Genomic DNA, 43,780 nt, shown 5'->3' with positions numbered 1-43,780 from the left:
TTCTCGATTTGTTCGGGGTCTGGTGGCTGATCAAGCGCACGCGGCTGAACACCATTGCCCAGGAGATCGAAGGATGATGTTGTCTCGTGAAACCCTGTGGCTGATCGTCGGTTTTGCGGGGCAGGTGGCCTTTACCGGGCGCTTTGTCCTGCAGTGGCTGTACAGCGAGTACAAGAAACGCAGCGTGATCCCGACCAACTTCTGGTACCTGAGCATCGTCGGCAGTACCTTGCTGCTCGCCTACGCCATTTATCGCGAGGACCCGGTGTTCATCGCCGGGCAGGCGTTCGGCTCCATTGTCTATTTTCGCAACCTGCAATTGATTGCCAAAAGCAGAAGCGTGAAGGAATAAACCATGCGTAGATCGTTGTCGCCCAGGGTCGAGTGCCTGGGCCTGATGCTGCTTGCCCTGTTGCTGATAGGCGCGGGAATGGGGCTGCGCCAGGCCCAGAATGTGGATGAGGAACGCTTCCTCGGCGTCGCACTGGAGATGCTGCAAAACGGCTCGTGGCTGATCCCGCACCGGGCCGCCGAGATCTACGGCGACAAGCCGCCGATTTTCATGTGGACGGTGGCGTTTTTCACCTGGCTGACCGGCAAGCCCAACATCGCCCTTTACATCCCGGGACTGTTTTCGGCCGTGACGGTCACGGCGATGGTCTATGACCTGGGCCGTCGCCTGTGGACCCAGCGTACCGGGCGCAACGCCGCACTGTTGTACCTGGCGACATACCAGACCTACAGCATCCTGCGTACCGGTCAGATCGACAGTTTGTTGATTCTGTTCACCTCCCTGGGCCTGTACGGTCTGGCGCGACACCTGCTGCTCGGCCCGGCATGGCGCTGGTTTTACGTAGGCTGCGCGGCCATGGGCATCGGCGTGATCACCAAGGGCGTGGGATTTTTGCCAGCGCTGTTGCTGATTCCTTACGCCTATGCGGTACGCAAGGATTGGCCCGGTGTGGTGGCCATGCCCGGCGAGGCGCGCAAGTGGTTGCTGGGGTTTGCGCTGATGCTTGCGGCGATTGCGATCTGGTTGTTGCCCTTGGCCTTGTCCATCATCTTCAATGGCAGCGAAGACGAAATTGCCTATGCGCGGGAAATCCTCCTGCACCAGACCGCGGGCCGCTATGCCGCCGCGTGGCATCACCGCGAACCGTTCTGGTACTTCTTCACCAACGTTATTCCGCAGTACTGGCTACCGCTGGTGCTGGTGCTGCCATGGCTGGTGCCCGCCTGGCGCCGTCAGTTGCAAAAACGTGACGGCCGGGTCCTGGTATTGCTCGGTTGGGTAGCGCTGGTGGTGCTGTTTTTCTGCATCAGCAGCGGCAAGCGCAAGTTGTACATCTACCCGGCGTTGCCCGGGCTGGTGCTGATCGCTGCGCCGTTGATTCCGTGGATGCTCAAGCGCTGGTTCAAAAGGCACCCGCGTTTGCGCCGGGTGTTCCCGGCACTGGTGGCGACCTGGTTCGTGTTGTGGTTCGCCCGTGGTTTCATCGAGCCGCTCAAGGAAGGCACCAACATCGATCAGGTGCTCATGACACAGGCTGCGACGATGACCCAGGGCGCCGATCTGGTGCTGGTCAACTGGGAAGAGGGGCACTGGTTGTTTGCCCGTCAGCCGATCGTGCATTTCGGCATGGACTATTCGTCCATCGAAAAAGCCGCGCTGTATCTGCGCGAACACCCCAAGGCCTACGCCTTGGTGCCGGATGACGTACTGAGCCAGTGCTTCAAACCCGAAGCGGCCCGTGAACTGGGTGAAAACTCCCGGGCGAACTGGTCGATCGTGGGTGCGGATGCCGACACCGGAAAATGCGTGCCGCAAGAAGCCAGCAAGGCCTATCGGTTCACCTGGAGCGACCCGCATATGCCATCGGCGCCGGCGCAACAAGTAGCCAATCCCTGAGGGTAAAAAAGGTTCTTCCCGCATTCTCGGGGAATTGTAGGAGCCAGCTTGCTGGCGATGGACTCAAATGCGCCGTGTTTATCCAGTTCACGCGCGTTATCGTTTACGACCATCGCTGGCAAGCCAGCTCCTACAAAGGGCCCGTCATTTGCTGGCATCCAGCACCACCCGGTAGCGCGCCTTGCCGCTGCGCAGATGATCGATGGCTTCGTTGATCCGGCTCATGGGAAACATCTCGACCTGCGGCAGGATCTGATGGCGTGCGCAGAACTCCAGCATGGTCGCGGTGTTGGCGGGTGAGCCGACCGGTGAGGCGGACAGGACTTTTTGCTGGGGAATCAGGTTGAACACGTGCACCGCAATGGCATCGGGCACGACGCCGACAAAGTGCAGGCGACCCTTGCCGCGCAGGGTGGCAAGCATGGCGGTCCAGTCGAGGTTGGCGTTGGCGGTGACCAGGAGAAAATCCAGGGTGCCGGCAATGGCATTGAGTGCATCGGTGTCGGTCGAGGCGACCACCTTGTGTGCGCCCAGGCGCCTGGCTTCGTCCTGCTTGCTCAGCGATGAAGTGAACGCCGTGACTTCGCAGCCCCAGGCGTTGAGAAAGCGCAGCGCCAGGTGGCCGAGGCCGCCGATACCCACCACGCCGACCCGGTCGGTGGGCTTGATGCCGAATTCCAACAGCGGGTTGAACACGGTCGAGCCGGCACAGAACAATGGCCCGGCCAGTGCCGGGTCGAGCCCGTCCGGAATCGGCAGGGCCCAGGCCCAGTGCGCGCGAATGCGGTCGGCAAAGCCACCGTTGCTGCCGATGATGGTCGGTTGAACGGTGCTACACAGGTTATGGGAGCCTTCGATGCACGACGTGCAATGCATGCAACTGCCCTTGTACCAACCGATGCCCACCCGCTGGCCCATTTCCAGACCGCGCACCTGAGCGCCCAGCCGCACGATACGGCCGACCACTTCATGGCCGGGAATGAACGGGTAGCTGCTGATTCCCCAATCGTTGTCGATCAGCGACTGGTCGGAGTGGCAGACGCCGCAATATTCCACGGCGACTTCCACCTCATCGTTTCCCAACGGGCCGGGATCGTAGCTGTAGCGTTCCAGTGGCGCGCCCGCTGCCGTGGCGGCCCAGCCGGTAAAGGTAGTGAGTTCGCTGCTATCGCTCATGGGACACCTCCAGATCAGAAGTCAGGGGTTTTGGCCGCTCGGGTGCAACGGCGGAGCGAGGAAAGTGTAGCGGGTTGCCGGCGCGCCATCGGGATCCACCCCGGATACTTGAAAATACAAAGGCGCCCGATATGGACACAAAGCAGATACATGAGCGCGGTTTCATGGGCCAGGTCCGACGTTCACAGAGAGATCAGCCATGTTCCGCAAATTGCAGCAGGTCGCCAGATTGCTCGGCCAGAGCGCCCGCTTGATGGTCGGCGTTCCCGAGTACGACAACTACGTGGCGCAAATGGCCCGCAACCGCCCGGGCGAGCCGGTCATGAGTCATGAGGCGTTTTTCCGCGAACGCCAGGAAGCGCGTTTTGGCCGGGGCAAGTGCAATACGCGCTGCTGTTGAAGGCGTTGGGCGTATGCGCGGGTCTTTAGTGGCCGACGCATACGCCCGCCACGGTCACTGTTCGAACAATTGGTGATTGGCCCGTACGAAGTCAGCCACCGTTTGCGGCGCTTGACCGGTGATCTGCCCGATCACGCCATCCACTCCGGCAAAGATCCCGTTCTGGTAATCGACGGCCACTTCCAGGAAGTGCTGGATGACAAATTCCGGCAGATCGTAGGTCTGCAGGTGCTGGCGATACTCCTCCAGCGTCGATGGATTGTAGGTGATGGTGCGGCCGACGATGGCGCTGATTTCCTCGGCGATTTGCCCATGGCTCAGTTCGACCGGGCCGCACAGCGGGTAGGTCTTGCCGATATGACCGGATGGTTGGGTCAGTAGCCTGGCGATCACACGGGCCTGGTCTTCGGCGGCAATCGGTGCGTGTCGCCCGTTACCGTACGGCAGCGTTATCCTGTTTTCCTTGACGATCTGATCCAGTACCCACGGAAAAATCAGCCATTCGGAAAAGAATGTCGGGCGAATGTGCACCACAGGCACGCCCGACCAGTCGAGTACGCGCTCGGCGATCCAGTGGTCGCGGGCGGCATGGCTCAGCGAGTCTTCGCGAGCGGAAATCTGCGACATTTCCACCACCACCTCGACGCCTGCGCGCCGTGCGGCATCGGCAAAGTAGGCGGTCGCCTGAATGTAGCCGGGGCGAACCGGGTAGCACAGGTAAGCGCCGGTCACACCATCCATGGCACGCAAGATGTCGTCATGCTCCAGCAGGTCGCCAACAAAGATTTCGGCACCCTCGTTCTGCAATGCAGTGCTGCGCTCGTCCAGCTGATGCACGAAAGCGCGCACCGCATGACCTTCATTGAGCAGATGACGAACGGTATGGACGCCGGTTTTACCGGTTGCCCCGGTGATGAGATAGGTACGTGGTTGCATGATGGAGTCTCTCTCTGCAAAAAACGATTGGATTGGATCAGCTGTCGAAGGGCGCGTTGTCGATCAGGTCGCAGACATTCGGGCAATCGAAGCCATGGATGTGGCGACGCCCGACATCCGCGAGCCCGGTGCCAATGGCCGTATGGGGTTTCTTCCTGGCCACTTCGGCCAGGGCTTGGGTAAAGGCCGCTTTCATGCCTATGCGGGGGTAGAGCGCGAGCGTGTCGTCGACCAGCGAGGGGGTTATTTCATCCAGATGCAGCCCCATGACATCGACATGGGCGCCCAGATAGATCAGGGCGATTTCCGGCTGCTTACGGTCGGCGATGCCGGCGCTGGAGTGCAGGGCGATCGCATCCCAGACCTGTTCGGCTTTTGCCTGCGCATAACCGTTGGCCAAGAGAAAACGACGGGCGGCATCGGCGCCATCGACCTCAAAGCGCTGGTCGGCGGCAAACTCGGGCGTCAGCCCAAGATCGTGCAGCAGTGCCGCGAGGTAGACCGCTTCCCGGTCGTACTGCAAGCCCCGGCGCTGGCCGAGGAATTCGGCAAACCACCATGTTCGGTGCACATGATGCAAAAGCGCCCTGGAGTGGACGCGTTCCACGAGCGAAGCGGCTCTGCGGGCCAGCTCGGAGTCTGGTGCGCTGAAGCCGCCGATGTTGATGGGTGTATTCATGTTGCCTCCCGGGGATGAAGATGACTTGACGTTCACTCTAGGGATTTGGTGGGTGGCACAATTGACTATTTGCGGATGATTTGTGCCAATATTGACGCCTTGAACCTGCAGGAGTCAGCCGTGACCAGCAAGACAAAACCCGGCCAGCCATCGATTGGCCGTACGCCAAAACGCATCGTGATATTGGGCCTGCCACCCGTGGACGGGCTCGATGTGATCGGCCCGGCCGAGGTGTTTTCCCTGGCGAACAATCTGCACGAGGGAGCGTCCGCGCCTTACGTACTTGAGCTGGTCTGCGCCGGTGTCGACCCGCAGATGGCCAGCAGCACCGGCATCGGGCTCATGGCCCACACGACCCTTGAGCACGAGCGCCGTGCCGACAAGTCCATCGACACGCTGATCGTGGCGACGGGCTGGCAGGCAATCGATCAACTGGACGGGGCGGCAATCGAATGGATTCGCGCGAGGTCACAAAACGTACGCCGGGTGTGCTCGATCTGTGTCGGTGCGTTCGCCCTGGCGGATTCGGGTCTGCTGGACGGGCGCCGTGCGACGACTCACTGGCGCATGGCGCGCGACCTGGCCGAGCGTTATCCCAAGGTGCAGGTCGATCCGAATCCGATCTGGATCAAGGACGGCAACGTCTATACCTCGGCCGGCATCTCGGCGGGCATCGACCTTGCCCTGGCACTGGTCAGCGAAGACCTGGGGGATGACGCCGCGCTGGACATCGCGAAAAACCTGGTGCTGTTCCTGCGCCGTCCCGGTGGGCAGGCGCAGTTCAGCGTCGCCCTGCAATCGCAGCAGGTCCCCGGTTCAAATCTGGATGAACTGCGCCACTGGATCAGCGAACACCTGGGTTCACAGCTGACCGTGGAAATCCTCGCGGATCGCTTTGCCACCAGCGTCCGAACCTTGATACGGATCTTTCAGCGGGAGTTGCAGACCACGCCCGCCAGGTACGTTGAAGACGTTCGGCTGGAAGCGGCTTGCCGGGAGCTCGAACTGGGCGGACGCTCGATGGAAGAGGTCGCACGCCGATGCGGTTATCACAGCGTCGACGTACTGAGGAAGGTTTTCGTCCGGCGCCTTGGCGTGAGCCCCAGAGAGTACGCGCAACGTTTCGCGCCGGACGCGGGGTAGGGGCGCCCGAGGTTTTCGCACTGGGCGTCCCCTTAAGCAGCGGTTCAGTCGAGTGGCTTGCCGGCCGTTTCCTTGACCCGCGCCAGCCCGATCAAGGTCAGGCAAAGGCACGCCATGACGTACAGCGCCGGGGCGTTGTTGTTGCCAGTCAAGCCAATCAACCCGGTGGCGAAGAACTGCGCGAAGCCGCCGAACACCGAGACGCCCAGGCAATAGATGATCGACAGCCCGGTGGCACGAATCGCCCTTGGGAACAGTTCAGTGATCAACACCAGGGTCGGCACGGTGATCAACACCAGCAACAAGGTGGTGACCAACGAGACGGCCAGCAGCATGCCGAGCGTCGGGAACCGGTTCATCAGGATGAACGCCGGGTAGATCAGCAACAGCATGGGGATGCTGCCCAGGGCGATGGTGCGGCGCCGGCCGATCCGGTCGCTGAGTCGGCCGGCCCAGATCGACAGGCCGATCTGCACCAGTGCGCCAAGGCAGGCAGCGTTGGTGCCCATGGTCATCGGCAGGTGTAGCACCGTGACCGTGTAGTTGGTCATGTAATCGAGCACGATGTAGCTGGACGCGGTGCTGCCGATCACCAACAGCACACCGGTCACTATCAGGCGACGATAGCCGGTGAAGATCACCCGCACGCTGGATACCGCTTCATGACCTTGTTCGGCGGCGGTTTCCTTGAGGTGGCGACGGATGTAAATGCCCACCGGGATCACCAGGATTCCCAAGGCAAAAGGTATCCGCCAACCCCAGCTCTCCAATGCCTCGGGCGACAAGGACGAGCTCAGGGCCAGCGCCACCAGTGCCCCCAGCAGGAAACTCAAGCCCTGGCTGAACAGCTGCCAACTGCCGTAGAAACCTCGGCTTTTGTCATCTGCGTATTCCATCAGCATCGCCGTCGAGGCTCCGACTTCACCGCCGATGGCGAAGCCCTGAATCAAGCGTGCCAGCACAATGATCAGCGGCGCAAAGAAGCCGATCTGCGCATAGGTGGGGGCGATAGTGAACAACAGCGAACCCAGTGCCATCAGCCACAGGGTCAGCATCATCGCCGGTTTGCGTCCGGCCCGGTCGGCATAGGCCCCCAGCACCAGGCCACCGACGGGGCGCATGCCGAAACCGACGCCAAACGTGGCCAGCGACAGCAGCAATTGCCCGAGCGTGCTCTCGACCGGGAAAAACTGGCGACCGATGAGCGTGGCGAAGAAGCTGTAGACGGAGAAATCGTAGAACTCGAGACCCGAGCCGATGGTGATGGCGGCGATGGCTTTTGCGCCAATCGGCCGCCGGGCTGCGGCGGCATCGGGCAGGGCGGTAGAAAGGGGAGTGGACATGGGGCGAACTCCTGAAGACGAGGGCGATACCAGCAGATTTTGGAAGGATCAGGCCAGGAAGGCCTCGACCAGTCGCACCCAGTAGCTCGCACCGGTCGCCAGGCAGTCGTCGTTGAAGTCGTAGCCGGGGTTGTGCACCATGCAGCCGCCTTCGCCTTCGCCTTCGCCTTCGCCTTCGCCTTCGCCATCACCGTTGCCGATCAGCAGGTAGCAGCCGGGGCAGCGCTCGAGCATCACGGCGAAGTCCTCGCTGCCGGTCAGTGGCTGCATGTTCGGGATCAAGCCTTGTTCGCCCACCCAATCGAGCGCCACCTGGCGAGCGAATTCGGTACTTTCGGGGTGATTGAACAGTGCCGGGAAGCGTTGCGCCTCGTCGACCGTCACCGTGGCGCGTGCACCGAAACTTGCCGCCTGGGCTTCGGCCACGGCGGTGATCCGTGCAATCAGCTCGTCGCGTACTTGCGTCTTGAGTGCGCGCACGCTCAGTTGCAACTCGGCATGATCGGGAATCACATTGGCCGCAATCCCGGCGTGAAACGCGCCGACGGTGACGACAGCGGTGTCGAGCGGCGCGACATTGCGCGAGACGATGCTCTGCAATGCCATGACGATGGCCGAGCCGGCCAGCACCGGGTCAACGGCCTTGTGCGGCATGGCGCCGTGACCGCCAACGCCGTCGACCCGAATGCTCACGGTGTCGGTCGAGGCCATGAACGGACCGGCCAGGAATCCCAGTTTGCCCACCGGCAGCCCCGGCATGTTGTGCATCGCAAACACTGCGTCGCAGGGGAACAGCTCGAACAAACCGTCTTCGAGCATGCGCCGGGCGCCACCGTCGCCTTCCTCGGCGGGCTGGAAAATCACCACCAGCGAGCCGTCGAACTCGCAACTCTCGACCAGGTAGCGGGCGGCCGCCAGCAACATCGCCGTGTGCCCATCGTGACCGCAGGCATGCATCACGCCTTCGTGGCGGCTGGAGTAGGGCAAACCGGTCTGTTCGATGATCGGTAGCGCATCCATGTCCGCTCGCAGGCCGATCGTCTTGCCACTGTTGCCTCGGCGCAGCAGCCCGACCACGCCGGTGCCACCCAGGCCCCGGTGCACTTGATAACCCCAGGCCTGGAGCTTGCCCGCCACCAGGTCGGCGGTGGCGAACTCTTCAAAGCTCAATTCCGGGTGGGCGTGGAGGTGCCGGCGCAGGGCGATCATCTCTTCTTCGAGCGCACGAATGCCGGGCAGGGCGGGCAAATCGATCATCAGATTCTCCTCGTTTTTATTGGTCGTTTTCGGCTGTTGGACTGATACCCTGCGATGCTAATGAGTTGGCGAATGCCGCGGCAGTCGCAAAAAAGATGGGCTGAAAACCGCTGGTTTACACCCGGTGCATCAGGAGGAAGGGATGAAGCTGCATCAATTGCGGGCGCTGGTGATGATTGCCGATTGCGGCAGCATTCGTGCGGCGGCGCGGCAACTGGGGATGTCGCAGACAGCAGTGGCCAAGGCTTTGCGCGAGCTGGAGGAGCACTTGAACCTGCCGCTGCTGGTGCGCAATGCCAGCGGGGTGGTGCTGACCACCTACGGTCAGTCGCTGTTGCAGCATGCGCGGCAGATGCTCAGCCAACTCGAACGCGCGCAACTGGAACTGGCACACCTGAGCGATCAGGCCGAAGGGCAGTTGCGCCTTGGCATTTCGCCGTGGATGGGCATGACCCTGTTGCCCGAAGTCGTGACGCTGTTCCGCCAGCGCATGCCACGGGTACGCCTGGAGATTTTCGAAGGCTTGATGGCGGTGACGTTGCCGCGTTTGCGCGACGGCACCATGGAGTTTGCGGTGGGGCTGGTGTCTTCGTTACTGCCGCGCCCGGAGTTTGTCAGCGAGCAGATTTTTTCGTATCGCATGGCCGTCGTCGCCCGCCATGGGCATCCGCTGCGTGAAAGCCGTTCCATCCACGATTTGCTCGATCAGGATTGGGTGGTCAATTACCCGGATGCCAATCACGAAAGTTTGATGACCGAACTGTTCTGGCAGCACGGCGCGCAGATCGACATGCAACACATCCACCGTGCGCATTCACCGCAGCTGACGCTTTCACTGGTCGAGCAGACCGACATGCTGAGTTATTTTCCGGAGCCGATGCTCACCATCCCGGGCTACCGCGAACGGGTGAGGCGTCTGGCTCTCGAGGAGAGCTTTGCCACCGACACCATCGGCATCGTCACCGGGCGCAATGCTCAGATGGGTGTGGCCGCGCAATGCTTCGTCGACTGCCTGTTCCAGGTCATCCGGCGCCGCGCCCGGTCGGCACGGCCGGAGGATGTCGAGCTGTTCGATACGCTGGAACTGTTGATCTGAGGGGTGCCTCAGAGCGCCAGGTCGATCACGAACGCGTCATTGAAATCAGGATTTTCGTTGATGCCATTCCTGGCATAGCCCCGGGGGTTGCAGACCACGCGGGTGTTGCCCACCCGATAATCAAAACTGCCATGGGTGTGGCCATGCAGCCACAGTGCCGGCTGCCAGTCTTTGATCCGCGCTTCGAGGTCCGAGACAAAGCTTGAATTGATCGGCGAACCGGCAAACGCCGGGCTGATGCTCGATCGTGTCGGGGCGAAATGAGAGACCACTACCGTAGGCATGCTGCTGTCGCGGGTGAAGCAGTCATCCAGCCAGGCGACGGTCTGCAGAAACACCAGCTGGGAAATGGCGGGCGTGAACAGGTCTGGAAAGTCGGGGGCGATCTTGATGTGGCTGAAGTCACGGATCAGTTGGGTCGCCAGATCAATGCCCAGCGCCCGATCTTCGGGGCTGTCGAGCAGACGATGGTCAGACCACAAGGTGCAACCGAGAAAACGCACGCCATCATGGACGTACTCCGAACGCTCCAGAACGTGGATCTGTGTGCCTCGCGCCAGGCTGTTCAACTGTTCGTGGGTGGACACCAGGTCACTGCCGTAAAACTCGTGATTGCCCGCCACGTACACCAACGGAACCGGGCACGCCTTGGCCCACTCGATGGCCTTGGCTGGCCGGGCGATATCCCCGGCGAGCACGACAATATCGGCATCCACGGCGGGAAAGGGGGTCGTGTTGACGGACAGGTGCATGTCGGACAGCAAGGCGATGCGCATTGATCAACTCCGGCTGGTTTTGCAGGGCAGGTCATTCAAGTTACGCGTTGCTGACCTCTTGCCACAAGCCTGCCGTGGCAACGGAACTGTCGGCGGATAGCGGCGGGCCAGGCGACTTCGATGCTGGATGTGCCGGCCTCTTCGCGAGCAAGCCCGCTCCCACAGGGACTGTGGTCGGCCGCAAGGTTGGAGTTCACTGAGGATCAAACTGTGGGAGCGGGCTTGCTCGCGAAGAGGCCGGCACATCCAACAGACATATTGGCCGACCCACCGCTCCCACAGTTGACATGTTTACTTCAGATACCATCCCCACGGCTGGTCGCTGACGTACTCGGTAACCTGTTTGACCTCCAGGTAGTTGTGCAGGCCCCATTGGCCCAGCTCCCGGCCGATGCCGCTGTGTTTCATGCCGCCCCACGGCGCTTCGACGAAGGTCGGCTGCGAGCAGTTGACCCAGACGATCCCGGCGCGCAGCTGGTTGGCAACCCGGGCGGTGCGCTGCAAGTCCGCGCTCATCACGGCGGCGGCCAGGCCGAAGCGGCTGGCGTTGGCCATTTGCACTGCTTGCACTTCGGTCTTGAAGCGCTTGATGCTCAGCACCGGGCCGAACACTTCCTCGCGCCACAGAATGCTGCTGTGGCCCGGCTCATCGAAAATCGCCGGTTCGATGAAATACCCTTCGGCCAGGTGCGCCGGTCGCCGTCCGCCCGTGAGCAAATGGGCGCCGCTGGCCAGGCCCTGGTCGATGAAGCCGAGCACCTTGTCGTACTGGCCCTGGCTGACCAGCGGCCCGATCAGAACCCCGGGCTGCATGCCGGAGCCAATGCTGATCCTGCGGGTTTCTGCCACCAGCCGCTCGATCAGGCGCGGGGCGATGGCTTCCTGCACCAGCAGGCGTGACGTAGCGCTGCACACCTGGCCCTGATTCCAGAAAATCCCGAACAGAATCCACTCCACCGCCGCTTCGACATCGGCGTCATCGAACACGATGAAGGCCGACTTGCCGCCCAGTTCCAGGCTGATGTTCTTGATGTCCCGCGCCGCCGCCGACATGATTTTCGCCCCGGTGGGCACGCTGCCGGTGAACGCCAGTTTGTCCACACCCGGGTGCTCGGTGAGCGGGCTGCCGGCGTCGGCGCCGAAGCCGGTGACCACGTTCAACACCCCGGCGGGCAAGCCAATGCGATCGGCGGCGGCTGCCAGTTCCAGGGCGGTCAGCGGGGTCAGCTCGGACGGTTTCAACACCACCGTGGCCCCGGCGGCCAAGGCGGGTGCCACCTTCCACGCGGCCATCAACAGCGGGTAGTTCCAGGGAATGATTTGCCCGGCGACGCCAATCGGCTCGTGGCGGATTCGGCAGCGGAAACGCTCGTCCGGCAAGGCCAGCGGCTGATCCTGCTGCTGGTCCAGTTCGCGGGCCAGACCGGCGTAGTAGCGAAAACAGGCGATGGCGTCGCCGATGTCCCATTGTGCTTCAGGCAAGGGTTTGCCGTTGTCGCGCACCTCCAGTTCCGAGAGTGCCTGCTTGCCGGTTTCCAGTTCATCGGCCAATGCCTCCAGCCACTGCGCGCGCTCGGCGCCGCTGCTTTGGCCCCAGCCATTGTCGAAGGCGCGACGGGCCGCGCGCACGGCATGGTCGACGTCTTCTTCGGTGCCTGCCGCCACGCGGTGGAAGGCCTGTTCGGTGGCCGGGTCTATCACGTCCAGATAGCCGCCCAGATCCGGGTTGACCCACTCGCCATTGATGTAAAGCTGATCACGCATGGTGCGACTCCTGGACGCCGGTACGGCGGTTTTGCAGATGGCGGGAAGTGAACAGCAGGGCCAGCGACACGCAGATGATCACCGTCGAAATCGCGTTGATCTCTGGCGTCACGCCACGGCGGATGGAGGAAAAGATGTAGATCGGCAGCGTCGTTTCCGATCCGGCGACGAAGAACGCGATGATGAAATCGTCGAAGCTGAAGGTGAAGGCCAGCAGGAACCCGGCCATGATCGCCGGGCTGATCTGCGGCAGGGTCACCCGCCAGAAGGTGTCCATCGGTGGTGCGTAGAGGTCAGCCGAGGCTTCGAGCAAGGCCTTGTCCAGCGAATCGACGCGGCTGCGCACGATCACCATGACCAGGGCCATGGTGAACAGCGAGTGCGCGGCGATCACGGTGAAGAAACCCATGTTCAACTTCGGCACCGTCGGCAACCAGCTCGCCAGCAACGGGTTGATCAGGTCGAACAGGCTGATGAAGGCGATCAGCGTCGAGATGCCGATGACGATGCCCGGCACGATGATCGCGCAATAGGTCAGCGCATCGAACAGCATCCGTACTTTGCTGCCGCAGCGCTGCAAGCCGAACACCGCCAGGGTGCCGAACAGCGTGGCGATCACCGCCGAGCTGAAGGCGATCAGCGCGCTGTTGCCCAGGGCCTCCATGATGAACGGGTTGCCGAATGCAGTGCCGAACCATTGCACCGAGCAGCACTGAAAGGCCAGGCCACTGCGCCCGGCGTTGAAGCTGAACAGCACGATCAAGGCAATCGGTGCGTAGAGGAACAGGTACAGCGATGTCGAATAGCTGCGCAGCCACATGTTAAAGGCCTCCGTCGGCAGGGCGACCGCCGTAGCGCGCCACCAGTTTCAAGTACAGGCCGATGATCAGCAGCATCATCGCCACCAGCGTCATCGCCAGGGCACTGCCGAACGGCCAGTTGCGCGACTGCAGGAACAGGTCGACCAGCGCGTTGCCGACAAAGAACACCTTGCCGCCACCGAGAATCGCCGGGATCAGGAACTCGCCCATCAGCAGGATGAACACCAGCATCACCCCGGTGATGATCCCCGGCGCGGACAGGGGCAGGGTGATGCGCCGGAAACTTTCGAAGGCGCTGGCACCGAGGTCCGCCGAGGCTTCGAGCAGGCGCTTGTCGAGTTTTTCCAGGCTGACGTAGATCGGGAACACCATCAGCGGCAGGTAGCCGTAGACGATGCCGATCAGCACCGCCCACGGCGTGTTGATCAATCGCACGTCCTCAAGGCCCAGGCTGGCCAGCAGCGCCGGAATGCCTTTGCCGCTGAGGATGAAAATCCACGCGTAGGTGCGGATCAGGAAACTGGTCCAGAACGGTACGATCACCAGGGTCAGCAACAACGAGCGGTTTCTGGTGACCTTGACCGCCAGGAAGTACGCCAGCGGATAAGCCGCCACCAGGCACACCAGGGTGCCCAGCGGCGCGAGCATCAGCGTGTTGCTGAACGCCGCACCGCGCGAGCCGAGGTTCAGGTAGTTGGCCAGGGTGAAGCCACCGGCATAACCGCCCACGGCGCTGCGCTCGCCGAAACTGAAGACCAGGATGATCACCAGCGGCATCAACAACAGCAGCAGGAACCACAGGGTCGAAGGCAAGAGCATCAGCAGGGTGATGCGTCGGCCGAGGCTGCGCCGTTGGCGAACCTCGGCGGACAGGGCACTGCCCGGCTGCACCGTTTGCGGGTGGGCGGCGGCATTCATGGGTGACTCCTCATTGGCCATGGTCAAGCGATCAGGCGGACTTGAAACGTGCCATCAGTTCGGCGCGTGCCGGGCTGGTCAGCGTGGCGGCAGCCCCGAACTCCAGTGGGCTCAGGGCTTCGGCGGCCGGGTACATGATCGGATCGTCGAGCATCGCCGTGGGCAGCAAGGCATCGACACGCTTGTCGCCGCTCGGGTAGCCGTGGCTCAACACTTCGAGTTTGTTGTGCTGCGGGTCGAGCAGGTAGTTGATGAAGGCGTAGGCGGCGTCCTTGTGCTCCGAGCTTTTCGGAATCGCGAAGAAGTCGCTCCACAGTTCGCCACCTTCCTTGCCGAGTTCGAACTGCATTTGCGCGTTGTCGCGGTGCAGTTGCGAGGCGTCGCCGGTCCACGACATCGCCAGCCAGGCATCGCCGCTGCGCATCGATGGCTGGATGTCGGAGTTGATCGCGAACAGGTGCGGCTTGACGTCTATCAGCAGTTTTTCCGCATCGGCCAGTTCTTTCGGGTCCAGGGAGTTGAAGCTGTAGCCGAAACTTTTGAGGGCGTTGCCGATGGCGGTCAACTGGTAGTCGTGGACCATCGTCCGGCCACTGGCCGGGCCCTGGGCGGCGGCCCAGAATTCCTTCCAGCTGCTCGGGCCGTTTTTCAGTTTGCCGGCGTCGTAGAGCATGCCGGTGGTGCCCCAGTTTTTCGGCACCGCGTAGACCTTGCCGTCCACCGTGCCCTGGGCCATGAATTTCTGCTGGAACGCCGAGGCGTCGAAGTTGGGAATGCGCGACAGGTCCAGCGGCTCGATCAGGCCCAGCCCGACGTACGTGCTGATGGTGTAGTTGGTCGGCACCAGCACGTCCCAGCCACTGCCGCCGGCCTGCAGTTTGGCGAGCATTTCCTCGTTGGAACCGAACACGCTCATCGACACCCGGGCGCCGGTGGCCTTGCCGAAGGCGTCGAGGTTTTCCTGGCTGTGGTAGTTCGGCCAGGTCGCCAGCGACAGGCGATCACCGAGTTTGGCCTGCTCGGCAGCCTCGGCGGTGGAGGTCAGCAGGCCGGGCATGTGGGTGGCGACCACGGCGGCGGCAATCCCCAGGCCGGTGCGGCCAAGGAAGTCGCGGCGACTGATCGAGCCGTTCTGCCAGCTGCGCAGGGTTTTTATAAAAGTCTTCTGGTCCATAGCACGCTCCACATCCGGTTGATGAAACGAATCGATGATTTACAACGCCATGGCCAGGCCATTGGCGTGATCCCAGCCGACGCGCACTGCCGCGCCGTGTTCGAATGCATTGGCGCCGTGATCCTGATGGCGCGGCACACGCACGCACACCACCCCGAAGGCCTGGGTGCGTACGCGGTATTCGGTGGAATTGCCCAGGTAAATGCGGTCTTCGACGCAGCCCGGCAGCTTCACTTCGCGGGTCAACTCGGCGTTGGCCCCGACGATGCTGATCAGCTCCGGGCGTACCGCAATGCAGCCGGCGGCGTTGGCGCTCAGGCCCTTGCCGGTGGGGGTGAGGGGGCTGGTCAGTTCCAGCCCTTGCTCGGTACGCAGCACCACCGAATGGCCTTTGAGCTGGCGAACGGTGCCGTCGAACAGGTTGGACTCACCGATAAAGTCGGCCACATAACGGCTGGCCGGGGCTTCATAGAGTTGTTCCGGGGTGGCGGTCTGGATGATCGAACCGTTGTGCATCACGCTGATGCTGTCACTCATCGACAGGGCTTCTTCCTGATCGTGGGTGACCAGCACGAAGGTGATGCCGACCTCGCGTTGCAAGCGCAGCAATTCCGATTGCATCTCCTTGCGCAGCTTGCGGTCCAGCGCGGCCAGTGGCTCGTCGAGCAGCAACACCGTTGGCTTGTTGACCAGGGCGCGGGCGAGGGCGACACGCTGTTGCTGGCCGCCTGAAAGCTCGCTCGGCTTGCGCTGGCCGAAGCCGCTCAGGCGCACCATTTCCAGTGCTTCATCGGCCATGCGCAGTTGCTGTTTTTTATCCGGGCGCGGCGTGCGATAGCGCAAGCCATAGGCAATGTTCTGCGCCACGGTCAGGTGCGGAAACAGCGCGTAATGCTGGAACACCATGTTCACCGGCCGCTCGAACGCCGGCACGCCGGCAACGCTCTTGCCGGCCAGACGGACCTCACCGCTGGTGGGCTGTTCGAAGCCGGCGATCATGCGCAAGGTGGTGGTCTTGCCGCAGCCCGAACCACCGAGGAAGGAATGAAACGAGCCACGGCGCACCGCGAAATTCAGACCGCCGACGGCCTGCACCTCGCCATAACGTTTGACCACATTGCAGAATTCGATATCGCTTGGCGGGGTGTCGTTCACGCTGTTGTTCACGAGGCGGGCTCCCTTGCAGTGATGAATCAGTGCGTCGGGGGCCAAACTAGCAATCGGGGTTTTGCGGTGTATATATCCCTTGGGGGATAGGAGGGGATTGTTGTAGGAGCGAGCTTGCTCGCGATGGACTCGAGAGCGCTGCGTTCAGCCAGTCATCCCGTGTAATCGTTAACGACCATCGCGAGCGAGCTCGCTCCTACACAAAATGCAGGTGCGTGTTTAACGACACCCGGCGTTACTTCGCGGAGGCTACAACGTCTTGCGTCGTTACCTACAGGTACGCCAGAATCCGCCGGCTTGTGCGTCTAGGGGTTGGGTTTTATCGTTTGCCGGTCGCTGGAAAACAGTGATCGGGTTTGGTAGCCCGTCTTCGTTCTAGGCGCATTGCGCCACCTTGATGCGGTCATTTTTTGGGACTGTGTTTTATATGGTGGTCATGCGCGGGGCTCCCTTGCGGGCGCCGGGTTCTAGTGCGACCGGTCTACCAACCCGCGTGTGGCCGCCACCTTTCGTTTGGTAGCGAGGGTGATGGCTCCTTACTATTCGCACTAGAGGTCCACTCCATGTTCAAAGTCACACCCAACCCGCCAGACAACGATCCGGCATCTCCCCACGAAAGCCTCGATCACGATCTCAACCCCGGCCCCCACATCATGGCCACCCCGCGCAAGCCCAACTCGATGTTCATCGTCAATCCCGAGCTCAATACCGAAACCCTGCTGGTGCATGCCTGTGAATCGCTGGCGTCGGCCAATGTCATGGCCAACGATCTGGTGGATCATCTGCAGGGGACGAGCCGCCATGCATTGTTGGGGATTGCGCAGGTGATCATGTTGGGGGAGTTGGCGGTGAACCGGGCGCTGGATCAGCTTGATCCGCCCTGACCACGATCTCCAGATCACCGATGGACCTGTGGGATTTGCGTCAACCGACGGAAATCAGGCTTGCAGCTTGAGGCCGGGCGCCTGCAACGGATCCTCCGTCAACTCGCGAATAAACAACCCCAGCAACTCCGACTGGCTGCCAATGCCCAGCTTGGCGTAGATGTTCTTGCGGTGAATCTTCACCGTACCGGGGCTGATGCTCAGTTGTTCGGCCACCGAGGCGCTGGAGTGGCCGCGCAGCAACAGTTGAACGATTTCCTGCTCGCGCCCGGTAAGGATGTGTGCGCCGAAGTGGTCGAAGGCTTCGCGGATCTTGAAGTCCAGGTCTTGCGCCGGGCGCGGTTGCTGGGCCTGACGCAAGCGCCAGGCTTCATTGATGACCTGCTCGACCACCGCTTGCGCGCATTCGACCAGTTGCATTTCGTCACGGCTGAACGCGCAACTGGCGGTCGAACGCATCAGTGACAGCACCGCCGTGGCGCCGTCGCCGAGGTCGACGAAAAACGCCACCTCCTCGGCCAGTCCGGTTTGCTGGTAATAGGTCAGGAAGTATTCGCCAAGGTAGAAGTGGTCGGGGGCGAACTGACGCAGACGCCACAGTCCCGGTGCCTGTCCGCGGGTGCAGGCCAGGTAGAACGGATCGAGCAGGTAAGGCCCGCACTGATAGTCGTCGACATACACCGCGCGCTTGTCCGCCGAGAACGTATCGAACAACGCCAGTGGCCGGTGATTGCCTTCGTAGACAAACAACACGAAATGATCGACCGGGCAGATTTGCCGGATCCAGTGGCTCAACCCCGACAGCCGCGCATGCCCGGCAGGCAGGTCGAGCAGGTGGGCGACACCGGTGGTCCAGAGTTTCAGTTCCTTGGGGCGCATGGCGGCTACAGGCAGAAGAGGATGGCCAGTGGATGCACAAAGTACGCCATGGCGGTATTGCCCGTGTGGCGCGGGGCGGTTGGCGGCGCGTCGTGGAGAAGACGCACCGCAACAGGGCCGGGTGTTACCGAGTGCTACAGGGCGGGTAGCAAAAATGATCAGGTGGAGCGGCCACTCACGCCCCCGACGGGCGTTTTCCGGTAGACGGCAACAGGATCGTCAGAATCCCCAGCAGCGGCAGGTACGAACACAGGGTGTACACGTACTCGATGCCCTGGATATCCGCCAGATGCCCCAGCAGCGCGGCGCCAATGCCGCCGAATCCGAACATCAGGCCGAAGAACACCCCGGCGATCATGCCGACGTTGCCGGGCACCAGTTCCTGGGCGAAGACCACGATGGCCGAGAATGCCGAGGCGAGGATGAAGCCGATGATCATGCTCAGCACGCCCGTCCAGAACAGGTCGACGTAGGGCAGGGCGAGGGTGAAGGGCGCGGCGCCGAGGATGGAAAACCAGATCACTTGCTTGCGGCCGATCCGGTCACCGATCGGGCCACCAAAGAACGTGCCCGCCGCGACGGCGCCGAGGAACATGAACAGGTACAGCTGCGAACTGGCCACCGACAGGTCGAACTTTTCGATCAGGTAGAAGGTGAAGTAACTGGTGAAGCTGGCCATGTAGAAGTACTTGGAGAACACCAGCAGCGCCAGCACCACCAGGGCGAACGTCACCCGCCGCTTGGACAGACCGTGGGTGGCCTTGCTGCCTTGCTTGAGCTTGAACAGGTTCAGGTGATTGCGGTACCAGCGGCTCAGGCCGTACTGCACGAGGATGGCAAACACTGCGAACAGGCCGAACCAGGCGACGTTGCCCTGGCCATAGGGAATGATGATCGCCGCCGCCAGCAATGGGCCGAAGGCGCTACCGGCGTTGCCACCGACCTGAAAGGTCGACTGCGCCAGGCCGTAGCGACCGCCCGAAGCCAGGCGCGCCACCCGCGAGGTCTCGGGATGAAAGGTCGACGAGCCAACCCCCACCAGCGCCGAGGCCACGAGAATGGCCGGGAAGCTGCCGACCAGCGACAGCATCAGAATGCCGATCAGGGTGCAGACCATGCCGGCCGGCAGCAACCACGGTTTGGGATGACGGTCGGTGTAGAAGCCGATCCACGGTTGCAACAGTGAGGCGGTGAGCTGGAAGGTCAGGGTGATCAGGCCGACCTGGGTGAAGCTCAGGCCATAGCTGGCCTTGAGCATCGGGTAGATCGAAGGCAGTACGGCCTGAATCAGGTCGTTGATCAGGTGCGCCAGGGCACACGCACCAATGACACGCATGACCAGCGGGCTGGCCTGGCTTGCAACCGAGACGGTGGGTGAGGGTGAGCTGAGGGTAGTGGTCGACATGGGCGGGTTTCCGGATAAAAACGCGAACTGCGAGCGCAAGGCGCAGCCAATTTCGGGGTTCGGCGTTATCCTAGGGGCCTCAAGGGTGCCCGTCTCGCGCAACTCGGGCGCTGACCATCGCAAAAAGGGCGTCATGATCAAGCCATTGCAGACATTCCTCGCGGAGATCGACCAGGGCGGCTGGAGCGTTCGCAGCAGTGCGACCGACTACCCGGAAAACTGGTTCATCCCGCCGCACTCCCATGAAAAGCATCAACTGATCTATGCCATCGAAGGCGTGATGGTGGTGCACGCCGCTACGGGCCAATGGACGGTGCCGCCGAGCCGCGGCATCTGGATGCCGAGTGGAGAGGTGCACTCGATTCGCTGCGTGGGGGCGATCAAGATGCGCAGCGTTTTCGTGCACCCTGACGCGAGCCCGGATCTGCCCGCTGAAACCCGGGCAGTGAGTGTTTCCGCATTGCTGAGTGAGCTGATCAAGGTCTCGGTCGATTTCGACTTTTCCGTCGATCCGGACCCGCGGGAAGCCCGGGTGTTGCAGCTGATCCTGGATGAGCTGACGATCCTGCCGACCTTGCCATTGAACCTGCCGCAGCCTGCCGATCAACGTATCAACCTGATCTGTACCGCGTTGCAGCGTGATCCCGGGGATGGCTCGACGGTGTCGGACTGGAGCGCCCGGTTGGGCCTTGACGAAAAAACCATCCAGCGACGCTTCCGCAAGGAAACCGGCATGACCTTCGGCCAATGGCGCCAGCAAGCGCGACTGCTGCTGGCGCTGGAACGAATCGCCGTCGGCGAGAAGATCATCGACATCGCCGGCGAGCTGGGATACGACAGCCCGAGCGCGTTCACGACCATGTTCAAGAAGCAGTTCGGCAAGACGCCGAGTGATTTTTTCAAATGATGGAATGGGTGTTCTCTTGCAGAAGAGAACACCCATTTCACTGGCACATCTTCAAACGAACAGACGCAACAGTATCGTCGCCAGAATCACCGTCGAAGCCCCACCGATACGGGTGGAGATCTGCGCGAACGGCATCAGCGACATGCGGTTCGAGGCCGAGAGAATCGCCACGTCGCCAGTGCCGCCCAGGCCGCTGTGGCAGCAGGTCACGATGGCTGATTCGATGGGGTACATCTTCATCAGGTTGCCGATGAAGAAGCCGGCCACGGTCATCGACACCACCACCGAGACGCAGACCAGCACATAGCCGACCGAGAACACTTTCACCACGCTGTCCAATGGCACATAGAGCATGCCCAGGCCGATCATGACCGGCCAGATGAACGCCGAGGACACCAGTTTGTAAAAGGTGTTGGCACCTTTCTCGAGTTTTTCCGGCAGCACCCGAAGGTACTTAAACAGCACTGCCGCGAGGATCATCATCACCGGGCCGGGAATGCCCACGATTTTTTCCAGCAGACCGCCGAGGACGAAGAAAGCGCAGATCAACAGTACGCCGGCGCCCATGACGCGGAAGTCGACGATGGCGCCTGCGTCTTCCTTGACCTGGAACTGGTCATTCTCGGCCTTGGCGCGAATCAGCGAGCCTTCGCCGTTGATGGCCGGGCGTTTGAGGGCCAGGCGCGACAGATAACCCGCACAGATGATCGCCACGATGTTGCCGACCACGGCGGCGGGTGCCAGTTGCGCCACGTAGATATCCGGGGTGCCGCCGAGGATCACCGAGTAGGCCAGCGACAGCGGCAGAATCCCTTCGCCGATCCCGCCGCCAATGATCGGCACTATGATGAAAAAGAATGTGTGGTGGAAGCTGTAGCCCATCAGTTTTCCAACCATCAATCCGCTGGCAACGGCGGCCAGGGTGCCGACGAGCAGGGGAATGAACATCCGCAGCATGCCCTGGACCAGAATGAAACGGCTCATTCCCAGAATGCTGCCGACCACCAGGCTGGCGATCACGAAGTACAAAAAGTTGGCTTCCTTCATCAACATTTTGGTCGCGTCGATCGTCGCCGGCCCGAAGAAGCCGTAGAACACCAGTATCGACGGCAGCATCAGGCACAGAATCGCGCCGCCGCCAATTTCCTTGAGGACCGGCAGGCGCGAGCCCATTTGGCCGAAGAACATGCCCATGGTCATGATGACGGCGAGCCCGCCGATCATGTTCTTGGGCAGGAAACCCAGGTGGGCCGAGAGATAAACGATGACTGCGATGCCGAGAAAGACCGGCAGCGGGATGACGCCGATTTCGTAGGCGCACAGGCTGCGCAGGCGTTGCACAAACCCGCCATCGGAGGCAGTTGCGACTTTCAGGGATTGCTCATAGGGCTTGTTCATGTCGCTCTTTCCTCATGTTGTTTTTATCGAGGATTCAGAAACCACGGCGGACCGGGGATGGATTGCCACTCGGTAGATCGATGGTATCCTTCGCAAATAGCGCAATAAACAGCGAAAGTATGAGGTGTATGAACACGAATCGTGATCAATTTCCGTTGCCGGAAGACCTCAAGGTTTTCCTCACCGTCGTTCGAAAAAACGGCTTCGCCAGCGCTGCCGAGGAGCTGGGTTTTTCACCGGCTTACATCAGCAAGCGCATTTCCGTGCTGGAAACCACGCTCTCGAGCCGCTTGCTGCACCGCACCACTCGGCGCATCGCGCTGACTGACGACGGCGAGCGGGTGCGGGTGTGGGCGGAGAAATTGCTCGGTGACTTCGATGATTTCGTCGGCGAAATATCCCAGGCGCGGCAACAGCCGATGGGCTCGCTGCACATTTGCAGCAGCTTCGGTTTCGGGCGTAATCATGTGGCGCCGGCCATCTGCGAACTGTCGCGAACCTATCCAAAACTCGAGCTGCGGCTGGATGTGTTCGATCGCGTGGTCGATATCGTCGGCGAGGGCTTCGATCTGGAAATTCGCGTGGGGGATGACCTGCCTGGCCAGCACCTGGGCCGCAAACTGGTGAGCAACCGGCGGGTGTTGTGTGCGACGCCCGAGTATCTGGAACGGCGGGGTGTCCCGCAATCGCTGGCGGACTTGAAAGACCACGATTGCCTGGTACTGAAGGAGCGCAACAATGCGTTCGGCGTGTGGAGCCTGACGAAGGACGGGCAGGAAGAATCGGTGCGTGTCAGCGGACCTTTGTCCTCCAACAACGGTGAGATCGTGTTGCAGTGGGCCTTGAGTGGCGGCGGGATTCTGTTGCGCTCGATGTGGGATGTGAAGCCGATGCTGGATCAGGGGCGGCTGGTGCAAGTGCTGCACGATTACACCCAGAGCGCCAACGTCTGGGCCGTGTACCCGACGCGCCTGAGCCAGTCGGCCAAGCTACGGGTTTGCGTCGAGTTTTTGGAACAGTATTTTCGTCATCTCTCGGTTGAGTGAACCCACGGCAAATGTACGTGTAGGAGCGAGCTCGCTCGCGATGGACTCAACGGCACCGCGTTTAACCATTAAACACGCGTTATCGTTAACGACCATCGCGAGCGAGCTCGCTCCTACAGAGCATTAGATCCGCCGGGGTTTTCCATCAGTTCAGCCAGGGATTTTCCGCCATGTGCCGCGCCTCGAAGCTGCGAATCTGTCCGGCGCGTTGCAGCGTGGTGCCAATGGCATCCAGGCCCAGCAGCAGCGATTGCTTGCGCAGTTGATCGATCTCGAACGGGATCACGTTGCCGTCTGCCAGTTCGATGGTTTGTTCCGGCAGATTGACGCTGATTCGAGCCGTTGCCGGGTTGCCGGTCAGCGCGGCAATCTGCTTGAGTTGAACCTCGGTCAGCTGAATCGCCAACACGCCGTTGCGTTGACAGTTGTCGTAGAAAATACCGGCGAAGCTGCTGCCGATCAGCGCCCGGATGCCGACCTGTTTCAGCCCCCAGACCGCGTGTTCACGGCTTGATCCGCAACCGAAGTTAGGCCCTACAACCAGAAAAGCGGCGTCAGTCCAGGGCGACTGGTTGAGGATGAATTCAGGATTGGCTGCGCCGGACTCCAGGAGCCTCAAATCAAAGAACAGGCCCTTATCCAGGCCCTTGCGATCAATTCCCTTGAGGAACTGCTTGGGCATGATCACGTCGGTGTCGATGTTGGCGGCCAGAAGCGGCGCGGCGCTGCCACTGACGATAGTGAAAGGTTGCATGGTTCAAGCCTCCTGCGCGAACGTGCGCACGTCGGTCAAATGCCCGGTAATCGCTGCGGCGGCGACCATGGCCGGGCTCATCAAATGGGTGCGCGCACCGGCGCCTTGCCGGCCTTCAAAGTTGCGGTTGGTGCTTGAGGCGCAGCGATCGCCGGGGGCGAGCACATCGTCATTCATGGCCAGGCACATCGAGCAACCCGACTGGCGCCATTCAAAACCGGCATCGAGGAAAGTCTGCGCCAGCCCTTCGTCTTCGGCCTGATTACGCACCAGTGTCGAACCGGGCACGATCATCGCCCGGACGTGGGCCGCCACCCGTTTGCCGCGCACGACGCGGGCGACATCGCGCAGGTCTTCGATGCGCGCATTGGTGCACGAACCGATGAAGGCATGGCTGATCACCACGTCTCTCAGCGGCATGCCCGGCTCCAGGCCCATGTAGGTCAGGGCGCGTTGCATGCCCTGGCGCAGGATCAGGTCAGGCTGCGCGGCCGGGTCCGGTACATGCCCGCCCACTGGAGCGGCCTGATCGGGGCTGGTGCCCCAGGTGACCATGGGTTCCAGCGCCGCGACATCCAGGGTGACTTCGCGATCGAACACCGCACCTGCATCACTGTGCAGGCTGCGCCATTTCGCGACGGCCTGTTCCCACAGATGGCCCCGAGGGGCCCGGGGCTTGTGTTGCAGGTAGGCGAAGACCTTGTCATCCGGGGCCATGAACGCGCCCCGGGCGCCGGCTTCGACGGCCATGTTGCAGATGGTCATGCGCGCTTCGACGCTGAGGTCGCTGATCGCCGGGCCGGTGAATTCGATGGCATAGCCGGTGGCGCCGGAAGCGCCGATTTTTTCGATCAGGGCCATGATGATGTCCTTTGACGTCACGCCAGTCCCGAGCACACCATTGACCGTCACGCGCAGGGTCTTCAGGCATTTGTAGACCAGGGTTTGCGAGGCCAGCAGGTGTTCGATTTCCGAGGTGCCGATGCCGAAACCGAAGGCTCCGAGGGCCCCGTAGGTGGTGGTGTGGCTGTCGCCGGCGGCAACGACCATGCCGGGCAGGATAAAACCTTGTTCGGGGGCCACGACGTGCTCGATGCCCTGGCGCTTGTCCAGCACGTCGAACAACTCGATGCCGAAGTCGCGGCAGTTCTCTTCGAAGTAGGACACCTGACGGGCACCCCCAGCATCCGGCATGGCGGCAGTGCGCGTGGGTGCCGTGGGGTTGACGTGGTCGACGACCGCCAGCGTCGCGCCCGGTCGCCACGCTTTGCGACCCGCTTCGCGCATGCCGCTGAAAGCTTGCGGGCTGGTGTATTCGTTGGCGACCTGACGGTCGATGTACAGCAGCACATGGCCCTGATCGTCGAGGGCGCACACGGTGTGACTGTCGATATGCTTTTGGTAGAGCGTTCTGGGGCTGTGCATGGAGTGGGCTCTTGTTGTCATGCGAGATCACGGAAACGTACCCACAGCATATTCGTCGTCATTCCTGCATCAAGCGCCATTAAGTGAAGGCATTAAACACGCAGTGTGAATTATCGAGTGCTGTCCAACGTAAAGAAACTACCTAACTCACTGCGGCAAATGCCGTAAACAATGGGGTTCGTCTCAATATCCCGCCGACTGGGGCTGTCATAGGCTGTGGGCTTTGAAAGCCGTTCGCCGGAGTCGTTATGCGTTTTTTTGAACTGATCACTTTTACCGTGCGGGTGCGTACCGTCGCCGATGCCCTGGCACATATCGAGGTTGCGCTGAATGATCCGAACGTCGGCGGCACGCTGATGGGGTGCTGGGCCTCGGAGATTGGCCAGTTGAACCAGATAGCCGTGTTGCGTGGCTATGCTGACGAAAGCCTGCGGCAGGCGGAGCGCGAGCGTTTTCTGTTGGGGGGCGAGACGTTTGGTGTCAACGAGTTCATCAGCGATCTGCGCATCGAAAACTACACGCTGTTTCCCTTCCTCGAGCCCTTGAGCGCCGGCCAGCACGGTCCGTTCTATGAGTTGCGCGTCTACGACCTGGTCAGCAGCGGGTTGCAGCCGACCCTCGACGGCTGGAGCAAGGCCATCGAAGCGCGGACCGCCGAACAGTATTCGCCTGTGTATGCGGCGTTTTATGCCACTGACGGTTCGCTGCCGCGCTATCTGCACATCTGGCCGTGGACCAGCCTTGAACAGCGCTTGCAGGTGCGCACCCAGGCAGTCGCCGACGGCGTCTGGCCGCCGGAAAACTCCGGCCCGCAACTGCGGGACATGTGCTCGACGATCTACCTGCCTGCGAAGTTCTCGCCCTTGCAGTGATGGGGGCACGCCTGTGTCTACTGTCATTACCCTCAGAATCGATCCAGCCGGTACGCCGCCGTCGCCGGCAGGTCGCACGGCTGGGCGCCGGTCAAGGGCGAGGCCATTTGCGCAATCATTTCCGCCGTGACCGCCGCCTGGGTCAACCCCAGGTGCTGGTGGCCGAAGGCGAGCAGGACCTTGCCGTCGCACACCCGATCGATGATCGGCAGGGAGTCGGGCAAGGAGGGGCGAAAGCCCATCCACGGTGTGGCCGCTTCGGCACTCAGGTCGCGCTTGAACAGGCCTTTGCTCAATCGGTGCAATTGCCAGGCACGCTCCATCGTCGGTGGGCATTCGAGACCGGCGAATTCAACGGTGCCGGCCAGGCGCAGCCCATCGGCCATCGGCGTCATGATGAACTTGCGTTCCAGCGAGGTGACGGCAAACGGTAAGCGTTGGTGTTCGTGGGGCAGCATCAGGTGATAGCCGCGCTCGGTGTCCAAGGGCACCTTTTTGCCGGTCAGCGCGGCGGTGAGCTTCGCCGAATGCGCGCCGCAGGCAATCAGCACTTGTCGACTATTGACGCGACCCTGATCAGTGATCAACGACACGCCGTGTTCATTCAACTGCCCGCCCTCGACCCGCTGCTGGAGGAACTGCACACCGCTGCTTTTGGCCGCGTGGACCAGTTCGCCCACCACCCGGAAGGGATCGAGAAAATGCCCGGTGCGCGGGAAGAACAAACCGCCGCGGATCTGCTCGCTGAGTTGCGGCGCCGCATCGCGGACGGCCCTGGCCTGCCAGAAATCGACCGGCACCTGTTGCTGGCGCATGCGCGCCTGCAGCGCTTCGATGGCCTGTTGCGAGTCGGCGCGCTCGAACACCAATAACGAGCCGTCTTCCTTGAGCAACCCTGGACGCTCGATGGCTTCCAGCAACCGGTTCCAGGCCCCCAGGCTGCTTTCATTGAGCGCGCGGATGCCGGCCACGGTGCGCTGGAACGGCGCCGGCCGCAGGTTCAGCAACAGGCGGATGAACCAGGGCAGGGCCCGGGGCATGTATTTCCAGTCCAGGCGCAGCGGGCCCATCGGGTCCAGGAGCATGGCGGGCAGGCGCTTGAGGATAGACAGGTCGGCGATGGGGAACACCTGTTCGGTGGCCAGGTGTCCGGCATTGCCGAACGAGACGCCACGGCCGGGCTCCTGCTGATCGATGACCACCACGCGCCGGCCCTGGCGAGCCAGGCGCAGGGCGCAAGCGACGCCGATGATCCCGGCGCCGATTACGGCAACGTCCGCCGTGGTGTGTGGGTTGTTGAAAAGGGAGACGTTGGACATGGCCTAGGATTCTCTCTGGCCGTCGAGCAGGCGCCGTAACTGCAACGGATTGCCGTGTTTGAGCGCGGCCGGCAACAGGGCGTCGGGGAAATCCTGATAGCAGACCGGGCGCAGGAAACGCAGGATGGCGGCGGTGCCGACCGAGGTGGTGCGCGCATCGGAAGTCGCCGGGAACGGGCCGCCATGGACCATGGCATCGCACACCTCGACCCCGGTCGGCCAGCCATTGACCAACAGGCGCCCGGCCTTGCGCTCCAGAGTCGGCAGCAATGCCCTGGCGCTTTCCACGTCGGCATCGTCCAGGTGCAGGGTGGCGGTCAGTTGGCCCTCCAGGTGTTCGATGACCTGGCGGATTTCCTCGTCGCTGGCACATTGCACGATCAGCGAAGCGGCGCCGAACATTTCTGCCTGCAAGGCCGGGTCGGCGAGAAACTCGCTGGCCTGGGTGACGAACAGGTGGGCCTGGCACTGGTTGGGCGTTTCGCCCTCAAGGCCGCTAGCCACCGATTGCGCGTGGGTATGCTCGAGCAGCGCGCCGACGCCGGCCTCGTAGGCGTTGAAAATTCCCGGGGTAAGCATGGTCTGCGCCGGGCTGCGCTGGATCAGTTGCGTGGCCGTCTGGATGAAGCGCTCAAGGGCCGGGCCATGGCGGGCAATCACCAGGCCGGGGTTGGTGCAGAACTGACCGGCACCCTGGGTGAGGGAGGCGACGAAGCCTTGCGCCAGCGCTTCGGTTCGCGATTGCAGTGCCGCAGGGAACAGCAATACCGGATTGATCGAGCTCATTTCCGCGTACACCGGAATCGGTTCGGGACGCGCCTGGGCCGCCTTGCACAAGGCAATGCCGCCGCTGCGCGAGCCGGTGAAACCCACGGCCTTGATGCGCGGATCGGTGACCAGGGCGATGCCCACTTCGCGGCCGGAGCCGTACAACAGCGAGAACACGCCTTCATGCAACCCGCACAGTTTGACCGCACGAGCCAGCGCCCGGCCCACCAGTTCACTGGTGCCGGGGTGCGCGCCATGGGCCTTGACGATCACCGGGCAACCGGCGGCCAGCGCCGAGGCGGTATCACCGCCAGCGACCGAGAAGGCCAGGGGAAAGTTGCTGGCGCCGAACACGGCCACCGGGCCCAGCGGCACCTGACGCTGGCGCAGGTCCGGGCGGGGCAGGGGCTGGCGTTCCGGCAGTGCGCTGTCGACCCGTACATCCAGCCATTCGCCAGCGCGTACGGTGCGGGCAAAGGTGCGCAGTTGCTGGCAGGTGCGGCCGCGTTCACCCTGGATACGCGGGCGTGGCAGGCCAGTCTCGGCCACGGCGCGGTCGATCAATGCATCGCCGAGGGCTTCGATTTCGCTGGCGATGGTTTCGAGGAATTCGGCGCGTGCGTCCAGGGATGTCGCGCGATAGCTGTCCAGCGCACTCCAGGCCAGGGCGCAGGCCTGTTCGACGTGCTCGCTGTTGCCACCGTGATAGGCCGGTTCAAGGGGCAGACCAGTGGCGGGATCAATGCCGTGGATCGCTTCGCGGTTGCCGGGGATGGCCTGTTGGCCGATCAACATGTTGCCTGTCAGAGTCATGATGTTTCCTGAAAAAAAGAGGGTGGGCGTTTGCGAAAAAACGCGGTACCGCCGTGGGCGAAAATAAAGGCGGCGCGCTTTGGCACGCCGCTGTAGAGGCTGAATATCAGGCGAAGTCCTGCTCGGCCGACCACTGCTCGTACCACTGGCGGAACAGCGCGTACTGGTTCTCGGCATAACGACGCTGGGCATCGCTGAGCGCATCGGTCTCGTTGAAATGCAGGGTGTATTCCTTGTCGCCGTTGAGCACCATCAGGTGCTTGTAGTAGAGCACCAGGTCGCAGCCCTCATCGAACGACGACAGCACCGCCAGGGCGGACTCCAGCTCCCGCGCCTGGCGACGTGCCTTGGCATCGCCCTTGGCCGCTTGTTTGCTCAAGGCCACCAGGCGCAACACTTCGCGCGGCAGCGCGTTGCCGATGCCGGTGATGGCGCCGGTGGCGTTGCAGTTGACGAAGCCATGAACCACCTGGGTGTCGACACCGACCATCAGGGTCACGTCATCGTCCCTGGAGGTGATGTGTTCGGCGGCGTAGCGCAGGTCGGCCGCACCGCCGAACTCCTTGAAGCCGATCAGGTTCGGGTACTCGCGGCGCAGTTCGAAGAACAGGTCGGCGCGGGTGGCGAAGCCGTAGTAAGGGCTGTTGTAGATCACCGCCGGCAACCCCGGGGCGGCTTCGAGGATCGCGGCGAAGTGGGCTTTTTGCGCGGTGGCCGAAGCGCCGCGAGACAGCACGCGCGGAATGACCATCAAGCCATGGGCGCCGACTTTGGCCGCGTGTGCCGCATGGGAAACCGCTTCTCGGCTGTTGACCGCACCGGTGCCGACGATGGTCGGAACGCCTGCGGCCACCAGGCGCGCCACGCCTTCCTGACGCTCGGCTTCGGTCAGCAGCGGCCAATCGCCCATGGAGCCGCAATACACCACTGCGCTCATGCCAATGTCGATCAGCTCGCGACCCTTGGCCACCAGCGCGTCGAAGTCCGGCTTGCGCTCGGCGGTGCATGGGGTCATCAGTGCAGGGATGCAGCCAGTGAAAATGTTATCGCTCATTTTGTTGTCACTCCTTGAAGCGTTCATTCAGATCGGGTTAGGGAAAAGGCGTGGGGCTCAAATGCCCCACGCAAAGGGATCCTGTTCGTCGATCAGCAGCGTGCTGTCGGCGGTCATGTAGGCGCGGCCGGTAATGAACGGGCGGATGCGTTCGCCTTCCCATTCATAGCTGCCGACAAATTGGCTGGCGGTGATGCTGGCCTGGACCCAGCGCTCACCGGCGGCCAGTTTTCCATCGGCCGCCAGGCATGCCAGTTTCGCGCTGGTGCCGGTGCCGCAGGGCGAGCGGTCGTAGGCCTTGCCGGGGCACATGACGAAGTTGCGGCTGTCGGCCGATTCGTCGTCGGCAAACAGTTCGATGTGGTCGATCAGCGCGCCGTCTTCACCGTGGATGCCTTGGGCCTCGAGGGCCTTGAGCATTGCCCAGGTGTACTCGGTGAGGAACTCGACGTTGTCCATCTGCAACGCCTGACCGTGCTCGGACACCAGGAAAAACCAGTTGCCGCCCCAGGCGATGTCGCCGTACACGCGGCCATGTCCCGGCACTTCGACCGGCACCTGTTGGCGGTAGCGGTAGGCAGGCACGTTGCGCAGGGTGACGTTGCCGTCCTCATGCAGCGTGGCGCTGACCGGGCCGACCGGCGTATCGATCTTGTGCTCGCCAGGCTGTATGTGACCCAGGTGATGCAGCGAGTTGACCAGGCCGATGGTGCCGTGACCGCACATGCCAAGGTAGCCGGCGTTGTTGAAGAAGATCACGCCGCAAGTGGCATCCGGCGACACCGGTTCGCAATACAGCGCACCCACCAGCACATCGTTGCCACGGGGCTCCAGCAGGCAGGCGCGACGCCATTGGTCATGCTGCTCGCGCAGGGCATCGCGCTTCTCGGCCATGGTCCGGCCGGACAACTGGGGCAGGCCCGACATCACCAGGCGAGTCGGCTCGCCGCCGGTGTGGGAATCAATGACATGTACTTTTTTCATATACCTATCCATTAGAGGAACACGCAGGCATTGCTGGCCTGAATCTCAGCGGGAAGTCTGGATGGATGCACCGATCGGACGCAGGCCTGTGGCCGTGCCGCTGTAAACGGGATCGGCTTCGGCTTCACCGTCCTCTTCTTCCAGGCGAACCAGATGCGCCGGCACGCCGGTGGCTGCGCCCCAGTAGTAGATGCCCATCGCGCAGGCCGCCACGACCAGGGTGTCGAAGGGATGGGTAAGCACACCCATGCCGCCGAAACTGCCGAGCCAGGACAGCAAGATGGTCACGGCATAGAAGCCGATCAGCCACGCCGAAGAGCGCACTTGTTGGCCCAGGCTCAGGTGCTGGGTCGGCACAAAGCGACCGCACAGCAGGTACACCACGAACATCAGGATTTGCAGGCCAAGCAGCCAGGACACGGTGCCCCAGCCGGACCAGTAGACGATCAGCGCGGCGATGATGAACGACACCGGGCCGAGGACACCCATGCGCTTGACCTTGAACGGGCGCGGCATGTCGGGCGCATTGCGGCGCAGGGCGGCCACGGACACCGGTGCGACGGCGTAGCTCAACACCAGCGCGGCGGAAACCACGTTGATCAGCGCTTCCCACGAAGGGAAGGGCAGGGTCCAGAACACCGACAGGGCAAAGGTCAGCCACAGCGCCGGGCGCGGGATGCCGGACTTTTCGTCAATGCGGGTGAAGACCTTGAAGAACGTACCGGTCTGCGCCCAGCCGTAGATCACCCGCGGGGTCGCGTTCATGTAGATGTTGCCGCAACCGCTTGGGGAGATCACCGCGTCGGCCACCACCAGATAAGCCAACCAACCCACACCCAATGCCAGGGCGATGTCGCGGTAGGGCAGGGCCAGTTCCTTGGCGACGCCGGCCCAACCGTTGGCGAGCATTTCGGTGGGCACGCCGCCGAGGAAGGCCACTTGCAACAACACATAGATGGCGGTGGAGAGCAGTACGGAGAGGATCAGTGCAATCGGGATGGTGCGTTGCGGATTCTTCACTTCGCTGGCCACCGAGATGATCGGTGTCAGGCCCAGGTAGGCGAAGATGATGCCGCCGGCGGACACCGCCATTTCGACACCTGACAGCCCGAACGGCATGAAGCCCTGGGACTGGAAGTTCTGCGGTTTGAAGAAAGTGAACAGCACGCCGATTACCAGCAACGGCACGATGAACTTGAACATGCTGATCAGGTTGTTGGCCTTGGCGAACGTTTTCACGCTGTAGTAATTGAGCATGAAGAACAGGCACAGCAGGCCGAACTGAAGCAGCCAGCCGATCGCCGTCGGATTGCTGGAACCGGCCTGGGTCAATGCCGGAAACCACGCCGCGGCGTACTGGCGCGCGGCGACCACCTCGATGGCCACCAGGCTGGAAAACGCGATCAGGGTGATGAAGCCCATCAGGTAGCCGAGCAACGGGCCGTGGGAGTACACCGGGTAGCGAATCACACCGCCGGCACGGGGCAATGCGGCGCCGAGTTCACAGTAGACGATGCCCAGCAGCAGCACCGCAAAACCGCCCAGCAGCCAGGAAAATATCCCCGCCGGCCCCGCGATGGCAGACACGTGACTGGCTGCGAACAACCAGCCGGAGCCGAAGATGGCCCCCAGTCCGATAAACGTAAGGTCTATCAATGAAAGTTGTTTTTTGAATTTGCCTTGGCCTGACATTGCATTGTCTTCTTGTGAGTTATTGGATAGGCAGGTGTGCACTTCAAGTCCTCCCCGTCGGTTTTGCCGAGGAGGGCGGTGGCCATAGAGTGAACTCGGCGGCTTGCTCGCGATTGATGTTTTCCTTGGGTGTCGATGACGAAATCAGCACAATGGGCAACGGCCGATCATTGGGAGAGACAGGTAGATGACTCAGGATGCGTTTGCGCTGTTGTGCCAGGGCGACGACTCGAACCGCCCCGAATCCATCGAGCAACTGCTGGCAGGCATTGCGCTTTTGTTGCCGATGCTCGATGTCATTCCGAACGCCGCGATCTTCATCAAGGACGTGCAGGCGCGCTATGTCATGGCCAACCGCACGCTGGTTCAACGCTGTGGCTTGAAGCAGCTCAAGCCGCTGCTGGGGAAAACCAGTGCCGAGGTATTTCCCGAGCAGTTTGGGCCCGGCTATACCGAACAGGACCGGCGTGTGCTGGAGCAAGGTCTGGTGCTGGAAGACCAGCTGGAGTTACACCTGTACGGCAGCCGCGAGCCGGGCTGGTGCCTGACCCATAAACGACCGCTGTATAACCGCCATAATCAGATCATCGGTCTGGCGGGCATCTCGGTCGACCTGCAGTCGGCCACTGACACGCACCCGGCGTACCAGCGCCTGGCGGCGGTGGACGAACACATTCGCGCGCATTTCAACCGTCGCGTCACCCTCGGCGAGTTGACGCGCATCGCCGGCATATCCGTGGCGCAGCTCGAGCGCTACTGCAAGCGCGTGTTCCATTTGACGCCACGGCAAATGATCCAGAAGGTTCGCCTGGAGCACGCGCATCGACTGCTCCACACGGACCTGCCGATCACCGAAGTCGCCCTGCAATGCGGCTATACCGACCACAGCGCGTTCACCCGGCAGTTCAAGGCATTGACCGGCTTCACCCCGCGCCAGTACCGCCAGGCCACCGGTCACCAGCAACCGTCCGGTGCGGATTAGCGACGTGCCGCCAACGGCCCTGTAGACTGGCCGCGCAAAAGGCGCCAGCCTCACCACTTCAAGCAAGAGAGATCTCATGGCAAATCACGACCTGACCTTTACGCCCGATCCTGATGCGGATTCGATTTCTTCCGATGTCGTCGGTTTCGGCGGTGTGCTGGTCTCGACCCAGATCCCGACCCGCGCCGACGGCAGCCTGGAACTGGGCGACATCACCCTGCAAAGCGAATGCACCCTGCAAGCGCTGAAGGTTGCGCTGGAACGTGCCGGCAGTTCCATGGACCGCGTGATGCATCTGACCATCTACCTCACCGACATGGCCGACCGCGCCGCGTTCAACGAAGTCTACAAGCGTTACTTCGCCAAACCATGGCCGGTGCGCGCTGCCGTCGGGGTTGCCTCGTTGGCGGTGGAAGGCATGCGCGTGGAAGTGACCGCGATGGCTGCCAAGGCCTGATCGAAGCAACACACAAAACCTTGTGGGAGCGGGCTTGCTCGCGAAGGCGGTGGGTCAGTCGAAATCAATGTTGCCTGACACGCCCTCTTCGCGAGCAAGCCCGCTCCCACACTGGGCATTTGTCGAATCCAGAATTTGGGTACGCGTCCAGCTCTGCCAAAACACCACCTGGCAGCGCACGGGTGCCGGTCAGGCGTTTCGCCGCTACAATGCACGCCTCGACCGTGACAAGCCTGACTAAAAAAACTATGTCTTTGCCCAAACATCACCTGGAATTGCTCAGCCCTGCCCGCGATGTCGCCATCGCCCGCGAGGCTATCCTGCATGGTGCCGATGCCGTGTACATCGGTGGCCCGAGCTTCGGCGCCCGCCACAACGCCTGCAACGAAGTGAGCGATATCGCCCAATTGGTGGAGTTCGCCCGTCGCTACCATGCGCGCGTGTTCACCACCATCAACACGATCCTGCATGACAACGAACTGGAACCGGCCCGCCAGCTGATCCACCAGTTGTACGACGCCGGCGTCGATGCGCTGATCGTCCAGGACCTGGGTGTGATGGAGCTGGACATTCCGCCGATCGAACTGCACGCCAGTACCCAGACGGACATCCGCACGCTGGAGCGGGCGAAGTTCCTCGACCAGGCCGGTTTCTCGCAACTGGTGCTGGCCCGCGAGCTCAACCTCAAAGAGATCCGTGCCATCGCCGACGAAACCGACGCGGCCATCGAGTTCTTTATCCATGGCGCGTTGTGCGTGGCGTTTTCCGGCCAGTGCAACATTTCCCACGCGCAAACCGGGCGCAGCGCCAACCGTGGCGATTGTTCCCAGGCCTGCCGTCTGCCGTACACCCTCAAGGATGAAAAGGGTGGCGTGATCGCTTACGAAAAGCACCTGCTCTCGATGAAGGACAACAACCAGAGCGCCAACATCCGCGCACTGGTCGAGGCCGGCGTGCGTTCGTTCAAGATCGAGGGCCGCTACAAGGACATGGGCTATGTGAAAAACATCACCGCCTACTACCGCCAGCGCCTCGACGCCGTGCTCGAAGACCGCCCGGACCTGGCCCGTGCCTCCAGTGGGCGCACCGCGCACTTCTTCCTGCCCGACCCGGAAAAAACCTTCCACCGTGGCAGCACCGATTACTTCGTCACTGACCGCAAGATCGATATCGGTGCGTTTGACTCGCCGACCTTCACCGGTTTGCCGGTGGGTGTGGTCGAGAAAGTCGCCAAGCGTGACATGCAGGTCGTGACCCATGAGCCGCTGTCCAATGGCGACGGCCTCAACGTGCTGGTCAAGCGTGAAGTGGTGGGTTTCCGCGCCAACATCGCCGAACCGAAAGGCGAGTTCGAGGAGGACGGCGAGAAGCGTTATCGCTATCGCGTCGAGCCCAATGAGATGCCGGAGGGGATGTACAAGCTGCGCCCCAACCATCCGCTGAATCGCAATCTCGATCACAACTGGCAACAGGCGCTGCAAAAGACCTCCGCCGAGCGTCGCGTGGCCTTGCGCTGGGTTGCGCGCCTGCGTGAAGAGCAGCTGGAACTGACAGCTACCAGCGAAGAAGGCATCAGCGCCAGCGTTACCCTGAATGGCCCGTTCGGCGCCGCCAACAAGCCGGAACAGGCGCTGGAGCAATTGCAGGATCTGCTCGGCCAACTGGGCACCACGCAGTACCACGCCATCGACATCAAGCTGGACGCGCCGCAGGCGTACTTCATCCCGAACTCGCAGCTCAAGGCCTTGCGCCGTGAAGTGATCGATGCCTTGACCGAAGCGCGGATCGCCGCCCATCCCCGTGGCAGCCGCAAGGCCGAAACCACTCCGCCGCCGGTGTACCCGGAATCGCACCTGTCGTTCCTGGCCAACGTCTACAACCAGAAGGCCCGCGACTTCTATCACCGCCATGGCGTCAAGCTGATCGACGCGGCCTACGAGGCCCACGAGGAAGCCGGCGAGGTGCCGGTGATGATCACCAAGCACTGCCTGCGGTTCTCCTTCAACCTGTGCCCGAAACAGGCCAAGGGCGTGACCGGCGTGCGCACCAAGGTTGCGCCAATGCAACTGATCCACGGCGATGAAGTGCTGACGTTGAAGTTCGACTGCAAGCCTTGCGAGATGCACATCATCGGCAAGATGAAGGGCCACATCCTCGATATGCCGCAGCCGGGCAGCGTGGTGGGGCACATCAGCCCCGAAGACCTGCTCAAGACCATCCCGCGCGCGCCGCACTGAGTGACCGGTGAGCGCCCCGCAACGGTGCGCTCACCTGTTGTTCAAAACCCGGCGTAGTTGAAGTAGATGTATGCCACGGCAACTGCCAGACCAAACGCTGCCAGGGCTTTTGTATGTGCAGTGGCCTGCAATTCGTTCGACGCTTGTTCATGGGGTTGCGAGTACGCGGTGGCGTTTTGGCGGCGCTGCAGAATGGCCCGCCAGGTGTAACCCAATCCCGTCAGCAGTGAAATGGCCATCAGGCCGAGGATCAGCCAGCGTATGGTTGCCGGCTTTTTAGCGGCGGCCAGGCTGTTCTCGTGTTCACAGGCCGCGCTCCCGAACTCCAGGACAGAAATGGCTTGGTAGACCGTCGAGGGCTGCTGCGCATCACTGTGCGTCGCGGCCATTTGTTCCAGGTCCAGTGCCTGGTACTTCCAGAGAGTCATCGATCCTTCCCGGCAGTAGGTGAACGCAGCAGGGCTGGAAGCGGCGATGATGCACGCGTCGTCGATACCGATTTTTTTCAGGGCTTCCATCGCAGACCGTGTGAAGTCCATTTCGAGGACCGGAATGACGCAGTTGGCAGACACCGCGGCCGACACCAGCAGGCACGCCATGGCGCAGAGGGTTGATGTTTTCAAGGTCGAGACCCCCTCGTTTTTTGCAGGATTTTTGTTGTTAACGCGGAGTCTGGTTGCAAGCTGCTTTTGCTGAAGTCTAGACGCTGGCGACAAACCCGGAGCTAGCGGTCGACATTATTCACAGGAGTCGGCGACGGCTTTTTCAGCCCGTTTGAATTCCTGTTTGACATCGGTGGGGATGCGTTGCTTCTTGAGTTCCTGACCGAGGAAGGGTTGCTCGCCCCGGGACTGGACCTCGGCGTCCTCGGCGGTTATCTGCGCTTCGATAGTCGCGGAGTGCTTGTCGATGACGGCATCGACCTCGGCTTCATTCCTGGCGGTATCGAGTGCCAGGACCAACTGGCCTGCCTCGGCTTTTTCGGCTTCGGCATAGGCTTCGACCGTCAACCCGGAGGCCAGCGCCCGCGCCTGGATTTGCAGCCTGTCGAGATGCTCCCGGGCGGTCTTGCAGACCGCTTCCTGTCGCTGACTCTGGATGTGATCCCAGGTGTTCAATCCATAAATCGCCGCCCCGACCACCAGGAGGGTTGCAGCGGTACCCATTAATTTGCCTTTCACATTTGGCGCCCTCAGATTGCAAGGGGAAGGGTGTTGCGCTGACGATTCCTGATTCCATTCGAGAAAAGCGTAGCAGACCTGGTCGGGCTGAATGTGTGCCGACCGTTCGCCGCGATTCGGCTCAGCACTAAGCATCTGTTTTAAAAAACAAAATATTGTGTTGGGGCTTCCCAGACGAGGCAAAAGTTGGTAAATTTGCGCCCACTCTTGCACAGGCCCTCACGGAGCCTCTCGCGCAAGCAGGCAACAGGTCTTGTTGCCACTCAAGTAAGCGAGTGCCAGGCACTCATCGCAACAGATACAGGGGCGTCGCCAAGCGGTAAGGCAGCAGGTTTTGATCCTGCCATGCGTTGGTTCGAATCCAGCCGCCCCTGCCATTTTCTTCCTGCATAATCAGATAACACTTCGTCGGCGGTTCTGATTCGCTGATTCGCTGGTTTTTTGCGTCCGTTGTCCATTTCCCTGATGTTCCCTTGCCAGTCAGCGTCCAGCCAAGGCTCACGGGTGTCCTTTCGGCGCGTTTCATCAAGACTTTTCAGCTGATCTGGCCATCCGTCACTGAACCAGCGCAGCGCTGTAGTTGTTTCTACATAGCGCTTACACTGATGATCCCCGTCGTTTCCTAACTTCAAAGTCAAGAAAAGGACGCCTCACATGAAAGTCAGTGCACGCAACGTATTCAAAGGCAAAGTCAGTCAGGTCCAGCCAGGCGCGGTCAACGCCGAAGTGGTTCTGACCCTGGCGGGCGGAGAGCAACTGGTTGCCGTCGTCACCATGGAAAGCATCAAGAGCCTCGGCATCGCCGTCGGCAAAGAAGCCGTCGCGCTGATCAAGGCGCCGTGGGTGATGTTGATGACCGAATCGAGCGACATTCGCCTGTCGGCGCGTAACTGCCTGGAAGGCAAGGTACTGAGCGTTACCGATGGTGCGGTCAACGCAGAGGTGGTCATCGAGCTGGCCGGCGGTTCGAAGGTCTATTCGATCGTCACCCGCGATGCTGTGGCAGAGCTGGGTCTGGCAACCGGCGTCAGCGCCACGGCCGTGATCAAGGCTTCCCACATCATCCTGGGCGTTCCGGCCTGATCAGACACAAGCATTGCTTACTGATCCCCGTGATCGATTTCCTGATGGATCACGGGGATTTTTCGTTTTCGGCTCCCAATCATCACTACCGAAACCGTTGTGGAATGGCCTCGGCGAACGGGTACATGGAAAAGTACGGCCTTGCCTCGTCGATCACCCGTTTGACCGAGGGCCACTGGATCAACCTGTCGAAATAAGCACTCAAGCGATGATGATCGTCGGGAAACGGCACGAGGGTGCTGGCATAGAACAGCGCCGGAGCAGCGGCACAGTCGGCCATGCTGAATGCCGGGCTGGCGGCCCAGGCGTTTGCGCTCAACTGATGTTCAAGCATGCCGTACGCCGTTGTCAGCGCGGCGCGTTCGCGGGTCAGGTCGCCGTTGGAGGCGTTCATTCGGTCAGCGACGATCTTCTGCATCGGCACCTGGACGTGCAGGTCGAAAAAACGATCCCACAGGCGTACTTCCAGCGCGGCATCCCAATCTTCAGGAATCAGGCACAGGTGGCCGGCCTGGTGGTGGTCCAGGTACTCGATGATCACACTCGACTCGGCTACGTTCCGTTGGCGGTCGTGATCGCGGATCACCGGAAATTTGCAGAGTGGCCAAAGTGCTTGCAGCTCAGCCCGGTCAGCCTCGTTGCCCAGGTCGATGATCCTTTTTTCAAACTCGATATCCAGTTCATAGAGAGCGATCAGCGCTTTGTGGCAGAACGACGAGAGCGGATGGAAATAAAGAGTCAGCGGCATGTTCCTTTCCTTGGCGAAGGGGGAGGCCCGTGCAGTATCGACCCAGGTTCGCTTCGGTGCGAGGCGGTTCGTCAGGTGGCTGTGATCTCGGTGGCGATTGCCATTCCCCGCGCAAACTGGTTTAAGGGCAAAAGACTGGCTTGCCCAAGGCTTTCAACTTGCGTAAACAGTGCAGGCGCCGAATGATCGGCGCCAGGGGATACAGGTTTCCAGGTCGGGAGTGACAGGTATCAAAGCGTTATTTCACAGGTTCGTCGACAGGACGAAGCGAGGCGAGCGTTGGTAGAGCGACGTCAGTTCAGCGGAGCGATGAAAGGCAAGAACCTTCGCTTCCTCAAGGAGCATGAAGGCCAATCCGTTCTGCAGGCGCGTGCAGGTTTCCTGTTGCTCGAGCATTTCTCGCTGCCGGCGTTTACCCAGGCGCTGGATACGGTCGTGACGGCCAACCTGTTGCGGCCGGAGCTGTTTTCAACGAAAACCTTCGGCCTGAAGGACGCAGAGGTGATCAGCGATCTGGGGCTGGTCATCCGTCCCGACGCCTGCCTGAGCCATGCCGAGATACAGAACCTGGACCTGCTGGTGGTCTGTGGCGGATACCGCACCCATCTGCACGCCGACGAGGCATTGATCAACCTGCTGCAAGACGCGGCGCAGCAGGGCGTTACCCTGGCTGGCGTGTGGAACGGCGCGTGGTTTCTCGGACGCGCCGGTTTGCTCGAGGGTTATCGCTGTGCGATTCACCCGGAACACCGCCCGGCACTGGCGGAAATTGCCAAGCTGACCCAGGTGACCAGCGAAGCCTACGTGGTGGATCGTGACCGCCTGACAGCGTCGAGCCCGACGGGTACGTTCTATATGGCCCTGGAGTGGATCAGGGGGCTGTACGACAAGGCGCTGACCGATGGCATCGAAGACATTCTGGCGTTTGAAGCCTCACGCTACCGGCGCATCAAGCCGTCGCTGAATGTCTCGGTCAGTGGTCCGCTCAGAGAGGTGGTCAACCTGATGGACGCCAATCTGGAGGAACCGCTGGAAATGGAAACGCTCTGCCTCTACGCAGGGCGCTCTCGCCGGCAGATCGAGCGTCTGTTCAAGGAGCAGTTGGGCACCACGCCGCAACGCTATTACATGGACCTGCGCATCACCGAAGCGCGGCGCTTGCTGCAGCACACCACGCTGACCATCGTCGAGGTCTCGGTCGCCTGTGGTTTCGTTTCTCCCAGCCATTTCAGCAAGTGCTACAGCTCTTATTTTGGCTATCGGCCGTCCAGGGAAACCAGGCTGGTGAAGTAGGCCGCCGATCAACGCCGGCCTCGCCGTCGACCTGCCGCACGATGTCGGCACGGTAAGAGTCACGCCTGTTCATCCGACAGCGGCCACATGCGCTGTCGGATGTGATGCCGGCCGGCGTCACCCTGATTTCCGCTGCGAGCTGTTCGGGTTAGAGTGCAAATTCTGGCCTGATTGTCAGGCATGCCACGTTTAGGGTCATTGCGCCATGCACCAGATCGGACTGATTGTTTACCCCGGTTTTCAGGTTCTGGGGCTGGCCATGTGTGCCGCCTTCGAGTTGGCCAACAACGCCGCAGATGAGCCGTTGTACAGCATTGCCTTATTGTCCGAGCCGGGTGGCCTGGTGCAGACGTCCGCCGGTTTCGGTGTGCAGACCGAAGCGTTCGACCAGCGTTCGTTCGATACGCTGCTGGTCATGGGCGACAACCTGATCCGCCCGACCACACCGGGCATGTTGGCGTTTTTGCGCCGCGCCAGTCACGGCACCCGGCGTCTGGGCTCGATTTGCACGGGGGCGAATGCATTGGCGGAGGCCGGTTTGCTCGACGGTCGGCGGGCGACCACCCACTGGGCGCATGTACCGGCCTTTCGCAAGGCGTACCCGAACGTGAAGGTCGAGGAAGACCGGATCTTCATCAACGATGGCCACCTGTGGACGGCAGCGGGCATGAGCGCGTGCGTGGACCTGGCATTGGCGCTGGTGGAGATGGATCTGGGCGCCGAGGTTGCCCGCAAGGTGGCGCGGCAATTGGTGGTGTACCACCGGCGTTCCGGCGGGCAGTCGCAGTTTTCGGTGATGCTGGAACTGGCCCCCAGGACCGACCGGATACAGGCCGCGCTGAACTACGCCAAGCAGAATCTCAAGTCGGCGCTGACGGTCGAGGAACTGGCCAGCGCGGCCAATCTCAGCCCTCGGCAATTCAGCCGGGTGTTTCATGCCGAAACCGGCCAGTCTCCGGCCAAGGCCATCGAAAACCTGCGGGTCGAGTCGGCCCGGTTGATGATGGAAAGCGGGCGGCACTCCATCGATGCAGTGGCGACAGCCACTGGTTTTGGTGATCGGGAACGCATGCGCCGCGCTTTTATACGTGCTTTCGGACAGCCGCCGCAGGTGATTCAGCGTGCCAGTCGGGGGTGATCTTCGTGATGTCCTAAAAGGTGGTGCATACGACATTCATGCCTTTGTATTATTGTCGTAATCTTTATCTCGTTGAAACCTTTCCTTCAGTGAGATCACCGCCATGAGCCTCGTCAAAGCCGCCGCCGTACAAATCAGCCCCGTTCTTTACAGCCGAGAAGGCACCGTCGACAAAGTGGTGCAGAAGATTCTCGAACTCGGCGAACAGGGCGTGCAATTCGCTGTGTTCCCGGAAACCGTCGTGCCGTACTACCCGTACTTTTCCTACGTGCAGTCGCCGTTCGAAATGGCCGCCGAGCACCTCAAGCTGCTGGATCAGGCGGTCACCGTGCCCTCAGCTGCCACCGATGCCATCGGCGCTGCGGCCAGGCAAGCCGGCATGGTCGTGTCCATTGGCGTCAACGAGCGCGATGGCGGCACGCTGTACAACACGCAGTTGTTGTTCGATGCCGACGGCTCGCTGATCCAGCATCGTCGCAAGATTTCCCCGACCTACCACGAACGCATGATCTGGGGCATGGGCGACGGCTCCGGCCTGCGGGCCGTCGACAGCGCGGTAGGGCGCATCGGTCAATTGGCCTGCTGGGAGCATTACAACCCGCTGGCCCGTTATGCCTTGATGGCCGATGGCGAGCAGATCCATGCGGCGATGTACCCGGGGTCGTTTGCCGGTCCCCTGTTCGCCGCGCAAATGGAAGTCAGCATTCGCCAGCATGCCCTGGAGGCAGCGTGCTTCGTGGTCAACTCCACGGCATGGTTGTACCCCGAGCAACAGGCGCAGATCATGGCCGATACCGGTTGCGCCATCGGCCCGATCTCCGGCGGTTGCTATACCGCGATCATCAGCCCGGATGGCACGGTGCTGGGCTCGTTGCTGGAAGGTGAGGGCGAGGTGATCGCCGACCTCGACATGAGCCTGATCGACAAGCGCAAACGCATGATGGATTCGCGCGGCCACTACAGCCGCCCGGAACTGCTGAGCCTGTTGATTGATCGCACACCTCAAGCCCATGTGCACGAGCGTAGTGCGCATCCGAAGCTGGCCGAAGAGACCGGGCTGGAGGAACTGATTCGTTAGTTTCGGCACGGTCCCCTGTAGGAGCCGGCTTGCCGGCGATGGACTCAAGTGCGCTGCGTTTGCCCAGTTCACCCGCGTTATCGTTAACGACCATCGCCGGCAAGCCGGCTCCTACAGGTATTGCGTTACTTTTTTTGTCCGCGTTGCAGGTTTCGTTTCAGCGCCGCCAGAAGAAACGGGTCAGCAGCGCATCGATGCTGAGCTTGCCGGCACCCGACAGCAGCAGCGGTGTGAAGGCCACAAGGTAGATCAATGGCAGTTTGAAGTTGCCGTAACCCTTGTTGCTGATGGCATAGCCCTGGGCAAGTTCACTCAGGGTGTGCCAGTCGGCGGGCCAATGGATGGCGGCAGTTGCGACGAGGGTCACGACCATCAGGCTCAACGCCGAAAAACGCGTGCCCAGGCCCAGCAGCAAAGTCATGGAAAAGATCAGTTCGGCCCACATCGACAGCTCCCAGTTCAGCGTCGCGGGAATGTGGTCGAACGGAAACGGGAAGCGGTTCTGGATATCGGCGAACCAGTTCTGGCCGTTGAATTTCTCAAGGCCCGACTCGAAGAATTCCCAGGCGAGGAACACTCGCAACGCCAGGGGGGCAACCCAGTCGCCGGCACGGTCGAGGTTCAGGTGCAGGCCTTTGACGGCCGAAGAAATGGAGGTGCTCATGGACGTTGATCTCTTTCAGGTCAGGGAGGCGGGGCAACGGCATGCCCCGTGAGTTGAGCGCATTGATCGGCGTGGCCGATCGGCAGGCGTATTTCATCAATGGGGTGTATCTGCGGTGTGTCGTTGTGGCGGGGTTTTGAGTGCGGGGTGTGTCGGGGGC

General features: G+C 61.8%; 41 protein-coding genes and 1 tRNA gene. 17 read left to right on the top strand and 25 right to left on the bottom strand.

From position 1 onward, the window contains the following. Positions 1-73: 73 nt before the first annotated feature. Together ACCD00_RS18955 and ACCD00_RS18950 are read left to right on the top strand one after the other, a co-directional pair. The gene (locus ACCD00_RS18955; protein ID WP_413426816.1) at positions 74-352 is read left to right on the top strand and encodes a lipid-A-disaccharide synthase N-terminal domain-containing protein; all 279 of its coding nucleotides are present in this window, start codon (positions 74-76) and stop codon (positions 350-352) included. A gap of 3 nt (positions 353-355) precedes the next feature. Continuing rightward, positions 356-1,909, top strand: coding sequence for an ArnT family glycosyltransferase (locus ACCD00_RS18950; protein WP_413426814.1), 1,554 nt, complete (start codon positions 356-358; stop codon positions 1,907-1,909). Positions 1,910-2,053: 144 nt separating this feature from the next. Here the strand turns inward: ACCD00_RS18950 and ahr are convergent, their stop codons facing one another. Further along, positions 2,054-3,085: an NADPH-dependent aldehyde reductase Ahr gene (gene ahr / locus ACCD00_RS18945; protein ID WP_413426812.1), complete on the bottom strand. Its 1,032-nt coding sequence runs from the start codon at positions 3,083-3,085 to the stop codon at positions 2,054-2,056. A gap of 199 nt (positions 3,086-3,284) precedes the next feature. On the opposite strand from ahr, the gene ACCD00_RS18940 reads away from it, so the two are divergent. Beyond that, the gene (locus ACCD00_RS18940; protein WP_413426810.1) at positions 3,285-3,485 is read left to right on the top strand and encodes a YbdD/YjiX family protein; all 201 of its coding nucleotides are present in this window, start codon (positions 3,285-3,287) and stop codon (positions 3,483-3,485) included. Between the two features lie 54 nt (positions 3,486-3,539). On the opposite strand, the gene ACCD00_RS18935 is transcribed toward ACCD00_RS18940, so the two are convergent. Continuing rightward, on the bottom strand, positions 3,540-4,421 hold the full coding sequence (locus ACCD00_RS18935) for an NAD(P)H-binding protein (protein ID WP_413426808.1): 882 nt from the start codon (positions 4,419-4,421) through the stop codon (positions 3,540-3,542). A 37-nt stretch (positions 4,422-4,458) separates the two neighbouring features. Continuing rightward, complete coding sequence (locus ACCD00_RS18930; RefSeq protein ID WP_413426806.1) at positions 4,459-5,100, bottom strand: HD domain-containing protein; 642 nt, start codon at positions 5,098-5,100, stop codon at positions 4,459-4,461. Between the two features lie 120 nt (positions 5,101-5,220). Between ACCD00_RS18930 and ACCD00_RS18925 the strand changes: the two genes are divergently transcribed. Continuing rightward, the gene (locus tag ACCD00_RS18925; protein WP_413426804.1) at positions 5,221-6,243 is read left to right on the top strand and encodes a GlxA family transcriptional regulator; all 1,023 of its coding nucleotides are present in this window, start codon (positions 5,221-5,223) and stop codon (positions 6,241-6,243) included. A 44-nt stretch (positions 6,244-6,287) separates the two neighbouring features. Here the strand turns inward: ACCD00_RS18925 and ACCD00_RS18920 are convergent, their stop codons facing one another. After that, positions 6,288-7,586: an MFS transporter gene (locus tag ACCD00_RS18920; protein ID WP_413426802.1), complete on the bottom strand. Its 1,299-nt coding sequence runs from the start codon at positions 7,584-7,586 to the stop codon at positions 6,288-6,290. Between the two features lie 48 nt (positions 7,587-7,634). After that, entirely contained in the window at positions 7,635-8,843 is a 1,209-nt protein-coding gene (locus ACCD00_RS18915; protein ID WP_413426800.1) for a M20 aminoacylase family protein, read from the bottom strand. A gap of 142 nt (positions 8,844-8,985) precedes the next feature. Between ACCD00_RS18915 and ACCD00_RS18910 the strand changes: the two genes are divergently transcribed. Beyond that, on the top strand, positions 8,986-9,939 hold the full coding sequence (locus ACCD00_RS18910) for a LysR family transcriptional regulator (protein ID WP_413426798.1): 954 nt from the start codon (positions 8,986-8,988) through the stop codon (positions 9,937-9,939). A gap of 8 nt (positions 9,940-9,947) precedes the next feature. Here ACCD00_RS18910 and ACCD00_RS18905 read toward each other — a convergent pair whose 3' ends face one another. The 6 genes from ACCD00_RS18905 to ACCD00_RS18880 all read right to left on the bottom strand — a co-directional run bounded on the left by ACCD00_RS18905 (position 9,948) and on the right by ACCD00_RS18880 (position 16,559). Then, positions 9,948-10,715 carry a metallophosphoesterase gene (locus tag ACCD00_RS18905; protein ID WP_413426796.1) on the bottom strand — a complete coding sequence of 256 codons (768 nt, stop codon included), beginning with the start codon at positions 10,713-10,715 and terminating at the stop codon, positions 9,948-9,950. Positions 10,716-11,006: 291 nt separating this feature from the next. Continuing rightward, positions 11,007-12,479 carry an aldehyde dehydrogenase family protein gene (locus tag ACCD00_RS18900; RefSeq protein WP_413426794.1) on the bottom strand — a complete coding sequence of 491 codons (1,473 nt, stop codon included), beginning with the start codon at positions 12,477-12,479 and terminating at the stop codon, positions 11,007-11,009. Then, complete coding sequence (locus ACCD00_RS18895; protein ID WP_110659223.1) at positions 12,472-13,299, bottom strand: ABC transporter permease; 828 nt, start codon at positions 13,297-13,299, stop codon at positions 12,472-12,474. Before ACCD00_RS18895 ends, ACCD00_RS18900 begins: the two co-directional genes overlap by 8 nt. Position 13,300: 1 nt before the next feature. Next, positions 13,301-14,218, bottom strand: coding sequence for an ABC transporter permease (locus ACCD00_RS18890; RefSeq protein ID WP_413426791.1), 918 nt, complete (start codon positions 14,216-14,218; stop codon positions 13,301-13,303). 31 nt (positions 14,219-14,249) lie between these two features. Continuing rightward, positions 14,250-15,392, bottom strand: a complete 1,143-nt coding sequence (locus ACCD00_RS18885; protein ID WP_413426788.1) for an ABC transporter substrate-binding protein — start codon at positions 15,390-15,392, stop codon at positions 14,250-14,252. A gap of 39 nt (positions 15,393-15,431) precedes the next feature. Next, on the bottom strand, positions 15,432-16,559 hold the full coding sequence (locus ACCD00_RS18880) for an ABC transporter ATP-binding protein (RefSeq protein ID WP_413426786.1): 1,128 nt from the start codon (positions 16,557-16,559) through the stop codon (positions 15,432-15,434). 563 nt (positions 16,560-17,122) lie between these two features. Between ACCD00_RS18880 and ACCD00_RS18875 the strand changes: the two genes are divergently transcribed. Continuing rightward, entirely contained in the window at positions 17,123-17,443 is a 321-nt protein-coding gene (locus tag ACCD00_RS18875) for a DUF6124 family protein (protein ID WP_413426784.1), read from the top strand. Positions 17,444-17,497: 54 nt separating this feature from the next. On the opposite strand, the gene ACCD00_RS18870 is transcribed toward ACCD00_RS18875, so the two are convergent. After that, positions 17,498-18,322 carry a response regulator transcription factor gene (locus tag ACCD00_RS18870; RefSeq protein ID WP_085714668.1) on the bottom strand — a complete coding sequence of 275 codons (825 nt, stop codon included), beginning with the start codon at positions 18,320-18,322 and terminating at the stop codon, positions 17,498-17,500. Positions 18,323-18,497: 175 nt separating this feature from the next. Further along, the gene (locus ACCD00_RS18865; protein ID WP_413426782.1) at positions 18,498-19,727 is read right to left on the bottom strand and encodes an MFS transporter; all 1,230 of its coding nucleotides are present in this window, start codon (positions 19,725-19,727) and stop codon (positions 18,498-18,500) included. Positions 19,728-19,860: 133 nt separating this feature from the next. On the opposite strand from ACCD00_RS18865, the gene ACCD00_RS18860 reads away from it, so the two are divergent. Beyond that, positions 19,861-20,634, top strand: a complete 774-nt coding sequence (locus tag ACCD00_RS18860; RefSeq protein WP_413426780.1) for an AraC family transcriptional regulator — start codon at positions 19,861-19,863, stop codon at positions 20,632-20,634. 51 nt (positions 20,635-20,685) lie between these two features. Here the strand turns inward: ACCD00_RS18860 and ACCD00_RS18855 are convergent, their stop codons facing one another. Next, the gene (locus tag ACCD00_RS18855; protein ID WP_413426778.1) at positions 20,686-22,032 is read right to left on the bottom strand and encodes a 2-hydroxycarboxylate transporter family protein; all 1,347 of its coding nucleotides are present in this window, start codon (positions 22,030-22,032) and stop codon (positions 20,686-20,688) included. A 128-nt stretch (positions 22,033-22,160) separates the two neighbouring features. Between ACCD00_RS18855 and ACCD00_RS18850 the strand changes: the two genes are divergently transcribed. Further along, positions 22,161-23,078, top strand: coding sequence for a LysR substrate-binding domain-containing protein (locus ACCD00_RS18850; protein WP_413426776.1), 918 nt, complete (start codon positions 22,161-22,163; stop codon positions 23,076-23,078). 145 nt (positions 23,079-23,223) lie between these two features. On the opposite strand, the gene leuD is transcribed toward ACCD00_RS18850, so the two are convergent. Both leuD and leuC read right to left on the bottom strand, forming a co-directional pair. Then, positions 23,224-23,832 carry a 3-isopropylmalate dehydratase small subunit gene (gene leuD, locus ACCD00_RS18845; protein ID WP_413426774.1) on the bottom strand — a complete coding sequence of 203 codons (609 nt, stop codon included), beginning with the start codon at positions 23,830-23,832 and terminating at the stop codon, positions 23,224-23,226. Between the two features lie 3 nt (positions 23,833-23,835). Next, a complete protein-coding gene (leuC, locus tag ACCD00_RS18840) occupies positions 23,836-25,257 on the bottom strand; it encodes a 3-isopropylmalate dehydratase large subunit (RefSeq protein ID WP_413426772.1) in 1,422 nt (473 codons plus the stop codon). Between the two features lie 248 nt (positions 25,258-25,505). Between leuC and ACCD00_RS18835 the strand changes: the two genes are divergently transcribed. Beyond that, positions 25,506-26,129 (top strand): NIPSNAP family protein, encoded by a 624-nt coding sequence (locus ACCD00_RS18835; RefSeq protein WP_413426770.1) that lies wholly within the window; start codon positions 25,506-25,508, stop codon positions 26,127-26,129. A 32-nt stretch (positions 26,130-26,161) separates the two neighbouring features. Here the strand turns inward: ACCD00_RS18835 and ACCD00_RS18830 are convergent, their stop codons facing one another. The 5 genes from ACCD00_RS18830 to ACCD00_RS18810 form a co-directional block, all read right to left on the bottom strand. Next, entirely contained in the window at positions 26,162-27,448 is a 1,287-nt protein-coding gene (locus ACCD00_RS18830; RefSeq protein ID WP_413426768.1) for an FAD-dependent oxidoreductase, read from the bottom strand. A 3-nt stretch (positions 27,449-27,451) separates the two neighbouring features. After that, a complete protein-coding gene (locus ACCD00_RS18825) occupies positions 27,452-29,029 on the bottom strand; it encodes an aldehyde dehydrogenase (NADP(+)) (RefSeq protein WP_413426766.1) in 1,578 nt (525 codons plus the stop codon). A 106-nt stretch (positions 29,030-29,135) separates the two neighbouring features. Then, positions 29,136-30,083: a dihydrodipicolinate synthase family protein gene (locus ACCD00_RS18820; protein WP_413426764.1), complete on the bottom strand. Its 948-nt coding sequence runs from the start codon at positions 30,081-30,083 to the stop codon at positions 29,136-29,138. A gap of 57 nt (positions 30,084-30,140) precedes the next feature. Continuing rightward, positions 30,141-31,067, bottom strand: coding sequence for a 4-hydroxyproline epimerase (locus ACCD00_RS18815; RefSeq protein WP_413426762.1), 927 nt, complete (start codon positions 31,065-31,067; stop codon positions 30,141-30,143). 45 nt (positions 31,068-31,112) lie between these two features. After that, entirely contained in the window at positions 31,113-32,759 is a 1,647-nt protein-coding gene (locus ACCD00_RS18810) for an APC family permease (protein ID WP_413426760.1), read from the bottom strand. Positions 32,760-32,946: 187 nt separating this feature from the next. Here ACCD00_RS18810 and ACCD00_RS18805 point away from each other — a divergent pair, with 187 nt between their 5' ends. From ACCD00_RS18805 to ACCD00_RS18795, 3 genes are all read left to right on the top strand, one after another. Next, a complete protein-coding gene (locus ACCD00_RS18805; protein ID WP_413426758.1) occupies positions 32,947-33,741 on the top strand; it encodes a helix-turn-helix domain-containing protein in 795 nt (264 codons plus the stop codon). A gap of 76 nt (positions 33,742-33,817) precedes the next feature. Continuing rightward, entirely contained in the window at positions 33,818-34,198 is a 381-nt protein-coding gene (locus tag ACCD00_RS18800) for a RidA family protein (protein ID WP_008021538.1), read from the top strand. Between the two features lie 248 nt (positions 34,199-34,446). Further along, positions 34,447-36,435 (top strand): peptidase U32 family protein, encoded by a 1,989-nt coding sequence (locus ACCD00_RS18795; protein ID WP_413426756.1) that lies wholly within the window; start codon positions 34,447-34,449, stop codon positions 36,433-36,435. Positions 36,436-36,476: 41 nt separating this feature from the next. On the opposite strand, the gene ACCD00_RS18790 is transcribed toward ACCD00_RS18795, so the two are convergent. After that, the gene (locus tag ACCD00_RS18790; protein WP_413426754.1) at positions 36,477-37,058 is read right to left on the bottom strand and encodes a hypothetical protein; all 582 of its coding nucleotides are present in this window, start codon (positions 37,056-37,058) and stop codon (positions 36,477-36,479) included. 114 nt (positions 37,059-37,172) lie between these two features. After that, positions 37,173-37,601 carry a hypothetical protein gene (locus ACCD00_RS18785; protein WP_413426752.1) on the bottom strand — a complete coding sequence of 143 codons (429 nt, stop codon included), beginning with the start codon at positions 37,599-37,601 and terminating at the stop codon, positions 37,173-37,175. A gap of 317 nt (positions 37,602-37,918) precedes the next feature. Here ACCD00_RS18785 and ACCD00_RS18780 point away from each other — a divergent pair. After that, positions 37,919-37,993, top strand: a tRNA-Gln gene (locus ACCD00_RS18780). A 277-nt stretch (positions 37,994-38,270) separates the two neighbouring features. Then, positions 38,271-38,699, top strand: a complete 429-nt coding sequence (locus ACCD00_RS18775; protein WP_008021531.1) for a TOBE domain-containing protein — start codon at positions 38,271-38,273, stop codon at positions 38,697-38,699. An 85-nt stretch (positions 38,700-38,784) separates the two neighbouring features. On the opposite strand, the gene ACCD00_RS18770 is transcribed toward ACCD00_RS18775, so the two are convergent. Next, on the bottom strand, positions 38,785-39,447 hold the full coding sequence (locus ACCD00_RS18770) for a glutathione S-transferase family protein (RefSeq protein ID WP_413426750.1): 663 nt from the start codon (positions 39,445-39,447) through the stop codon (positions 38,785-38,787). A 279-nt stretch (positions 39,448-39,726) separates the two neighbouring features. On the opposite strand from ACCD00_RS18770, the gene ACCD00_RS18765 reads away from it, so the two are divergent. From ACCD00_RS18765 to ACCD00_RS18755, 3 genes are all read left to right on the top strand, one after another. Further along, positions 39,727-40,740 carry a GlxA family transcriptional regulator gene (locus ACCD00_RS18765; RefSeq protein ID WP_413426748.1) on the top strand — a complete coding sequence of 338 codons (1,014 nt, stop codon included), beginning with the start codon at positions 39,727-39,729 and terminating at the stop codon, positions 40,738-40,740. 205 nt (positions 40,741-40,945) lie between these two features. Continuing rightward, on the top strand, positions 40,946-41,878 hold the full coding sequence (locus tag ACCD00_RS18760; protein ID WP_413426746.1) for a GlxA family transcriptional regulator: 933 nt from the start codon (positions 40,946-40,948) through the stop codon (positions 41,876-41,878). Between the two features lie 103 nt (positions 41,879-41,981). Beyond that, complete coding sequence (locus tag ACCD00_RS18755) at positions 41,982-42,956, top strand: nitrilase-related carbon-nitrogen hydrolase (RefSeq protein WP_413426744.1); 975 nt, start codon at positions 41,982-41,984, stop codon at positions 42,954-42,956. Positions 42,957-43,113: 157 nt separating this feature from the next. On the opposite strand, the gene ACCD00_RS18750 is transcribed toward ACCD00_RS18755, so the two are convergent. Continuing rightward, on the bottom strand, positions 43,114-43,620 hold the full coding sequence (locus ACCD00_RS18750; RefSeq protein WP_413426742.1) for a DoxX family protein: 507 nt from the start codon (positions 43,618-43,620) through the stop codon (positions 43,114-43,116). Positions 43,621-43,780: the final 160 nt, after the last annotated feature.

Origin of the sequence: Pseudomonas sp. Pseusp3 (assembly GCF_047304225.1) — a bacterium.
In the GTDB taxonomy this organism is placed as follows: domain Bacteria; phylum Pseudomonadota; class Gammaproteobacteria; order Pseudomonadales; family Pseudomonadaceae; genus Aquipseudomonas; species Aquipseudomonas fluorescens_CD.
Note: the sequence above shows the minus strand (reverse complement) of the source record. Positions and strands in the feature narration are given on the sequence as shown.

What these genes read in the sequence shown, in the direction of transcription:
- leuD (WP_413426774.1), bottom strand. Translation starts at nt 23,832, where the DNA reads ATGCAACCTTTCACTATCGTCAGTGGCAGCGCCGCGCCGCTTCTGGCC.
- ACCD00_RS18930 (WP_413426806.1), bottom strand. Translation starts at nt 5,100, where the DNA reads ATGAATACACCCATCAACATCGGCGGCTTCAGCGCACCAGACTCCGAG.
- ACCD00_RS18955 (WP_413426816.1), top strand. Translation starts at nt 74, where the DNA reads ATGATGTTGTCTCGTGAAACCCTGTGGCTGATCGTCGGTTTTGCGGGG.
- ACCD00_RS18785 (WP_413426752.1), bottom strand. Translation starts at nt 37,601, where the DNA reads ATGGGTACCGCTGCAACCCTCCTGGTGGTCGGGGCGGCGATTTATGGA.
- ACCD00_RS18950 (WP_413426814.1), top strand. Translation starts at nt 356, where the DNA reads ATGCGTAGATCGTTGTCGCCCAGGGTCGAGTGCCTGGGCCTGATGCTG.
- ACCD00_RS18885 (WP_413426788.1), bottom strand. Translation starts at nt 15,392, where the DNA reads ATGGACCAGAAGACTTTTATAAAAACCCTGCGCAGCTGGCAGAACGGC.
- ahr (WP_413426812.1), bottom strand. Translation starts at nt 3,085, where the DNA reads ATGAGCGATAGCAGCGAACTCACTACCTTTACCGGCTGGGCCGCCACG.
- ACCD00_RS18855 (WP_413426778.1), bottom strand. Translation starts at nt 22,032, where the DNA reads ATGAACAAGCCCTATGAGCAATCCCTGAAAGTCGCAACTGCCTCCGAT.
- leuC (WP_413426772.1), bottom strand. Translation starts at nt 25,257, where the DNA reads ATGCACAGCCCCAGAACGCTCTACCAAAAGCATATCGACAGTCACACC.
- ACCD00_RS18755 (WP_413426744.1), top strand. Translation starts at nt 41,982, where the DNA reads ATGAGCCTCGTCAAAGCCGCCGCCGTACAAATCAGCCCCGTTCTTTAC.
- ACCD00_RS18850 (WP_413426776.1), top strand. Translation starts at nt 22,161, where the DNA reads ATGAACACGAATCGTGATCAATTTCCGTTGCCGGAAGACCTCAAGGTT.
- ACCD00_RS18770 (WP_413426750.1), bottom strand. Translation starts at nt 39,447, where the DNA reads ATGCCGCTGACTCTTTATTTCCATCCGCTCTCGTCGTTCTGCCACAAA.
- ACCD00_RS18835 (WP_413426770.1), top strand. Translation starts at nt 25,506, where the DNA reads ATGCGTTTTTTTGAACTGATCACTTTTACCGTGCGGGTGCGTACCGTC.
- ACCD00_RS18865 (WP_413426782.1), bottom strand. Translation starts at nt 19,727, where the DNA reads ATGTCGACCACTACCCTCAGCTCACCCTCACCCACCGTCTCGGTTGCA.
- ACCD00_RS18810 (WP_413426760.1), bottom strand. Translation starts at nt 32,759, where the DNA reads ATGTCAGGCCAAGGCAAATTCAAAAAACAACTTTCATTGATAGACCTT.
- ACCD00_RS18775 (WP_008021531.1), top strand. Translation starts at nt 38,271, where the DNA reads ATGAAAGTCAGTGCACGCAACGTATTCAAAGGCAAAGTCAGTCAGGTC.
- ACCD00_RS18825 (WP_413426766.1), bottom strand. Translation starts at nt 29,029, where the DNA reads ATGACTCTGACAGGCAACATGTTGATCGGCCAACAGGCCATCCCCGGC.
- ACCD00_RS18795 (WP_413426756.1), top strand. Translation starts at nt 34,447, where the DNA reads ATGTCTTTGCCCAAACATCACCTGGAATTGCTCAGCCCTGCCCGCGAT.
- ACCD00_RS18890 (WP_413426791.1), bottom strand. Translation starts at nt 14,218, where the DNA reads ATGAATGCCGCCGCCCACCCGCAAACGGTGCAGCCGGGCAGTGCCCTG.
- ACCD00_RS18910 (WP_413426798.1), top strand. Translation starts at nt 8,986, where the DNA reads ATGAAGCTGCATCAATTGCGGGCGCTGGTGATGATTGCCGATTGCGGC.
- ACCD00_RS18750 (WP_413426742.1), bottom strand. Translation starts at nt 43,620, where the DNA reads ATGAGCACCTCCATTTCTTCGGCCGTCAAAGGCCTGCACCTGAACCTC.
- ACCD00_RS18905 (WP_413426796.1), bottom strand. Translation starts at nt 10,715, where the DNA reads ATGCGCATCGCCTTGCTGTCCGACATGCACCTGTCCGTCAACACGACC.
- ACCD00_RS18915 (WP_413426800.1), bottom strand. Translation starts at nt 8,843, where the DNA reads ATGATCGATTTGCCCGCCCTGCCCGGCATTCGTGCGCTCGAAGAAGAG.
- ACCD00_RS18830 (WP_413426768.1), bottom strand. Translation starts at nt 27,448, where the DNA reads ATGTCCAACGTCTCCCTTTTCAACAACCCACACACCACGGCGGACGTT.
- ACCD00_RS18895 (WP_110659223.1), bottom strand. Translation starts at nt 13,299, where the DNA reads ATGTGGCTGCGCAGCTATTCGACATCGCTGTACCTGTTCCTCTACGCA.
- ACCD00_RS18805 (WP_413426758.1), top strand. Translation starts at nt 32,947, where the DNA reads ATGACTCAGGATGCGTTTGCGCTGTTGTGCCAGGGCGACGACTCGAAC.
- ACCD00_RS18800 (WP_008021538.1), top strand. Translation starts at nt 33,818, where the DNA reads ATGGCAAATCACGACCTGACCTTTACGCCCGATCCTGATGCGGATTCG.
- ACCD00_RS18940 (WP_413426810.1), top strand. Translation starts at nt 3,285, where the DNA reads ATGTTCCGCAAATTGCAGCAGGTCGCCAGATTGCTCGGCCAGAGCGCC.
- ACCD00_RS18815 (WP_413426762.1), bottom strand. Translation starts at nt 31,067, where the DNA reads ATGAAAAAAGTACATGTCATTGATTCCCACACCGGCGGCGAGCCGACT.
- ACCD00_RS18920 (WP_413426802.1), bottom strand. Translation starts at nt 7,586, where the DNA reads ATGTCCACTCCCCTTTCTACCGCCCTGCCCGATGCCGCCGCAGCCCGG.
- ACCD00_RS18875 (WP_413426784.1), top strand. Translation starts at nt 17,123, where the DNA reads ATGTTCAAAGTCACACCCAACCCGCCAGACAACGATCCGGCATCTCCC.
- ACCD00_RS18820 (WP_413426764.1), bottom strand. Translation starts at nt 30,083, where the DNA reads ATGAGCGATAACATTTTCACTGGCTGCATCCCTGCACTGATGACCCCA.
- ACCD00_RS18760 (WP_413426746.1), top strand. Translation starts at nt 40,946, where the DNA reads ATGCACCAGATCGGACTGATTGTTTACCCCGGTTTTCAGGTTCTGGGG.
- ACCD00_RS18935 (WP_413426808.1), bottom strand. Translation starts at nt 4,421, where the DNA reads ATGCAACCACGTACCTATCTCATCACCGGGGCAACCGGTAAAACCGGC.
- ACCD00_RS18870 (WP_085714668.1), bottom strand. Translation starts at nt 18,322, where the DNA reads ATGCGCCCCAAGGAACTGAAACTCTGGACCACCGGTGTCGCCCACCTG.
- ACCD00_RS18900 (WP_413426794.1), bottom strand. Translation starts at nt 12,479, where the DNA reads ATGCGTGATCAGCTTTACATCAATGGCGAGTGGGTCAACCCGGATCTG.
- ACCD00_RS18860 (WP_413426780.1), top strand. Translation starts at nt 19,861, where the DNA reads ATGATCAAGCCATTGCAGACATTCCTCGCGGAGATCGACCAGGGCGGC.